The organism is Flavobacterium collinsii (assembly GCF_902804485.1).
In the GTDB taxonomy this organism is placed as follows: domain Bacteria; phylum Bacteroidota; class Bacteroidia; order Flavobacteriales; family Flavobacteriaceae; genus Flavobacterium; species Flavobacterium collinsii.
Window position 1 is genome coordinate 1 of sequence record NZ_CADCST010000113.1, and the last position, 56,514, is coordinate 56,514.

The window sequence follows — 56,514 nt, forward strand, 5'->3', positions numbered from 1 at the left end:
ATTAATTAAAGAATCTGTAGAATGTTATAATCAAAAAAGACCACATTTAAGCTTGAAAATGAAAACACCTAATTTTGTATATCAAAAAACCAGCAAAGAGAACTTTACTGGTTTTAATTAATATTGTAAAACTTGTCAACCTATTTTAGGACGACTCAATAAGTAAGATGTTATGGTTTCATCAATTGTTGTAAAGGCTTTAATTGTTCCATGTCAATTTTTGATTCTTTCAAAACCGACATCAGGGTCATGATATTGTTAGGATTCATGTTTTTGCCTAGTACGCGCACCACTACAAAACCACTTTCTTTTTTGTTAGCAAAAACTACAAACTCTTCGATATTGTCGTCAGGTCCCACATAGCTTATGGAGGCTCCGTCTTTACCTGAACCAACTTTCATTAATTCCTGGTATTTTGGATTTTTCAGGATCTCTTTTAGTTTGCTGCGTTCTGTTTCAAATTGTGCCTGATTTTTAGGTGTCTCTTTAAAAGCCAGGATGTTCATTTTGTCGAATGATTTTAGAGCTTCATTTTGTTCTGCAGATAATTTTGTTTTTTCCACATTTAAGATTGTTGACGAAATATCAAGTGCGATAAAATCTTTATTGTCTGTGTTTTCAACAAAATACTTCTGCAATGAAGGAGTAGAATTACAACTTACTAAAGTTAATAAAACTAAAAGGGCTGAGGTAATAACGTTTGCTTTCATCTTATTTTTTGCTTTTAGAAGCTTTTTTTAAGTCAGAGCCACCTGGAAGCTGCATCTTGTCTGTAAGTACTGAGATTTCGTTTAAGTCAAAATTACCTGTCAGGGAAAGTAAAACGCTTTCATTGCTTTTTGCGCCGTCAACAAACATCAGTAATTCTTTAATTTGTGTATCGCTTGCACCAGATTTTACCATTATACGTACATTTTTTCCGCTGTCGTTTACTTTCATAAGTTCTTCTAATCCGGCTGTTTTGATGTATTTATCAGCAGAAGCTTTCATATCGGCTTCGATTTTTGGATTTTTGGTTGTAAACACCTTTAAGTAATCTAGCTTTTTAATTAAGTTAATGTATTGTTGGGTTTCTTTATCTGAAGCGTCAACTTTTACCTTGCTCATTAAATCGAACATTTTTTTGTTTACGATTACTGAGGTTACGTCGTCCTGACCATCAAATTTGTCAAATGCTCCCTGAGCATAAAAAGTGTGGCTAACGAATGCTAAAACTAGTGTTATGATGAAATTTTTCATTTTGATTGAGATTTAATTACTGTTTAAAAATTTTGTTTTTTGATTGTTCGTATTCTTTAATGTACTGTACACTTTCAATACCTACATTAACATTGTTTGATAATAAAGCCAAAGCTTTTTGCGTTGCGGCAAGTGCTTCTTCCGGATTATCGTAGGTTCCTAATTCTGTTTGCGCTGTAACTGGAGTTACATCTTTTTCGCTCACATAAAAATAGGTTCCAACTCCTAGTAAAACAACAGCTGAAGCTGCAATCGATAACCACGCTACTTTTCGTTTTTTAGTTTCTAGTGGTATTGTCTGCGTCGATTTCTGTTCTTTTACCTGAGAGAAATAACCAAACATAGGTTTGTATTGTTCCAAATGCTGCGCAACATCCGGTGAAGAAAAATATTCTTTTAATTGATTTTCTTCGGCAATAGTTGTTTCTCCCTCAAAGTATTTTTCTAATACATCTTCTATTTTATTGTATCCCATAACTGTGTGTATTAACCATTGATTCTCTTATTTTTTTTCTCGCTCTTGAAAGGGCTACTCTGATAGCTGTTTCGTTCATATTGACAATTTTCGCAATTTCGTCAAATTCATATTGTTCAACATCCCGTAACTGAATTAATATTTGTAATTGCTCGGGTAATTGACTTATAATTTTTTCAACCCATTCTAAACTATTCGAATCTTCCAGTTTCTTATCCAATTGTGGTTCCCGGTCGGTATAGTTATTGTGGACAATTTTAAGATTTCCGGCTCTTTTTGATTTTAACTGATCCAGACAATAATTTTTGGTCATTGTCATTGCAATAGCTTCAACGCTATTGTAAGTATCCAGAGTATCTTTTTTGTTCCATAACTTTACCATTACTTCCTGAGTTGCATCTTCAGCTTCTTCGGTACTGGTTAATAATCTTTTTGCCAGACGAAAAACTTTGTCTTTAAAAGGATTTATTAATTCTATAAACACATTCTGATTCATAAAATTTGTTGGTTATTCGTTAGCTTATATAGTGAAGACGAGACACTATTATTTTTGTTACACGGTGTATTCAATTTTTTTTACAATAAAAAACAATAAAATTCTTAGAGTTAAAACTAAAGATAGTATTTTTACGTTACTAGTACATAGATACCACTATATGAAAACAATATTAAGAAGCGTACTGTTATTATTTTTGCTTGCTTTTTCTTTACAATCTTGTGAAGATCAGGATGATGTGGCGGCTCCAGCCTCGTTGCAGGTAAATGATTTTGTTTGGAAAGGCCTGAATCAGTTTTACTTATGGCAAGCTGATGTTCCTAATTTGGCAGATGACCGTTTTAGTAATCAGGAAGCATTAAATGCATTTTTGAGAGGATATTCTAAACCGCAGGATTTATTTCAGGATTTATTGAATAAACCAATAAGCAAATTCCCAAAAGGTCAGGCAATTGATCGTTTTAGCTGGATTGTAGACGATTATACTGTTTTAGAACAGGAACTTCAGGGAACTTCAAAAAATGCCGGTGTGGATTTCAGACTTAGTTACAAACCCGGAAGTACTACTGATTTAGTGGGTTATGTACGTTATATCATCCCAAATTCTGACGCTTCTAAAAAAGATATAAAAAGAGGTGATCTCTTTACGGGAATTAATGGAACGTCTTTGACGGTTTCAAATTATCAGTCGCTCTTGGCAGCTGATAGTTATACATTGAATATGGCTACTTTTAACGGTACCGGTTTTGATAGCAATGGAAAAACAGTTGCATTAGTAAAAACAACTTTAGATGAAAACCCTGTTTTTATAAATAAAGTGATTACATCCGGAAGCCGAAAAATAGGTTATTTAATGTACAATGGTTTTTATGCCAATTATGATGCACAGCTTAATGCAGCTTTTGGAGAACTAAAAGCACAAGGTATTACAGATCTTGTTTTAGATTTAAGATACAACGGAGGAGGCTCGATACAAACGGCAACACGTTTGGCAAGTATGATTACGGGACAGTTTACCAATAAGGTTTTTTCGAAAGAAAGATGGAATGCTAAAATTAATGAGTTTTATGAAAGCGAAGACCCTGAGTCATTGCTTAATAAATTTGTAGATAAAATTGATGGAACTGCGATTAATAGTTTGAACCTGACCAAAGTTTATATTATCACAACAAGTGGTACGGCTTCTGCAAGTGAATTGGTGATCAATGGGTTAGTGCCTTATATTTCAGTAATTCAGGTAGGAGAGACTACTGTTGGGAAAAACGTAGGATCGGTGACCTTATACGATTCTCCAACTTTTGGAAAAACAAACCGAAACCCAAATCACAAGTATGCGATGCAGCCTTTGGTGTTGAAAATTGTGAATGCTGCTGATTTTGGAGAGTACACAGACGGTTTAAAACCAACGTATGAAAAACTGGAGCGTATTACTAATTTAGGAGTTTTAGGAGATCCTACAGAGCCATTGTTGAGTGTAGCAGTATCACAAATAACAGGAGTAAGTGCGAAAAAAACAGGCGAGGACAGTGGGGTAACTTTGAAAGGCTTTACAGATGCTAAAGCAATGGACGGAATTAAAAATCAAATGTATCTTGAAAAAGCTCCCGAAGGACTTTTACGAGCATTGAAATAAAAAAAAGGCTTTCAGAAATGAAAGCCTTTTTTTTTGGTCAAAAACCAAAACTAATTCTAAAAATTAATCGTTGAAGTAGAAACCGTTTGGTCCAACACCAACTGTTAATTCTTTTTGTAATGTTCCACTTAAGTTGTAGATGTAAGCTTTACTGTTTGATTTAAAATCACCTCCGTCAGCAATAAAAATTCTGTCATCTTTTACAGTAAAACCATACATTTTTCCGTAATCAGAAGTTGAAGTATATTGGAAAATTGGAGTAGTTGAAGCCGTAGTTGCAGTATAATCTATTGCATAAACTGCCGTATTTAAGGTGTAGTATATTTTGTTGTTGTAAATGTCTAAGTTTTTAACGCCGTCAAGTGACTCCGGGAAAGTGATTTTAGTGATAGAGTTATCTGATAATTTTACTTTTACAATTTCGCTTCTTTCTCCATAAGAACTTCTGATTGCATATAAAATACCATCTTTCTCTTCCATAGTATCTGCTCCAAAACCAATAGTTAATGAAGTTTCCAATTTGTTTGTAGCCGGATTAACCACAAGTAATTTGTCACTATTGTAAGGTTCTGTTACATAAAGCTTGTTGTTGTGAAGCTCGATATGGTTTGCAGTTGTATTTAACGGTATTGTTGTTTCTACTTTGTTGGTAGCTAAGTTAATTACAGCGATAAAATCATCGGTGTTACCAGCCGGGTTTGTTTTAGACCAATACGTATTAGCATTCGTTACATAAGCCTTACCGTCTTTTACAACACCGTATCTTGGTGCGTTTAAACCAGTTTCAACTTTAGCTAATAGTTTAAAGCTATAACGGTCTACTACATTAATAACATTTGAACCACCGGCAATAATATAGGCCTTGTCTCCGTCAAAAAAGATGTTTTGAAGAAATTTTCCAACAAAATCAGTAGTGTTTACCGTTTTGTAAACATCTTTATTGAAAGTGTTTAAATCGTCAGAGATGAAAGAAACAGAACCACCATCAGTAGAATTTCCTTCATTTAAGATGAAAATTCCATTATCATAAACTCCTTTAGGATTGTCGGAGTCGTCGTCATTAGAACAAGAAACAAAAAGCGATACGCTTAATGCTAATAAAAATAATCTAGTCAGTTTCATTATATTAAAATTTAAGGTTTAAGTACAGGTTGTAATTTCTTCCCGGCATTGGTCGGTGTTCCAGACTTTGATAAAATGCATTCCATACATTCAGCACCTGAATACCTACCCTGAAAGATGATAAAAATTTAAAATCGTAATCTAGGCCAACGTTTGAAACTGTATAAGCCGATACGATTTTTTCGGGATCGTTGTCTGCCTGTGTGTATACAAAGCCATTATAGAGAAATTGATAATGGGCTGAAATATTGTTTCTGGAGTAGGCAACGGCAGCAGTAACTTTATGAAAAGGGACAAAAAACAATTGTTTTTTGGTTTCGACATTTTCTGAAACTGTATAAGCATAAGTCGCATTAGCAGTCAGGTTGTTTTTGCCAAAACTCTTTTTCCAGCTCAATAAGGTTTCGGCCCCATAACTGTTCACTTTGTCTGTGTTTTGCGGCCTCCAGATACCATTATTTCCGGGAACCCATTGCAACAGATCTTTTATTTTGATGTAATAAAAAGTCTGAGTCAAAGAAAAGTTCTGAACGGTAAAAATATTTCCAATTTCCGCCTGATAAGAACTCTCCGGTTTTAAATCACGATTTCCGCCTTCTTCCCAATACAAATCATTAAAAGTTGGAATTCTGAAATTTCGGGATACATTCAATTTCAAATTATACAGTTTCCCAAACTGATAAGAAAAACCCGCTGAGAATAATACAGGAGATTTATAATTGTCTGTAAACTCTTTGCGAACCCCAAATTCGTTTTTCCAATTAGGGGAAGCATCTTGTTTTATAAGTAAAGCTGCCGAACTTATTTCTCTCACATTATCTCCAAAACCACTTCCGTATCCTTTGGTTCGGTTGTAGTCCAGAATACCATTTAGTTGTATGGATTTTAATAATTGATAGCCCAAATCAGCTTTTGTAGTTAAACTTTCGGTTTTTCCGTAGGTATAAATATTGCTCGAATTATCGGCATAATATTTATAGTTTTCGAAAATGTAGGCCGTTTTAAAATTGGTTTTGAATCTGCCAAAATCGCCGTCGTATTCTAATAAGTTTCGATTAAAACCATTGACATATTTGCTTTTCGTTTCAGATTCGGAAACCAGTGAAGTATTTCGGTCTGTGTTAGAAGTTTGGGTATATAATTTTAAACTGTTTTTAGCATCAATTTTATAACCTGCATTTGCATTTAGCGATATAACATCGTATTCACCGTTTTGATTCCAGCGCTGTTCGCCTTTCCAGTTGTATTGATTGAGATATTTGTAATCGTTTGTCGAACTGTTTTTAGAGAAACCAATCTGAGCGCTCCATTTTTCGTTTGAAATATTGGTTTTGTAATTAATTCCAATCGTATTAAAACTTCCGTAATCCAGTTTTAAAGTATTCTCAAATCGATTATAAAAGGCCAGATCGTTATTTAGATGCACCGTTCCTCCAACCGCTCCACTGCCGTAAATAACACTTCCTCCTCCTGCTTTTACGCTGATCGAATTATAATCGGAGCCGGGAATGGTATTAAAATCGGTACTTCCATTCATTTGAGAGTTAATGTTGATTCCGTTCCAGATTACTGCTGTTTGCGATGAGGTCGTACCTCTGAATGCTACGGTAGAAAGCATTCCACGACCGTATTCTTTAAAATAAATAGTCGAATTAAAGTTTAACAAATCAGTCAGTAAAGCCTCATTCTTGCCAATAACAGAATCGTTTAGTTTTAAAACCGATTGCGAACTGGAGTATTTTTTAAGATTGGCGTCGGAAACGACAACATTTTTAAGTTTGGTAATAGAATCACTTTGCGCCGAGATAATCTGACACAAGCACAATAAGTAAAAGACAAAAAGTTTTTTTAAAGCCATAATTTCTACACTCTTTTTCCCGAGAGCTCGATATTGGTTACAAAGGCAGGTCTCCTGGCTTGCGTCTTGTTGTTTACCTTCCCATTCGCCAGAGCGAGCAGTGGTTTTGTAGTTAACAACAAACATTCTTTTCAGAACAAAGCTTACAGTTGCGGGTACAGCTCAAGATTTATTACTTGATTCCCTTTTAATGTGTATGAATGAACACAACCTTAATTTTGTGCAAAGATAAAGTTAAAATTATTGAATTTTCAAATTTGTTTTAGTTTTTAGAAGGAATTCTAAACAAATCGCAATTTAATACTCTATTTTAATAACCTGTCCGAAGGCTACTTTGTTGTTAAAGGCATCTTTCAGAGGCAATGCAGACTGATGGCATAAAATACTTCTGATTACACCCGCATGAGAGACAATTACTACAGGAGTGTTTTTAGGGTTTAAAATGTGCTCGTTTAAAAAGGCACCCACCCTTTCATGAAGTGCTGTAAACGATTCGCCGTTGGGTACCTGCGTGGTGACAAAATCTTCCATCCAGGGATTAAGCTGCTCTGAAGGAATAGCCTCCCAGTTTTTCAGTTCCCAGTCGCCAAAATTCATTTCCATCAAACGGCCGTCTGTAACCATGGAAATGGGGTTTGTTTTATGCTGAATGTATTCTGTCAGCGTGACACAGCGTTTTAATGGACTTGAAAAGAGTAGGGCTTCTGAGGGTAATTGCGAAACAATTTCATCAAAAACAGTTTCAAACGGAACTGCCAAATCTACATCAGACTGACCGTAGCAGATTCCTTTTTCGCAAGTGGTTTCGGTATGACGAACTAGATAAACCTCCATATCAAAAGAATACTTAAATAGTAGATTACTTCACAAACCTGTTGCGTTGCTCCCAGACAGTCACCGGTATAACCATCAATCCATTTTTGGAAATAACGGGCTAAGAAGTAACGCATAATAAATACCGGAATTATAGCTAAAAGGAATTTATACTCAAAATAAGAAAACACCAGTAAAGGAATCAACCCGAAGAAAAAGGAACCTGTAATTTCTTTCCAACTGTGTTTTTTGGCTATTGGCTTACTTTTACTGCTAGCATCATCACGAGAATATTCATGGGTAAAAATGATAGATATTGCTGCCAAACGGCTTAAAGAATGAGCAGAAATAAACAAAAGAAAAATTAGAAAAATGTTATTAGTGAAAAGGGAAACGGATTCAGCAAGTAATTTGAATTTCAGTAAAAAAAGCAGCACCAAACCAATTGCTCCGTAGGCGCCTATCGCGCTGTCTTTCATAATGAGCAGGATTTTTTCTTTGGTCCATCCGCCTCCAAAACCATCACAAACATCGGCAAAACCATCTTCATGGAAAGCTCCGGTTGTTAGTATCGATGCGATTATAGCTAAAAGAACAGCGGTTTCTGTAGATAGAAAAAGTGAAGAAAGGTAAAAGGTCAGGAAAGAAATGCTTCCAACAATCCAGCCAATAAAAGGAAAGTAGCGTGTAGCCTTGTTTAAATAATCCGGATCGTGATTGATGTTTTTAGGACATGGGATTCTGGTATAAAACATTAAGCAGGTAAAGAAAATATGAAGTTCTTTTTTCATTTAAGATAATTGATTAGGACAAAATTAAAGGATAAAACTGTAAGCTGTAAACTGAGACTGAGACCGAGACTGAAAACTATTTCCTGCTAACTCCTGCGCTTTCAAAACTGGCCATTTCATTCAGAAAAACTTCAGCCGATTTGATAATAGGAAAAGCAATCGCGCAGCCTGTACCTTCGCCTAAACGCAAATCCAGATTTAAAATTGGTTTCGCGTCTAAATAATTCAATAATTTCTGATGTGCTTTTTCGGCGGAGCAATGACAGAAAACAGCATTTTTATGAATGTTGGGATTTATTTTTGAAGCAACCAAAAAGGCTGTACTACAAATAAAGCCATCGACCAGAATGAGCATATTGTTCTCAAAAGCGGTTAACATTCCACTGGCAATTTGCATGATTTCAAAACCGCCAAAATAAGCCAGTTGTTGGTTTAATTCTGCAGGGCCTGTATAATTTTCAATGGCTTTTCGCAGTAAGTTTTGCTTTTGAAGTAATTTTTCATCTTCAACACCCGTTCCTTTTCCTACACATTCTTCGATAGAGAATCCGGTTAGAAGGCTCATTAATACCGAGGCAGTAGAGGTGTTTCCGATTCCCATTTCTCCAAAGCCAATACAATTGGAGCCTTTTCTCGCAAGGTCTTCCACAATCGATTTTCCTTTTTCGAAACACAATTGTAATTCTGCTTCACTCATTGCCGGAATGTGTAAAAAGGATTGGGTTCCTTTGGCTATTTTGGCATTGATTAGATTGGCATTTGTTGGAAAATCATAATTCACACCGGCATCGACGATTGATAACTGAATATCATTTTGCTTGCAGAAAACATTAATGGCAGCCCCTCCTTCCAGAAAATTATTGACCATCTGTCTTGTAACATCTTGCGGATAGGCGCTGACACCATGATTGGCAATGCCGTGATCGGCAGCAAAAACAACAATGGAAGGATTTGTAATTTTAGGGTTTAAAGTTTCAAAAACAGTCGCCATCTGAAAAGCAAGAGTCTCAAGAGTTCCTAAAGCACCAATGGGTTTGGTTTTAGAATCTATTTTCTCCTGTAGCAGCGTACTGAAATTACTAATTGTACTGTTTTCTTCTTTAGATTTTAAAGGAAAATCCGATACCTGATTTTGAATGATGTTTTTAATCTCTTTACAATCAGGAGCCTCTGATTTTTGTTTCCAGTGTAATTGCTGTAACATGGGTTGATTATCATAATTTGTAGCAGGTTTTCCGATACAGAAATAACCCAGTGGCTCTATATTTTCAGGTAAATCGAGAATTTTCTTAAACTGATAATAATTCAAAATAGACACCCAGCCCATTCCGTAACCTTGTTCTGTTAGGGAGAGCCAAATGTTTTGTGCCGCACAAACTGAACTAAATTTTACTGCTTCGTTGCTGCCCACTGTTCCAATTGTAAAATGGTTTAAGACCGATCTGTCGTAGGCGATGATGAGTCCGATAGGTGCTTCTTCAATTGCTTCTAGTTTTAAGGACTTATAATGTTCTTTTTGTTCAGGGTTGTCGGTAAGCTCTTCAGCTTTTTTGTTGTACTCTAAAAAAAGTTCTTTGATGGCGCTTTTGACTTCGACCGATTTGATAAGATAATATCGGGTTGCATCAGTTAATCCAACAGATGGAGCCCAGTGCCCGGCTTGTAATGCTTTTTGAATCACTTCGTCAGGGACCTCATCATTTGTAAAGTGGCGGGTATCACGACGTGATTTTAATATATCGTCTAAATGGCTCATAATTTTTAAATTCCAATTTTTTAAATTCCAATTTCTAAATCGATTGTAAAAATCAATTCAAATAAGAATTTTAAAGTTTAAGTAAAGATAAAGTATAGTGTTGGAATTTGGAATTTAAAAATTTGGAATTTATTTTCATCCCTATCCTTTTATCTTAACAGGAATTCCGGAAACCATTAGGACTACTTCATCTGCATTTGAGGCAATAAACTGATTCATCCAGCCTTGTAATTCGGTAAATTTTCTCCCAATGTGAGTCTCGGCATGAACACCCATTCCAATTTCGTTGGTTACAATAATTAATGTAGCATTTTCCTGCTGGGCTATCGACAGAAATTCTTTTTTTGCTTCCTCTAAACTTAGGGATACATCATTTTTGTGGTCGATAAAAAAGTTCGTCAGCCAAAGGGTTACACAATCTATTAAAGCCACTTTTTCAGAAAAGTCAATTTCACTTAAGTATTTCTCTTTTTCAATATTGGTCCAGCGTTCGTCACGTTCCTGTTGGTGCCTGTCGATTCTGTTTTGAAAATCGTCGTCCCATTTTCTGGCTGTCGCTACATATATAGGTGCGTTTGAAAGTTGTAAGGCCAGATTTTGGGCGTAACTGCTTTTTCCTGATCGTTCGCCGCCGGTAATTAGGTAGATCATTTTAATTGTTGATTGTTAATTGTTAATTGTTAATTTAAAGAAGAGGCTGTTTAGGAGGAATTTGACTTTTGGTCGTTTTGATAATACTCGTTATTAATTTTAATATTGAAATGGCGTCATTATTAATAGTCGCAAATTCTTTTTCATTTAAGTAATTGGTTGCTTTTAGTAATTCTAACCAATAAACAGCTTCATTGGCTTCTTTTTGGGCAATTGCAAATTTATGAATAAAATCATTTTTGCTTTCGGCATGTTCCGCTTCCCTTATTATAGCACCTATACTTGTTCCAGATCGCAGAAGCTGTTTAGAAAGGACAAATTCTTTTTTCTCTACAGATAGGTACTGATATAATTTAACTATTCGAATCGCAAAATCAAAACTTTTATCTTTGATTATATTCTCTTTCATAATTCACAATTTATAATCAACAATTCACAATTAATAAGGGCAATGTCGGCAATCGTTTCCACAGCAGCTTCCTCTTTTTAAGTGAAACCACGATTTATAAACATAATTTCCGTTTTCGATATAATAGTCAATGCCCTCAATTAGTTTCTCTTGTTTGGGTAAAGATATTGCTTTATTTTTAAGTGCTTTTTGAGGGGTAAGAGTTTCTACATAGGCATCAATTTTATCTTCACAGGCTTCTTTAAAGCAAACGGGACAAAGACAGTCTCCACCAGACGAAAGATTAAAAATAGGGGGGAAATCATTACACCAACACTTGATTTCATTTGAAGTATCTCCACAGCTGAAAGAAGATTCACAGCTTGAGCAGACTTTTGTTTTTATGGGATTCATGGAGGGAAAATGAGGTTTATTTGGTTTTGTAAGAATAAAAGTAAACAAAAAATTTAGAAATTGCGTTACCTTTGTCAGTAATGAAATTGTAAAATTTAAAAGGAATACGATTCAAATTACATGCCATAAAAGTAGAAGAATGAAGCCGGATTTCCTTGAAAAAATAATAGAACCTATATATGAGACATTTACTACCTAAATTGATTTTTATTTTACCTTTTTTTCTTTTTGTCGGATGTAAAAAAAATGAAACTCCTGAAATTGTAAAAACTGAAATTGCAAAAAATAGTATCGAGTATGCCTCCGGACTTTCGATCGTAAAGCACGAAGGATATTCAGTAGTAACCGTTTCAGATCCGTGGCCGGATGCACATGCAAAGTTTACTTATGTTTTGAAAGAAAAAGAAGCAAAAGTACCAGACAGTTTACAAAAGTATACGACAATCAAAGTTCCTTTAGAGTCCATCGTAGTAACTTCAACCACTAATATTCCGTTTTTGGAAATGCTGGAAGTTGAAAATAAATTGGTAGGTTTCCCGCATACCGATTACGTTTCTTCTGAAAAAACAAGAGCTTTAATAGATAAGGGTGCGGTTAAAAATGTTGGTCAGAACGAGAAACTGAATGTCGAACAATTAATAGAATTATCTCCAGACTTAATAGTAACTTTTGGAGTAGACAATAACAATTCGATGCTTGATAATTTGAAAAAGAGCGGTTTAAATGTTTTGATTCAGGCCGACTGGATGGAGCAATCTCCTCTTGGAAAAGCAGAATGGATTAAGCTTTACGGGGCCTTATTTGGTAAAGAAGAACAGGCAAAGGAATTGTTTGATAAGATTGTGCTGAGTTATGAGCAGGCTAAAAAATTAGTAGCAGGTAAAACGGCGACTTCAAGTGTTTTATACGGTACTATGTACCAAGATGTTTGGTATGTAGCCAAAGGAAACAGCTGGGTAGCACAGTTTATGAAAGATGCGCAGGCCAATTATTTATGGGCCGATTTAAAAGGTACGGGAAGTGAAGGTTTGTCGTTCGAGAAAGTATTAGTGAAAGCAAAAGCAGCTAATTTCTGGATTGCTTCGGGCTCCTTTAAGAGTCTGGACGAATTCGGAAAAATTAATCCGCATTACACGGAGTTTGATTCTTTTAAATCTAAAAATGTTTATACGTTTGAAGGTAAATCCGGAGCGACGGGAGGAACGGTTTATTATGAGCTGGCTCCAAGCCGTCCTGATTTAGTGCTAAAAGATTATATCAAGATTTTTCATCCGGAGTTGCTACCAAGTTATGAATTTACTTTTGCTTCTAAATTAAACTAAGTTCATTGATTCATAAAAAACGAAATATAATACTGTTTTCAGTACTCGGTCTGGTGCTGTTGTTTATGTTTTTCTTAGACATTAGTCTGGGGTCAGTCACCATTCCTTTTAAGGAAGTGTATAATAGTCTGACCGGAAACCACGCCAGTAAATCGACCTGGGAATACATTATTGTTAACTATCGCCTGCCTAAAGCAATTACAGCTGTTTTGGTTGGAGTGGGATTGTCTGTAAGCGGTTTGCTGATGCAGACGCTGTTTCGAAATCCGTTGGCAGGACCCGATGTTCTTGGACTAAGTTCGGGAGCAATTCTGGCGGTCGCGATTGTAATTCTGGGTGCAGGTTTTCTACCCTCATTTTTAAATTCGATTTTATTATCACCATACGGAATCGTACTGGCTTCTACCACAGGGAGTATTTTAGTTTTAATGCTGGTTTTGCTAGTAGCGCAGCGTTTACGGAATACGATGGCAATTTTGATTGTCGGATTAATGTTTGGGAGTTTTACCAGCGCTATTGTTGGAGTTTTGACCTATTTTAGTTCGGCCGAACAATTGCAAAAATTTACTTTTTGGTCCTTGGGAAGTCTTGGGAATCTTTCCTGGACCTCGATTTCGATTTTGGCAGTTTGTGTTGCTTTCGGACTGTTTTTGAGTGCAGGAAGTATCAAACCGCTAAATGCATTGCTTTTAGGTGAAAATTACGCAAAAAGTATGGGACTAAATTACAAAAGGGCACGACTGGTGATTATTTTTGCGACAAGTATCCTGGCTGGAAGCGTTACGGCTTTTGCGGGGCCGATTGCTTTTATAGGTCTGGCGGTGCCACACATTGCAAAGCTGACTTTTCAGACTAGTAATCATGCTGTTTTATATTGGAGTACTTTTTTTTACGGAGGAATAATCATGTTGTTTTGCGATATGGCCTCACAATTACCGGGATTAGATACCACCTTGCCAATTAATGCAATTACGTCTATAATTGGTGCGCCAATTGTCGTCTGGTTACTCATGCGAAAAAGTAATTTTCAGTAAATAAATTAGCCACAGATTCAACGGATTCAACGGATTTTTACAGATTAATTTTAAAAATTAAAAACTGCGAGAAATAAATTTAAAGTAAAAACTTACAATTAAATCGTATATTAGTTTTTTAACACATAGAAACATAGTTTTTATTTCAATTAAAAAATTAATGATTACGCAAAAGTATTTAGACGAATTGACTTATGAAGTTGTTGGAGCTTCGATAGAAGTTCATAAAACAGTAGGGAAAGGGTTACTTGAAAATGTCTATCATCAATGTCTGAAAGAAGAACTTTCACAAAGAAAATTAAATTTTTTCACAGAGATGAAAGTACCAATATTATATAAAGGAAAAGAATTGATTACGGATTTTAGATGTGATTTGTTTGTTGAAAATTGCTTGGTTGTAGAATTGAAAACAGTAACTGAAATTAATTCAATACATCAAGCTCAGCTTTTAACTTATATGAAACTCCTGCAAGCGCCAAAAGGTATTATAATTAACTTTAATTGTTTTAATATTTTTAAAGAAGGACAAAAAACACTTGTAAATGAGTATTTCAAATTGTTGCCAAAGGTTTGATATACTAGCTATGTTATAATTTACATGTAAATTTTAAAACAATCTTTGAGAGGAAAGAAAAAACTATGTTTCTATGTGTTTAAAAAATATACAATAATGAGTATTATCTTGAAGGCCACAAACCTAGGCATCGGCTACAAGTCCAAGAAAGGAGTTGTGACCATTGCTGAAAATTTAAATCTGAGTTTAAGTTCGGGGAAACTTATTTCGCTAATTGGAGCAAACGGAATTGGGAAATCGACTTTGCTTCGTACGATTACCGGAATTCAGCAACCGTTGACAGGACATGTTTTTTTAAATGATAAAAATATAAACACCTATAAACCTTTAGCATTAGCACAAAATTTAAGTTTAGTTTTAACGGAGAAACTACCACCCAGTAATCTGTCTGTTTTCGAATTAGTGGCTTTGGGGCGTCAGCCGTACACCAATTGGATTGGTACTTTAAGTCAAACCGATATCGAGAAAGTTCAGGAAGCTTTGGAGTTAACTCAAATAGAACATCTGGCTCAGAAAAAACATTTCGAAATTAGCGACGGACAATTGCAGAAGGTTTTAATCGCAAGAGCACTTGCACAGGATACGCCACTGATTATTCTGGATGAACCTACGACACATCTCGATTTACTGCACAAAGTTTCGTTGTTTAAATTGCTCAAAAAACTAACCGAGGAAACTCAAAAATGCATCCTGTTTTCGACCCATGATATCGATTTGGCGATTCAGTTAAGCGATGAAATGATCATTATGACTTCTGAATTAGTGGTACAGGACGAGCCTTGCAACTTAATTTCGAAAGGAAGTTTTGCAACCTTATTTAAGGATGAACATATTGTTTTTGATGCCGAAAAAGGAAAGTTTGTGATTACTTAGAAAATTTGATGGAGTTCTTTACCAATCTCAAAAAAAGATAAAATGTCGAAAGAGTAAACGATTAAATATTCTTTAATCCAATTTGTCTTTTTGCTTCGCCAACCACAAAAGCCACAGAATTGGCAATGTTAAAACTTCGGATTAATTTTGACATTGGGATAGTCAGGTGATTCTCAAAACGTACTAAGACCTCTTTGCTCAAGCCAACACTCTCTTTACCAAATACCAACCAGTCTCCATCCTGAAAGTCAGTTTCCAAATATGATTTTTCGGCATGAGAACTCATCAGAAAAACTCTTGACTGATCGGGAATCTGCTTAATCCACTCCTCAATATTTTGGTATTCTGTAACCTCAAGATGTACCCAGTAATCCAATCCAGAACGTTTTAGGTTTTTATCGTTAATCACAAATCCGAAAGGGTGAATTAAATGTAATTTACTTTCTGTACCAACGCACAAACGTCCAATGTTTCCGGTATTATTAGGGATTTCAGGTTCTACGAGGACTATGTTTAGCATTTTTTTTGAGTTATGGGTTATGAATTATGAGGTGTGAAATTCGAGATGTGAAATGGGTATGTGTGTTTTAGAACTAAAATAATATAATAATTTTCTCATTTACAAATAGTCACATTATCTAAATTAAAATCAGTTACTTCGAGGACATCTCCTGCCTTTAAGTTTTGCAAATATACATTTCCTATGCGAACACGAACCAATCTTAAAGTTGGAAATCCAACAGCTGCCGTCATTTTTCTAACCTGACGAAATTTGCCTTCATTTATGGTAATCGAAGCCCAGGAAGTTGGACCATGACGCTCGTCTCTTATTTTTTTTGCTCTTGGGCCAAAATCAGGAATTTCGGCAACGATAAAAGCTGAGCAGGGTTTGGTTTTGTACTTGCCACCATCAAAACCAATTTCAACGCCTCTTTGTAATTCCTCAATAGCTTCAGGAGTGATCACTCCATCGACCTGAACGTAATATTCTTTATCTACTTTTTTGCTTCTCACCAGTTCGCTTACTTTTCCGTCTGTTGTCAGTAAAAGTAACCCTTCAGAGTCTTCGTCAAGTCTGCCGATTGCCATAGTGCCTTCGGGAAAATTGTATAACTCGCCCAATAGCTTTTTTTTTCTTTTTAATTCGTATATAAATTGACTCAGATAGCCATAAGGTTTAAAAAGAAGGAAATGTTGGTGCATGCTGTATTTTTTGACTGCAAAGATAACGTTGTTTCATAAAGGACATAAACTTCGGCTGTAATTATTCGGAGCTGGCATTTTTCCTTTTTTCGATGCGGAATTTTAAGTAAGAAATACTTGAATAAAAAGCAAAACCGTGTTAATTCGTACAAAAAATAAATATCTTGTAAAGTCGCGCCAAATCTAAGAATAATGGAAAGAACTGACGTGAAATTTGATTTTTGCTTGAAAATTTTCACAAAAGCGTGATACGATAAGTTTAAGTTTTCACAATATTCTGTTAACTTTAAAGAATATAAATTTGATTTCTAAAAACTCTATTTTTAAATTACTTATGAAAAAACTTTACTTTTCTCGCCAGCTTCTGGCTTTTTTATGTTTTTCGGGTTGCTTTTCTGGAGCCGTTTTAGCTCAAACTATGCCTCCAGTGCAGTCCATTCCGTATAAACAAAATTTTGATGGGTTACCGGCAGCTGCCGACACTTATGTTGATATTCCTGGTTTTCAGGGTTGGACAGCTAATGGTGCAAATCAAAATACTGCTGTCTGGAGTACAGGACTAACTGGAGATAGGGCATTTGTAAAAAATAGTAATTCTAATGTCAATTCGGGAGGTATTCATAATTATGACGATAAAATCGGGTTTTTGAATTCAACATCCGGAGATTTTGCAATTGGTTTTGCATTTTCAAGTTTGGGGAGCCAAACAGTTAACGTATATTACGATGCGATGATTATTCGTAATTTATATGATGGAGGAAGTAACAATCGTTTGCAAGAAATGGCATTACAGTATCGTGTCGGAACTACCGGTGCTTTTACAACTTTATCACCTGCATATTCAAACAACAGTACAACCTTGCAGACTACAGCAGCAGTTATAACTCCATTAGACTTAAGAACAACACGTATTAAAGTAACATTACCTGCGAATTGTGATAATCAGCAAATAGTTCAAATACGATGGATTGCCCGGCTGATTTCCGGATCTGTAGGTTCACGTCAATCTTTTGCAATAGATAATATCGATATTAATGCGGATCACATTGCACCGGTAAACGCAGATGGATTTCCGAAGGCAACAAATATTTCAGCAACTAATTTTGATTTCTCAGATAAGTTAGATGAAATAGGAAAAACTTATTATGTATTGCTTCCTGGCGGAAGTACTGCTCCAACTGCAGCTCAGGTAAAATTGGGACTTGATGCTAGTGGTATTGCAGCTCTGCAGTCAGGATCTTTAAATATTGTTGATAAAACCCTGGCTTATACTAAAAACTTTACAGGTTTATCAGCTGCGACGGCATATTCCGTATTCTCGGTTTCTGAAGATGCTTACGAAAATATTCAAAGTACAGTAACTAAAGTAGATGTAACAACAACGGCAGTTGCATTACCAGAGATTACAACAACGGTTAGTGCACTTGATTTAGGTACTTCTGAGACAAACTTTGAATCAGGTTCTAAAAGTTATCAAATTCAGGCAAGTGATCTGAAAGGCAATTTAGTGTTAAGTGTTACCCCAAATTTTTCAATTTCAAAAGATAATATAACATTTGGTTCAACACTAACATATACCACAGCTGACTTTGCATCAAATGCGTCGAAGACGGTTTATGTAAGGTTTAATCCAAGTTTATTAAGTGCATATACTGGTCAAATTACACATGAATCTACCGATGCTGTTGCGAAACATATATCACTGGCAGGAAGAGGAATTAACCCGTATATTCAAAATTTTGATGATCCTAATGTTTTATCTAACAGCGGATGGACGCAATACAATTTGGAAGGAGCTGCCAATAAATGGACTTATACTAATGCTGCCAGAAATATAAATTCTGGAACGGGAGCAGTTCTTATGAATGGATTTTCGGATAGTGGAGCAAGTAAAGATTGGTTGATTTCTCCAAAATTGCGTTTAGATACATTTGACAAGTTACCATTATTGTCTTTTTATTCTCGTAAGTTTTATGCGGGACCTGGCTTAAAATTAATGGTTTCTACAAATTACGACGGTGTTAGCAGTCCGGAAACAGCGACTTGGACAGAAATTGATGGAAGTTTTCCAACTACCACAGGAACTTACACGGCTTCTCAATATATAGAATTAACAGCTTATAAAACAAATAGTACTTATCTGGCGTGGGTTTACGAAACGACAGCGGGAGGATCTAACAATGCTTCAGAGTGGTCATTTGATGATTATGCAATCGCAAATGAAACGGGTTATGTAGCTTCAAATCCGGTTTTAGATTTTGGGACTGTAGATCAAAATACGGTTTCGACATCACAATCTTTTGCTTTTAAAGCTAAAGGATATGGAGACGTTACAATTAAGGCACCGGTTGGTTATCAAATATCTTTGGATAATACTTTATTCCAAAATAGTTTTACATTGTCAGAGACAGATGCTTTGGCAGGAAAAACACTTTATGCGAGATTCATACCTACTACAAAAGAATTTAAAATTGCCGGCACATTAACAGTAACAGGAACTTTGTTAAACAAACAAATTGGCTCTTTAACAGGATCTTCTCTTCCAAAAGCAGAAACTTACGATGTAGTGACTTATAATTTGGAGTTTTTTGGTGCTCCAACTTCGGCTTACGGACCAACTAATAAAACGTTGCAATTGGAAAATGTAGCAAAAGTTATGAATAAACTTGATGCAGATGTATATGTAGTTCAGGAAGTTTCGAGCGATGCTCAGATCGATGCTTTAATTCAGAAAATAAGTGTGAATGGAAAAACATTCGATAAAAGTATTTCTACGTCATGGTCATATTCATGGGATCCGAATTCAGATCCAAGTTTTCCTCCGCAAAAATTAGTCGTAATTTATAATACACAAACTACCTCAGTTAAGAAGACACGTGTTATGTTTAAGAAATTTTATGATGAATTACGCGCGGGTACCAAAACTTTGAATAATTATCCCGGAGGATCCAGCAGCAGTTTTTTCTCATCTGGTCGTCTGCCATATATGGTTACAATTGAAACAAACTTAAATGGAATTAAAAAAGAAATTAACCTGGTAGATCTTCATGCACGTGCTAATAGTGGTTCGGACATTTCTCGTTATAACATGCGTAAATATGATGCGCAGGTGTTGAAAGATAGTTTAGATGTTCAATACCCAAATTCTAATATAATGATTTTAGGAGATTATAATGACGATGTAAGTAAATCAGTTATTACACCAAATCCATCTTCTTACGAAAGTTTTGTTACAGATACAGCCAATTATAAAGCATTGACTTTAGAAATCAGTCAGGCTGGGGCATTTAGTTTTTTAAGTTCAGGCGGATTTTTAGATCATATTATGATTTCTAATGAGTTAACGGATCAATATATTTCAGGTTCTACTGCAGTATATGATCCTCGAAATGATATTGCAAGTTACACCACCACAACTTCAGACCACGGTCCGGTAATTGCCCGTTTTCAATTGAACTCTTCAAATCTGTCAACAATCGATTTTGAAACTAAAAATGGTTATGCGGTTCAAGCTTATCCGAATCCAACTACCGATGTGGTGAATGTGATCGTAAAAACCAATACAGATAAAAAATTGAAATTGAAATTCTACGATGTATCAGGTCATTTAATTGGAAATCCTGTTGAAATAAATGCGACTCAGGATTTAAACACAACAGCCGTTCCGGTAAGTTACCTGCAATCGGGGATCTACTTTTACACACTAACCGAAAACAATAAAATAGTTTACAAAGGCAAGATCATTAAGAAGTAAAATGTGAAATGTGAAATGTGAAAAGGAAAGTGATTTGTACTTTCTTTGAAACAGTTTACCAATAGCTTTCAGTAAAAAAGAAAAAGCAGTCCAAAATAAAATTTGGGCTGCTTTTTTTATTTAAAACAATGTTTTGAATGCTGTCAGGTTTGTATTGGGGGTGATGGCGTGAAAATAATTCAGTTGCCATTGCTGTGTTTTCTGGGCCTGTTTGCTTGTGGTTTCATCCCAGGGCGGATATACTCTGGTGGCTCTTTTGCCTTCTTTTGTTAGAGTCGTAAAAATCCCTTTTTCTAATAAAACAGCTTTCGGAAAAACAAATTGTCCAAATAAATCATCCTTTCTAACACTTACAATCACAAAGTCAATAGCGTCTGAGAAATCAAAAGGTTCAATAATACCTGTTGTATTGCGTTTCCATAACGTTACAAATTGTCCCGTTTTCGTAGGCGTAATTTTGGCTGTTCTGTAACAGATTTGTTTTTGATTTAACTGAAAACGATAAGCATCATACTCTTGGCTTTCGGCTTCTGGTTGAGGTTGCGTTACATCAAAATTACAAGAGTCATAAAGTGTTTCTTTGGCGATAATAAGATCTCCGGGTAGTAATTTTAGATCAGTCCAATTGTTTTTGATTGTCATTTTATCGTTTTTTTCTAAATAATTTTTGGTGAAATTACCACAAAAAGAACTTTAAAAAGAAACATTTAATCCAAAATTCAATCCCCATTGAAACTGATTAAAAGATTGACTGTTTAACGGATTAATGTAATAATTCATCGCAGGTTCGACAAAAACGCTTGTTTTTTTGTAAACACGATATTGTAGGGTACTGCTTAAAGTAGAACCGTAGATATAATCGTTGGCGTTGACGTTTTTTCCGATTGAATTACCATTTAAGGCCATATTATTTGAAATCAGCTTGCCTACAAAACCACCTGTATTCAGATTGATAGTGGTCTTATTTTTACTAAAAACAGAGTAGGAAACTTCCAAAGGCATTTCGATGTATCGTAAACTTTGGTCTAAGTTTCCGCTTTCAATCGTATTGCTTTCGATATTATTTTGCTTCAATGCATTTGTAGTTGTCTTAGAAACAAATATGTAGCCTGTATTGGTGCTGATTTGAGGCGATGCCGCAACTACTGTTGCATTTTGATTGAAATAGTCATTAGAAGTCATAAAAGTATTAGGAGGCCCATTGCTGATATAGGATACATCGGCAACGCTTTGTCCTAATTCGTTAATTTTAAAACCTGAACCTACAGCCCATTTTTTATTAATTTTATATTTCGTTTTAACTCCGTAGGTGTTGCCTTGTTTAGAATCGTTTACATTGCCCAGCGTTTTGTCGTTTTTGTAATTTTCTGAACTGGCTACTCCGGCAAAGACTTCCACAGCCCATTTTTCTCCTTTCGGAATAGTCGTTTTTTCTTCTTTTTCTTTTTTGTTTTCCGGACTAATAATGCCTTTTTCTAAATTATGAAGTTCTGCGAGCTGAACGGAATCCTGCTTGCTTAAAACAGCGGTAAATTTTGAATTGTTTTTCGAATTGCCCGTTAGTTCTCTGCCAGTGATTGCATTTTCATTTGAAGTTTTGGGATTATTATTTGACAATGAGCCTGGGGTATTTAAAGCAATGCCAAAGTTATTTTTAGAACCCGGCTGTTCTTCAAAAACAGAACCGGACACCTGATTTTTTACATTTGAATTGAATGGATTTGTTTTTCCGGCGTTAAAAGTTTTTTCGGCTAAAATTTGATTAGCCGCTTTTTTATCAGCACTTAGAAGCTGATTTTTTGAATTTGGATTGAACCCGTTGGTTTTGCCGTAAACATAAGTCTTCTCCCCTAAATTTTGATGAGTAGCTTTTCTTTCCGTGTTTAAAAATTGATTTTTTGAAACGGAATTAAACGCATTCGACTGATTGGATTGGTAGGTATTTGTTTTTGCTGAAACAATTGCTTTTTCGGCTGTAGTCTGATTTTCTTTTCTTTTTGTAACGGTTGAATTTGGAACAGTATTTTCTGAATTAGTTTTGTTTGATGCGTCAGCCTGAGCAACTGCCGTTTTTTGATTTTGATTTTTTATAGAAAGACCGGCTGGATCGGTATTGTTTTTTAGCGAAGGATTGTCAACAGTACCGTTTGATTTTTGCTGCGTAGTACTTACGGCAGCTCCATTGTCTTTATTTTGAATTGCAGGATTTGAATTTGTATTGTTTTTTTTCTCATCGAGAACAATACCATTGTTTTCGACAGAACCATTTTTTATTGTTTTGATTTCTGAAGTAGAATTAAAATGTAAAACAGAAGGAAGCATCAAGCCTAGTAATAAGCATGCAGCAGCTGACCACCAAAGAATCGCTTTCTTTTTCTTTTTTGGCTGGTCTAATTTTTCTTCAATCTGACTCCATAATTCAGGAGGTGGAACACTTGAAAAGTTTTCCATCGATGAAAAAATATCTTCTATATTTTGCTTTTTCATGCTATTTTAAAATTTTTTATGCTCATTATTTTTTTTTGCAAAATGTGCTTTGCCCGATTTAAATTTGATTTTGATGTTCCTTCAGAGATTTTTAAAAGTTCGGCTATTTCTTTATGCTTTAGTTTTTCAAAAACATACAGGTTGAAAACGGTACGGTACTGATCGGGTAAATCCCGAATGTATTCCAGCAGTTTTTCCTGTTCGACCGGAGCAATATCTAATTCCTCTTCTTCAACAAAATCGGTATCCGGATCAAAAACATCCAAAAAGAAACTTTCTTTTTTCTTCTTGTTCAGGGTTTCAATCAGCTTATTAATGAAAATACGTTTTAGCCAGCCTTCAAAACTTCCTTCAAATTTATATTGGCCGATTTTTTGAAATACTATGACAAAAGCTTCCTGAAATACATCTTTGGCATCGTCTTCATTTTTCATATACTTTAGGCAAATACCATATAAAACAGGAGAGAACAACTGATAGATTTTCAGTTGTCCCTCTCTGTCATTTTTGATGCACAGCCGTATGTATTTTTCTAAATCGTCTTTCAAAAAAGTGGTTTATTTGGTTTTGCAAAAATAGTTTTTATAAGCTTATAAAACTATCTTTTGTAAATAGTACGAGATGCATCAGTGTTATTACTAACAATTGTTAGGTTTTGATTGTCAAGGTTTTCTATGAGGTATGTCTTCCCTTCAAAGGTAATTAAGTCATGTTCAGCCTGATCAAAGTAACCAATTCCTTTTTCGATTTTATAAGTGCTATTTCTTATTTCAACATTATTTTTGTACGTGATCACTCTTCCGTTAGGCGTAAAAACAATTTTTTTGTTAAACCCGATAGTCTTTGGAGTTGCCGTATAAGGATTATCGCTTCCTCCAATTGATTTTTCCCAAATCCACGTGTTCACAATTGAACCGGAATTGATACTTGTAGCTTCCAGTGAATATGCCGACGAAAAGAGACAGCATACAATAATAAGTAAGAAATATTTTTTCATAAATCTAATTATTTTAAACTTGTTATTTTGTCTTTAATCGCCTTTTTGAAAGCTTTTACTTCGGCACTTTGATCAGTAGTGTCGTTGTTGTCAATGAAAATTTTAGTAACGCTTATTCCCTGACGAAGTTCAAAGTAAATACCTCCCTGATCTGCAGAATCAGGAGAACCATATGTTTTTGTTTGCCCTTTTAAGGCTAAAATTTCTGCAGGTACCGTTTTTAAGAATAATGTATAATCTCCTTTTTTAGTTGTTGCGGTGTATCGGTATTGATTAAAATCATAAGCACCGGCTTTAACGTTTAGGAATTTTTGAATATTAAAATCATTGATCTGATAAAATTTTTGGCAATCTGCACCAGTACATTGGCCGCTAAAGCTACCAATTATGATACCATCACGGTTTTCTGCGACTTTATTAAACAAAATAGTTTTGGTTGTTTTTGGAATCAAAATGAAATCTGATGGATATGTCGCTCCCGGAGCAATAACTTCGCCCACTTCAGGTGCTTTTTCGTAGTAGTTGATTAAAACTTCGCATTTGTTTTGTACAAGAGAGGTTATTTTAATCTGATAACCGCTTGTAGGTTTAATTCCTGCGAAAATACCAACAACCATATCCTTGGTAAAATCGATAGGTGTAATCGTGGCATTTGGACAAGTATTTTCTTTTTTGGTGAAGTAAGCATTTAGTCTTTCTTCAGAACCGGCTAAAAATGCGACAGGATTGGTAGGTAAAGATTTAACACTATAGTTGCATAAAAGTGGAATTCCTGTAAAAGCTAAGTCTTCACTTTCTCCACAAGCTACATTCATATCTTCATTATTTAGGGAGCAGGCACTGAATCCAAAAGCTATAAACAAGCTTAACATTAATTTTTTCATGATAAAATTTTAATAGTTTATAATTAGTAGATGCCTTTTTTTTGAAATGGTTGCGTGAAAAATATTTTTTTTTATTTTAAAGGAGATCGTGAAATTTCTAATTTAGAATTAGGGACTATGTAGAATTGCGTACTTTTACTTCGTATAAAAACAAAATTATGTCTGAACTTCTTCCGTACTTGTTGGCTTTTGTAGTAGCGTTATGCTTAGGGATATACTTAGGCAAATTGTTGTTTGCCGCACGATTTCAAACCGAAAAAGTAAGTCTGGAGGAGAGGCTGAAGGCAATTGTCAATCAATTACAGGTACAGAAAGAGCAGTTTGAAAACGAAAGAAGAAGTTTTGAGAAACAGCTTCATTCCAACAGTTCAGAGAAAGAAAATATACGAACCGAAAAAGACAGTTTGGCTATTCAGCTTTCTAAAAAGGAAGTAGATTTTGAAAACTTGTGGGAACGTCACAAAGAACAAAAGAACGAAGTAAGCGAACTACAGGAGAAGTTTACCAAGGAGTTTGAAAATTTAGCCAATAAAATTCTGGAAGAAAAATCAGCAAAATTTACCGAACAAAACAGTGAAAATATGAAAAGTATCCTATTGCCGTTACAGGATAAAATTCAGGGTTTTGAACAAAAGGTAGAACAAACACACAAAGAGAGTATTGATTACCATGCGGCTTTGCGCCAGCAGATTTTGGGACTGAGTGAAATGAACGCCCAAATGAGTAAAGAGACCTTAAATTTAACCAAAGCTTTGAAAGGCGACAGTAAAATGCAGGGAAACTGGGGGGAATTGGTTCTGGAACGTGTTTTAGAAAAATCAGGTTTAGAAAAAGGAAGAGAATACGAAGTGCAGCAAAGCTTTACCAATGCGGAAGGGAACAGGGTTTTACCCGATGTTGTAATTAATTTACCCGATGGTAAAAAGATGATCGTTGATTCTAAAGTTTCTCTGGTAGCCTACGAAAAATGGATCAATGAAGAATCAGAGCTTCTTAAAATAGATTTTCTCAAAGAACATGTAAATTCAATTAAAAGACATGTGGAGCAATTGGGGAGTAAAAATTACCATGATTTGTATCAAATTGAGAGTCCGGATTTTGTGTTGCTGTTCATTCCGATTGAACCTGCGTTTGCGATTGCATTAAACGAAGATTCGACTTTGTACAATAAAGCATTTGACCGAAACATTGTTATTGTTACTCCTACAACCTTATTGGCGACTTTACGAACGATTGACAGTATGTGGACAAACCAAAAGCAACAGGAAAACGCCTTTGAAATTGCCAGACAGGCAGGAGCGCTGTACGATAAATTTGAAGGCTTTGTAACAGATCTGGTGCGAATAGGTAATAAAATAAAAGACACCAAAACGGAGTACGAAAATGCCATGAGCAAGCTCGTAGACGGAAGAGGAAATTTAATTTCAAGTGTCGAAAAATTAAAGAAAATGGGAGCGAAGGCCAAAAAGTCACTTCCTGAAAATATTATTGCAAGAGCTTCAAATTCAGATGAAAATCAATCTTTAAACTAAAATAGAAATATAAAAGTCTTGACACTGGATATGGTTTCATCAGGACTGTCTATAAAAATTTTCTCCGTTTAATTACAAATAAAAATATATGACTGCAGATTTTAAACCCGTTTCTTCATCAAAAATAAGTATTTCAGAATTAATGCTGCCATCGCATACCAATTTTAGCGGAAAAATCCATGGAGGATATATTTTGCAGCTATTAGATCAGATTGCTTTTGCATCGGCCTCAAAGTTTAGCGGTAATTATTGTGTGACCGCTTCTGTTGATACTGTAAATTTCTTAAAACCGATTGAGGTTGGAGAATTGGTGACCATGAAAGCATCGGTAAATTACGTTGGAAGAAGTTCTATGATTGTAGGGATTCGTGTGGAAGCCGAAAACATTCAGACCGGAGCCATCAAACATTGCAATTCTTCCTATTTTACAATGGTGGCTAAAGACAACGAAGGAAAGAGTGTACCTGTTCCGGGACTTATATTATCCAATTTAGAAGAGGTGAGACGCTTTAGAAAATGCATCAAACAAATTGAATCTAAGAAAGAAGTCGAAGAACACGCACGAATGACAGATGTTAATTCTATCGAAGACCTCGCAAGTTTAGACCAGTATAATGTGCATTTAGAGATTCACTAGGATAAGGGTTTAGGATGTGAGATGTGAAAAATATTTACAAAAGAAACACATTCCTTTGGTATAACGCTCTGCATTTTATTACAAGTGAAACGCCTTTTTCGGTTAGAAAATCTATGTTTCTATGTGTTAGAAGATTTTTTATGTGCGTCAGGCCCAATTAATATATTTTACAATCAAATTAAATCAAATACAAATGGTAAAGTTTGGATATACAATTTTATATGTCGAAGAAGTAGAAAAGTCCGTGTCGTTTTATGAAAAAGCATTTGGATTTTCAAGAAAATTTGTAACTCCTGAGGGAGATTATGGCGAATTGAGTACAGGCGAAACCACAATTTCGTTTGCTTCAAAAAAATTAGCTGCGCAAAATCTAAAAGATGGTTTTATCGAAAGCAAACCAGAGGAGAAACCTTTTGCTATCGAATTGGGTTTTGTAACCGATAATGTAGAGGATTTGGTAGCGAAAGCAACTTCTTCAGGAGCGCTATTAGTAAAGGAACCTACTCAGAAACCATGGGGACAAATCGTCGCTTATGTGCGTGATTTGGACGGGTTTTTAATCGAAATCTGTACTCCTGTTCAATAAGAGCGTTATAAAGCTTCAGTTCTATTAATGGCAGTTTGTATGGTCTCTTTAGGGCTAAAGTCAGAACACAAATTCCACGAATTTGCACAAATTTAATCGGTTAACCTTGTTTGTGAAGTTAATTTCACAAACAGATTAGTAGCAATTGGTGTAATTGGCGTAATTTTTTATAGTTGCGTCCACAGGGTAGCCCTTGAGGAGTTTTTTTGGGTAAGTGAAACATTCACAAATATTTAGTAAAAATCGGCAACCGTACTGCCGAAAAAATCGTAACTTTAAGTATAAATGATTGGGTTACTGTTTTTTCACGGAGTACTGCCATTCTATTTTTTTTAAGCTCATATTAAGTCCAGTTATTTCTCTTCTTAAAATAAGAAAAAATCGAATGACATAATTGTTTAATTCTTAACGATTATGAAAAAAATTACATTATTAGTTTTACTGTTTATTGCTTATTCCGTTATTGCCCAGGATAAACTTTTTACCAGTACCGCAAGCATAAATTTTGAAGCTTCGGTGCCCTTTTTTGAAGATGTAAAAGCGGTAAACAGACAGGTCACAATTGTTGTGGAGCCTCGAACAAGTACATTTATTTGTACCGTTGTTGTTAAAGATTTTCGATTTAAATTAGACCTGATGCAGGAACATTTTAACGAAAACTATATGGAGAGTCATCGTTACCCAAAAGCTGTTTTTAAAGGGAAAATTGAAAAATTTGATCTAAAAGATATAGACGAAATCGAAAAAGAATATCAAATCAAAGGCAAGCTGGTACTACGGGGAAAATCGAAAGAGATTATGGTAAACGCATTGATTAAAAAAGTGGGAGACGGAATCCAGATTGTTTCAGATTTCCCTATTTTAATCTCTGATTTTAATATAGAAATTCCGAGCAGAATAGCAGCTAAGATTTCTAAAACAGTGAATACCGAATTAATCGGAGTGGTCAGAGGTGGAGATCCAATGTATTTAACTTTAAAGTAAAGCCTAATTCAGGCAGCTAACCAGCGCGCTTTCTAAATCGGTAAACTGAAATTCGAATCCCGTTTTTTGTATTTTTTCAGATGAAACCCGTTGTCCTTTCAGGACAGCTTCGCTCATTTCGCCTAAAATAATTTTAAGAATAAAGGCAGGTACTTTTGGGAGCCAGATTTTATAACCGTATAAATTGGCAAGTGATTTTGAAAAACTAAGGTTCGTAGTATTGTCTGTGATGCAGGCATTATACGGACCTTTTATATTTTCGTCTGTAAGCGCTTTTAAATAAATCTGACATAAGTCTTCAATATGAATCCAGGGAAGGTATTGTTTTCCGGTACCCAGCACTACACCAAAACCATTTTTGAAATTAGGCCCAAGTTTTTTTAGAAAGCCTTCATTTCTTCCCAAAACAATTCCGGTTCTTAGTTTAGCAGTTCGGATACCTAAAGCATTAATTTTATCTACTGCCTGTTCCCATTTAACACAGGTTAGGCCTAAGAAATCATTTGCGGGAGGGCTATCCTCTGTACAAATAGTAGAACTGGTAACGGCTCCGTAAATTCCAACGGCCGAAGCCGAGATAAAAGCATCCAGCACTTTATTGTTTTTCTTTAAGATTGAAAAAATCAGATCGATGGGTTGTACACGACTCTCTAAAATGACTTTTTTACGTCTTTTGGTCCATCTTTTTTCAACGATTCCTTCACCTGCTAAATGAATGATGTAATCAGCCTGAAGAATAGCTTCTTCGTTGATATAATCACTTTTTAAATTCCATTTATAATAGGTGATTAATGAGGTGTTTTCTCGGGCAGTACGACTCAAAATCGATACCGTAAAACCACTGTCAATGAGTAGATCGGTTAGTTGTTTTCCAACAAATCCAGTGCCTCCGGTTAGTAAAACATTCTTTGCCATGATAGTTTATAATATATTTAACAGTGCATTTTGTTTAAGGCAAAGTAAAGGTACTTAAACATTCCTTACCTTTAAGGCAAATTCTAAATTTTAATGAAATGGCGACTAAAAATAAGACTATCACAAGAGAAGATATCGTTTCAAAATATATGGATGAAGTTTTAGAAAAGGGGCAAAAACCAAAATCGGTGTATCATTTTGCAAAAGAAAATGATTTTACGGAAGCTGAGTTTTATGCTTTTTTTGGAACATTAGAAGGTTTAGAAAAAGAGATATTCAGATTGTTTTTTGCGAATACGATTGATTTGTTGCATAAAAACGCGGACTATCAGGAGTATGACATGAAAAATAAAATGCTGAGTTTTTACTTTACTTTTTTTGAGATTTTAACGGCCAATAGAAGCTATGTACTGCAAGTTCTGAAAATTGACAGGAATCCACTTAAAAATTTAGTACAATTGACTTCGCTTCGTGAGGCGTTCAAAGAATATGTATCGGAAATATTGACCGATGATTACCGACTTGAACAGGAAAAATTTCAAAAATTTCAGGAAAAAGCCCTTCAGGAATCGGCTTGGTTGCAATTGATGATGACCATAAAATTTTGGATAGAGGATTCGTCTGCGGCATTTGAGAAAACTGATATTTTTATTGAGAAATCAGTTAATGCCTCTTTTGAACTGATGAATGTTGCTCCAATGAACCATTTAATAGATTTTGGAAAATTTCTGTTTAAAGAGAAAATATACAGCAAGCAATGAAAACGATCGATTATATACCGACCTCAAAAATAGAAAGAGCCAGTAAATTAGTGCAAACCGGGGCAAAGATTGGAGTAAATTATATCAAGCATTATGCTGAGAAAATGGTGAACTCAGATTTGACCCGTGATAAATTGAATGAAAATAATGCAGAAGATATTTATGACGGCCTCAAAAGCCTGAAAGGAAGCGCACTTAAAGTCGCTCAAATGCTGAGCATGGACAAGAATTTTTTGCCCCAGGCCTATGTAGAGAAATTTTCGTTATCTCAATTTTCTGTTCCGCCGTTATCAGCCCCTTTGGTTTTGAAAACTTTTAAAACCAATTTTGGAAAAACACCCTACGAGATTTTTGATGAGTTCAATGCTAATTCTGTCAATGCTGCCAGTATTGGTCAGGTGCATTTGGCGGTTAAAGATGGTAAAAAACTCGCAGTTAAAATTCAGTATCCGGGTGTTGCCAATAGCATTTCCTCTGATTTGGCTTTGGTAAAGCCTATCGCGATTAGAATGTTTAATTTACAAGGAAAAGATTCTGATAAATATTTTAAAGAAGTTGAAGACAAGCTGATTGAAGAAACCAATTATTTGCTGGAACTCCAACAAAGTAAAGAAGTGGTAGAAGCTTGTAGTAAAATCGAAAACATACTATTTCCTGATTATTATCCTGAGTTCTCTTCGGAGAAAATCATCACGATGGATTGGATGAGCGGAATACATCTTTCAGAGTTCACTGCTAAAAATACAGATCAGAAAGTGGGAGACAAAATAGGTCAGGCGCTTTGGGATTTTTATATGTATCAAATTCATGTTTTAAGAAAAGTGCATGCCGATCCGCATCCCGGAAATTTTCTGGTGGATGACAATAACCAGCTAATTGCGCTCGATTTTGGTTGTATGAAGCAAATTCCGGATGATTTTTATGTGCCATACTTTGAACTAATTAATAAAAATGTAATCACAGACGAAAAGCTTTTCAATCAAAAATTATTCGAATTGGAAATCCTTCGTCCCGATGATTCGGCGTCAGAGGTTGAATATTTTACAGAAATGTTTCATGACCTGTTGTCCCTTTTTACCAAACCTTTTCAGGACGAGACTTTTGATTTTGCCGATGAGACTTTCTTTGAAAATATTGCCAAATTAGGGGAGCGATTTACCAACGATACCAATCTTAAAAAAATGAATGGGAATCGAGGATCTAAACATTTTATCTACATGAACAGAACTTTCTTTGGTTTGTACAATCTGATGTTTGATTTGAAAGCGAAGATTGTAGTAGAGAATTATGTGAAGTATTAAAAAAAGGTTTGTTTCAGGTTTCAAGTTTCACGTTACAAAAAAACTGCAACCTGAACCTGAAACAAAAAAAAGCTATCTCAAAATTCCCTTTTTATAAGTTTCGATCGCCCGATCCCGTGCAAACGCATGATCCACCATTGGTTCGTTGTAGCCTAAATCAAATTCCGGAATCCATTTGCGAATGTAGATTCCTTTCTCGTCAAACTTCTTTTGTTGAATCTCGGGATTGAAAACCCTAAAATAAGGCGCAGCATCACAGCCCGTTCCTGCTGCCCATTGCCAGTTGCCTACATTGGAAGCCAGTTCAAAATCCAATAATTTTTCGGCAAAATAAGCTTCACCCCATTGCCAGTTAATGAGCAAATGTTTACATAAAAAACTGGCTACCACCATGCGAACCCGATTGTGCATATAGCCCGTTTCGTTTAGCTGACGCATTCCGGCATCAACCATTGGGTAACCCGTAGTTCCGGAACACCAGCGTTTAAAATCTTCTTCGTTATTGCGCCATTGAATGCCGTCGTAAGCCGATTTAAAATTGTGGTTCACAACATTTGGGAAGCTAAATAAAATCTGGATGAAGAATTCTCTCCAAATCAGCTCGCTTAAAAAGGTTTGGTTTTTTCGATTGGCCCAATTTACGAGTTTGCGAATACTAACCGTTCCAAAACGCAAGTGCGGTGAAAGATAAGAAGTACTGTCCTCAGCCGGAAAATCACGTGTTTCTTTATAATTAGAAATTTGGCTTAAATCGGGAGGAAGCACTTTTATAATACTTTTTTCAAAACCAATTTCGGCTAGTTCCGGAAAGGTAAACTGATTTTTGCTGAAGTTTCCGTACCAGGGTTTTGTGTCAAACTCAGGCGCCTGTCCTAAAAGATGGTATTTTTCAAGCCACTTGTTTTTATAAGGTGTATAAATGGTGTACGGAAGTCCGTCGGCCTTTGTGATCTCTTTCTCTTCAAAAATCACATGATCTTTGAATGAGGAAGCTGTGATATGGTGTTGTGCTAATAATTGCTGAATAGCAGCATCACGTAGGATGGCAAAAGGCTCGTAATCTTTATTGAAAAAAACGTGCTGAATGTCAAATTCAGTTATAAGTGATTCCCAAACCTTACTTGTAGTTCCTTTTTTAATGAGAATGGAGGAATCAATTGCTTTTAGTTGTTCGTTTATTTTTTGAAGTGACTCAAAAATAAACTGAACGCGTGCATCATTTTTGGGAAGGTTTTCCAGAATTTCATCATCAAAAATGAAAAGCGGAATTACCGGAAAATCCGATTGCAGGGCATGGAACAGTCCGGTATTGTCTTCTAAACGTAAATCACGTCGGAACCAGAAAAAAGAAACTTTTTGTTTTGTCATTGTATGATGTTCTGCTAGATTTTTTATCTCAGCTAAAAGATTTATACCGATTTAAGCTTTTGAATTGAATAGCTCTTCAATTTTATTGTAGCGATAATCAAAAATCGTTTTGAGTTTATTTTTAACAATAAGACTGTTCATGATTCTACCCAGATACCCTAATGGTAAAGCGTAATGCACCACATCAATCATTTTTGTTCCAGTTGCTGTGGGCTCGAAAAAGTGTTTGTGATGCCATAAAGCATAAGGACCAAATCGCTGTTCGTCGACAAAATATTGGTTTTCCTTTGAAACAGTGATGATTGTCATCCAGTTAATTTTAATGCCCAAAAGAGGTTTTAAAGTATAGGTGATAATTTGTCCGGGATACATGCGTTTGTTGTCAAAATCCTGAATTTCGAAACTCATATTATCCAGTGTTATCGTTTGGAGATTTTTCGGACTTGAAAAAAAATCCCAACATTCTTCAACAGTAGCGTTTACATGCTGTACGGTTTCTATTTTGTATACTTTCATAAAATCAATTTAAATATTATAATATTTAAAAGGAACAAACAACATTCCGAAACATTCTCCGTCCTCTTTGCCTAGGTGCTTGTGATGCATTTTATGTGCTTTTCTTAAGCCAATCAAGTATTTGTTTTTGGTGTTTTTAAACCATTTAAAACGCTGGTGGATAAGAACATCGTGAATTAAAAAATAACAGGCACCATAGAGTGTTACCCCGCAGGCAATGAAAAATAAATAGTTGAATCCACCCTGAACACCAAAATAAAACAAGACGATACTCGGAATAGCAAAAATGACAAAAAAGATATCATTGCGTTCAAAAGGGTGTTCGTATTTAGGCTGATGATGATCGGCGTGAAAATACCACATAAATCCATGCATGACGAACTTATGCGTAAGCCAGGTCACACATTCCATGAATAAAAAGACACCTAAAAAGATCAGAAAAGAAATCATTTTGTATAGTTTCTATGTGTTCGAAATTGATTTTAAACTAATTTTAATTTATACGTTACAAACGATTGTGCTAAAAGGCCAGCTTTCGTATAGTTAGATACTCTGATTCTCGAATTTCCAATCTCATAATAAGGCGTATTTTTAAGCTTTTGAAGCAGTTTCCTATAGTAAATATAGGCAGTATAAACACCGAATTTGGCTTCGATAGGCAGTTTTATGATACCTTGATATGCGATTCTGAAATCTTCTTCAATTTCGGCTATGATGGTGATTTTCGCTTCTTCATCAAAAGAATTTAAATCTACACCCGGGAAATAATTTCGATTTAGTACCAAATTATCTTCTTTCAAATCTCTTAGGAAATTAACCTTCTGAAAGGCTGATCCCAGTCGTGTTGCTTCATTTTTGAGTTGCTCGTATTTATGTTCGTTTCCTTTTACAAAAACTTTCAGACACATTAAACCTACCACATCGGCTGAGCCATAAATATATTCTTCATATTCGGTTTGAGTAGGATAACTTGATTTGATAAGATCTAATTTCATGCTTTTTAAAAATGCCTGAATTAGATCGTCAGTGATATTGTATTGTTTTACGGTATGCTGAAAAGAGTTGAGAATAGGGTTAAGACTGATCCCTGTTTGCATCGCTTTATAATATTCTTTTTCGAAATCGGAGATGAGATTTTCTTTTTCAAAGCCATTAAAAGAATCGACAATTTCATCAGCAAAACGTACAAATCCATAAATGCTGTAAATCGCATCACGAATACCGGGCGACAACATTTTAACTGCCAGTGAAAATGAGGTACTGTAACTTTGGGTAACCAGTTTACTGCATTTGAAAGAAACAGTGTCGAATAGTGATTTCATTGGTTAAGATCTAAAAGATTTTTGAATTAGGTCAGCTACTAGTTTTCCTGAAATTAAAGCAGGCGGAACACCTGGTCCGGGAACAGTTAACTGTCCGGTGAAATATAAATTACGAACTTTTTTACTTTTTAGTTTTGGCCTTAGAAAAGCGGTTTGTAATAATGTATTAGCCATTCCGTAGGCATTTCCTTTATAGGCATTGTAATCTTCAACAAAATCATTCTTACAAAAAGATCTCTTAAATATAATGTTATTTTTTATTTGTTGATTGGTCAATTGTTCAAATCTGGAAATTATTTTTTCAAAATACGTTTCACGAAGTGCTTCATTATCTTGTATTCCAGGTGCTAACGGAATGAGGAAAAAACCGCTTTCCATTCCTTGCGGTGCAGCAGACGGATCTGTTTTAGAAGGGAAGTTGGCATAAAATAGTGGTTCGTCAGGCCATTTAGGCTCGTCGTAGATATCAATGGCATGTTGGTTAAAGTCAACATCAAAAAACAAAGAGTGATGTGTGACGTTTTCTATTTTTTTATTGAATCCCACAAAAAATAAAAGCGAAGAGGGAGCAAAAGTGCGACTCTCCCAATATTTTTCCGAATAAGCGCGATATTCAGTATCCAGTAAAGTTTCGGTATGGTGATAGTCGGCGCCGCTTAAAATAACATCCGCTTCTATCGTTTTTCCATTAATTAAAAGCGCTGTTGCAGTTTTGTCTTTTACCACAATCTTTTCAATCGCGACGTTGGTTTTAATGGTGACTCCTAATTCTAATGCCAGTTTTTCGATTCCGTGTACGACATCGTACATTCCGGTTTTTGGGTGCCAAGTTCCTAAACCAAAATCGGCATAATTCATAAAATTGTAAAAAGAAGGTGTTTTTGTAGGCTTCGCACCTAAAAACAAAACAGGAAATTCCAGAATTTGTATTAGTTTTTCATTCTTGAATTGCTTTCGGATGTCGGTACTTACAGTACTTAAAAACTGATTTAGTTTTAAAGTAGTCTCGAGTGTAATTAATTCGAGTGCTGAGACTCCGGGACGATACACTAGATTCTTAATGGCAATATCATAATTGCTTTGTGCCTGACGAATGAAATTTTCTAGTTTTTTACCGCTTCCGGTTTCGATTTGCTCGAAGGTGTTTTTTATTTCGTCTAAATTATCAGAGATGCTAATGAAATCATTTAGACCAAAATAGACTCTGTAAGCTGGGTTGAGTTTTATGAGTTCGTAATAATCAGACGTTTTTTTATTGAAATCCAGAAAGAAACGTTCGAAAACATCCGGCATCCAATACCAGCTTGGTCCCATGTCGAAAGTAAAGCCGTCTTTTTTATATTGTCTGGCTCTGCCTCCAATAGTCTCATTTTTTTCATAAATAGTTACCGTATTACCTTGTTGTGCGAGGTAACATGCAGCAGCTAGAGAAGAGAAGCCTGATCCTATTATTGCTATTGTTTTTTTCATTTGTTTAACAAATATACAAAAACTTTAAACAAAAATATTACAGCATGCTGATAGTTTCTTCCATTGAATCGAAAACTCGTATTCTTTCGGATAAAACTTTCTGATCGATATGTTCTACCATATTACCCATAAGCCAGATTTCATTGTTTTTCTGAAGTAGTTTTTGCCCCATCGATTTTACGTATTGATTGATTACGTTGCGATCTGGCTGAATAGTCATGAAAGATACAAATGTAATGTTTTCGAAATGTTTGGTTAAATCCTGTAGGTTTTCGATAGGCATACTTTCGCCCAAATAGATGGTTTTGTATCCATTTAGTAAAATTTCATACTGCAGATAGAGCAACCCTATTTTATGAATTTCATTTAGAGGGAGCGAGAGTACAAAAATTCTGTTGGTTTTAGTTGGTTTTAGAATTTGAAGGCTCTCGGTATAAATTAAGATTTTCTGCTTGATGAGGTGACTCATGAAATGCTCATTGGCCGGAGTTATGGTTTCGGATTGCCATAATAATCCCAATTCTTTTAGTAAAGGAAGAAAATGGTCTTTGAAAACTTCCCGAAATGATTTTTCGGAAATAAGCCAGTCAAAAGTATTGAAGAAGATTTCCTGATCAAAATTCATCATTGCCATCTTAAAAGAAGTAATGGCGTAATTCTGCGAGTTTTTCTTCGAGATAATTTCGCGAACCAGTTGCGGGATTTTTTCTTCCGGATAGGTCGCTATTTTGGATATTTTATAACCGTATTCGTGTAATAATGTTATGTTTAAGAGTTTTTGCAGATTTTGTAAATTATAAAGCCTAATATTGGTGTCAGTACGCATGGGTTCTAAGATATTGTATCTTTTTTCCCAGATACGAATGGTATGCGCTTTTATCCCGGATAAGTTTTCAAGATCTTTTATGCTGAAAACAGTTTTAATGTTGTTTATCATTATTGGCTATTTATTGAACAAAAATAGAATAAAATCTCAAATTACCTTTATAACTTGAGTGAAATCATAGATTGCTAGAGGTTTACCGATTGGTAATCGTTTAATTTGTCTAAATGAAGGATGGTTCTGGAACCATCTTTACTTCTGTTGTACATGGTTTCAAATTTGGCCCCATAAATTAGTTCATCAAAAGTATAGGAAGTTCTTGCAGCAACAGTATTGCTGTACATATCGTCAAAAGTGGTAATGAAAACCAATATTTCACCATGTGTTTTTTCAAAATCTTCCTTAGTAAAATTGTATAAAGGACTGTTTTCGGTTATGGGATGCACGAGAGTCCAGCTTAATGAAAGTGCATTTATGTGTTCAAGTTCCAGATCTAAGCTATAAAATTTGTTGGTTTTTATACCGTTTTCTTCCAGGTTTAATCCTAGAGTCATTTTGGCTTTTGCATCTGTAAAATTGGTGTTTTTAAAAGGGACAAGGCGTATCATTAGACCTTTTTTGTCGCCATAAGGAGAAATTAAGGCATGGTCGGCAAATTTTAAAAAAGCGGTTGGTTTACTAAATCTTCCAAAGAATAAGCCCGTTGCTATTGCGAAGCTCAGTAACCCAATCAGGGCTTCGGCGGAAGAAAGAGCACTCGTTAAAAATCCGGTAGGGCTAATGTGTCCGTAACCCACAGTAGTAAAAGTCTGCGCGCTAAAAAAGTAAGCTTGTCCAAACTGAGTCAGCACACTTTCAGACTGTTTGATTCCGTCAAGATGTTCAATTCCGATCGCATAATAGGCAATCGCAAAAAGAAAATTGATTCCAATGTAAAAAGCAAACAAAATAAACATGAATTTCCAGTTTGGCATGTCGATCATGGTGTGGTACCAGCTAATACGACGAAGCAGGTGCATCCCCCTTTTTTCGACATTTGGAGTTCCATTTTTGTTTACAAAACGACCTCCGTAGCTGTTTGCATTCGACCCAAAACCAGAATTGATGTCGGTTTGTGCTTTTTGGTTTATTTTTTTGAGAAGTGCCATTGCTGTTTGGTTTAAGTAACAAAAGTAAAAATATCTTTCAGACCAGAAAATGGGCTGTAAAGAAAAAGCAATCTGTAAATATAATTTCTACAGATTGCTTTGGTGTTTATTGTTTTAAGATTACTCTCTATTTACAAAAAGTTGCTTTGTTTTTGATAGCGCTTTGGCTGCCTAATTCGATTGCTTTTGTGAAATCTTTGCAGGCATTTTTTTGGTCGCCCATTTTGTTATAAGCTAAAGCTCTCAGATTGTAAGCGATATAATCTTTTGGGTTCAACCCTAGAGATGAGGTACAGTCTGCAACAGCCTCTTTAAAATTCATTAATTTATAGTTCACGTTGGCTCTTCCGGTAAAAGCATCGGCATTCATACTATCCAGGTCGATGGTTTTGCTAAAATCAGCCAGAGCTCCTTTGAGATCGTTGAGCTTTAGTTTTGCAACACCACGATTTTGATAAGCTTCGACAAATTTTGAATTCATACTGATGGCTTTTGTGTAATCGGCAATTGCTCCTTTGGTATTACCGGCTTCGGCCTTTTTTATGGCTTTGTCAAAATAGCCGGTTGCGGATTGTGCCCAGGTCGAGCAAGTGATCATCAGAAATGATAATAATAGAAATTTTTTCATAAACCAATTTGGGATTAGGTTAGTAGGTTAATAATTCGGAAACGAATTTAGTGAAGTTTTTGTTTTGTAAGAGAAGTTCGTTTATGAAATATTCATTATTTTTTTGGCTAAATCTAGAGGTTTTATACACTTGTTAGAGGTAGAAATTTGATAGGATTCATAAGGTGTTTGAAATTAAGTTCTTAACTTAGCATATGTCGTTATGTTTTTTTCTATTGTTAAATTGAATGGAAAGTGTAATGACATCCTGTTTTTTACTGTTCCTTAATTAATGTAGAATAATATGAAACAAGTCTTTTTTTTGTCTCCGTTTTTATTTAGTTTGATGTTTTTTTGGAGTAACAGCACCGCTGCACAGGAAAAAACAATGTATTTGGATGCTGCACAGAGTGATCCAATAATGATAGGATGGATGAAAGGTTCTCCTCCGCCGGATAATAAGATTCCACGATTTGAGGATGGAAGTTTTTTTCAGTTTCCGGCTCTTCGATGGAGCGTGGCTCATATGCGCCAGTTTATGCCAACAGTAAATGTTTCGCGTGGATTGGGTACGGCAATACCACTAACAAAAAACGGCAATAAAGATATTGACAAGATTAAATTTGTTCCTCTGGGGGAAACAAAAGCGATGACCTGGGAAGTATCTATGCAAAAAGTCTATGCCGATGGTGTGATTGTGATGCATCATGGGAAAGTGGTATACGAAAAGTACTTTGGAGCCTTAGCGGTAGACGGACAACATGCAGCGATGTCGGTTACAAAATCGTTTACCGGTACACTTGGTATTATATTGGCAAAAGAAGGCTTGATCGATACAACAAAAACGGTTTCCTATTACATTCCCGAACTTAAAGAATCGGCGTTTGGTGATGCTTCTGTGAGAGAAATTATGGACATGACAACTGCTCTACAGTTTAGCGAAGACTATGCTGATCCTAATGCCGAAATATGGAAGTTTTCGGCAGCTGGAAATCCATTGCCAAAACCTAAGGATTATACAGGGCCAAAAACATATTATGAATATTTGCCAACGGTTAAGAAAAAAGGAGTTCATGGAGAGAGCTTTGGGTATAAAACTGTTAATTCGGATGTTTTAGGATGGATAATTTCCAGAGTTACCGGAAAAACAGTGGCTGAGGTGCTCTCTGAAAAAATATGGAGAAAAATAGGAGCGGAGCAAGATGGTTATTTTTCTGTTGATGTGATTGGGACACCTTTTGCCGGAGGTGGTTTTAATCTTGGTTTGAGAGACATGGCACGTTTTGGTCAGTTAATTCTAAACAATGGCAAAGTAGGCAAGCAACAGATTATTCCTAAAGCGGCAATCGACGACATTAAGAAAGGCGGTAATAAGCAAGCATTTACTAAAGCTGGATATTCTCTCTTAAAAGGATGGAGTTATAGAAATATGTGGTGGATTACTCATAATGCACATGGAGCGTTTTGTGCGCGTGGTGTACATGGACAAGTCATTTACATCGATCCGAAAGCTGATATGGTTATTGTGCGTTTTGCATCTAACCCAGTTGCTGGTAATGCTGCAAATGATCCTTATTCTTTGCCTGCTTATGAGGCTGTAGCAGAATTTTTGATCAATCGTAAATAGACACCAGGCCTTTTTTGATAAATTGGAGTTTCAGGTTGGAGTTCGTTTTTTAGCTTCAGACGAAGAATGCTGGGTTTTATTCTGATTTTTCTCTACTTGAAAAAGGATTGGTGTTTAATCGCCAGATTGCGCTAATCTGGAAATTCCCCGAAGATAAACCGATGTTATTTTTATTGTCGTCAGAGAAAGAGGAGAAGGTAGCATTATTGATATAGGATAACCCGAGAGACCATCTCTCTTTGTTGTATCCAAAAGCAACTCTGGGGAAAAATGTTGGGTAAACTTCGATTCTTTGTTTGCCAAAATCGTTTATTCTTTCACTACCAATATTGACGCCTATTGTTGCCGATCCGCTCGTAAACCATCTTTTGCTGATCGCCCAGGTATAAGCATAGCCTCCGCTGATACCAAATTGAAAATTGCGCAATGAGTTTCTGGATTTGTATACAAAAGAACTGTCGGAACCTATTTTTGAAAAATAAACGCCTCCGCCAAGCAGAAAGCTTCCTGCAGATTTTAATTGCCTTTCGTTTTGTACAAAAGCAGCTTTGTAGGAGAATTTTTTGTTATTAAAGACATACTGTCCAAAGGCTCCATATTGTTGAATTTTTAGATCAGGGAATAATTGTATGTTTTTGTCAGCATCGTCGGCAGTGTAGAACCTATGATATTTTTGAATGAAAAGGTCAATAATGAACTTTCGTCCGTAATTATGGATTTGAAAATCGAGTGCTTTGGTTTTTCCTTTTTCCTTGTCTTTCAGAAAGCTTAGGCCTTGTCCGTAACTAAAATCGATTATGGTGTTTTTTATAGAGACACCAAGACCGAAACTCATGGGGGTGTTGGGCATAAATTTTTTAATGTCTCCATCTGTTTTCTGTTGTAATGAAATGAACTTCATCGACAAATAGGTTCGTATGGAAGCTTTGTTTTCAAAAGGCTTGATGTACGTCGTGTCGATCTGCGCAATGCAAAAATACGGGAGAACAAAAATAAGAAGTAGCGAAAAGTAGAATTTCATTAGATTGTCGAACGGAAAATGATTGGGCTTATTGTTGGTAAGGGAGTTTTAAAAGCTATTTTTCATTGTTTTGTTTCATTGCAGAATTGGTCTTATTTCTATTGCAATGACAAGTTTCGTATTTCTAAGTTTTCTTATTCAGCGTATTAATTTGGTTGATATGTTTTGAGTCAGCTAAGGCATTCAATATTCAAAGATATCTAAAATTATTGTAGAAGATAGTATTTGGTGAAGAATGGACATTGTTTTAATGAATTTAGGTACGGTGCTTTGAGCTATTTTTTAGTTTTCAGGGATGATTTTTTTTGTTTTGTAAAATGCTGATAATTAATGGTGTGTTGCTTTTTTGTTCTCCGAAGAGCTGCATGCTTAAGAAAGTAACGAGTGAATATTTTGCAGGATTATTCTTTAATGTTGATTATTCTTTTATATTTGAGTTATAGAATGTTTATTCTTACGTTTTTTCTTTAAAATAAAACATGCTTTTTTTTCTCTTTTAAATTACAGATCTAAGGAAGGAATGATACTTAAGTGGTTCTTGAAAAAGAATTAAGTAAAAAGGTATGCTAAGACAGGAGTAAATTGTTGTTTTTTAACTAAATAAATATATTAAATGTTGTCAGAGAAAGAAGAGAATATGCCATTTATATGGTATAAAAAAGAAGATGATAAAAGAAGTCTTCAGGAAATTATTAAAGAAGAAATGGATGTCATAATAAAATTTACTCATACCAATGGGGCAATTTTGTTTAGAGGATTTAATGTTGATAATGAAATTTCTTTGGAGGAGTGTACTTCCAGTTTCCCTGGGAATGGCCTGGATTATGTTGGTGGAAACTCTCCAAGAACCAAACTGCATAATAAAGTATATACATCAACTGAGTATCCGCCAAATTTATTCATTTCTCTCCACAATGAGCTTTCTTATGCAAGTAGCTGGCCTAAGTTTATATTTTTTTGCTGTTCTGTTCCTTCACATACTGGAGGGAGTACAGTCATTGCTGATAGTAGAAAGATATATAATGATCTTTCGGAGGAATTGTTAAACGAATTTAAAACTAAGGGTGTTCGGTACATCAGAAATCTTAATGGTGGTGCCGGTGCCGGTGTTTCCTGGCAGAAGACTTTTGAAACAGATAATAAATATGAGGTCGAAGAACATTGCAGATTAAATCAAATTGATATAAAATGGCGTAGTAATAATAGCTTACAACTAATTGAAAATAGACAGGCGATAGTTCAACATGATATTTCTTCCGAGTGGGTTTGGTTCAATCAGGCGGATCAGTTTCATCCTTCAACTAATCCGCCGCAAATATACGAAGCTTTGATGGATTGCTATGAGGATGATGTATTGAGTATGCCTCAATATGCATGTTTTGGTGATGGAAGTTTTATTCCGTTGGAGTATCTCGATGAAATAAGAGAAGTTACAAGAAAACATAGTGTTTATTTTACTTGGAACAAAGGAGATTTGCTTGTTCTTGATAATGTTTTAACAGCTCATGGCAGGGAGCCTTTTCAGGGAGAACGAAAGATTTTGGTTTCTATGCTGTGATACTAAAATTTAAAAATTTAATAAAAGCAACATTTGAAGTATGGAATCGAAATGATGGTAAAATATAAAAATGTTGCTTTTTTTGCAGTGTAAGGTGCTCTTATGGATTTCCAATCGGGTCATATTTAAGCGTTCTCATATTACCTGTAGAAAAAAGGGCCTGAAAAGCAATTTTTAAAGATTAGGATTTAGAGACGGGAAAAATTTGTCTTTTATGTTAGTTTGAGTTTTTAATAGAGAATGGTTGTGTTATTTCATGACTGGACAGGAAATAAAAAAAGGCCAGATAAATAAATATCTGACCTTTTGTGACCCGACTGGGGCTCGAACCCAGGACCCCATCATTAAAAGTGATGTGCTCTACCAACTGAGCTATCGAGTCATATTCTTTCCTTGAACGCGGGTGCAAATATAAGAAGTTATTTTTGATATATCCAACCTTCTTTTAAGTTAAATTTAAGTAAAGAATTAATACGTTGAAATGGAGGGTGTAAGCAAAAAAAAAGGTAAAGTACGTTTTGCGTATTTTACCTTTTTTAGTGACCACGGTGGGATTTGAACCCACACGCCCTTACGAGCACCACCCCCTCAAGATGGCAAGTCTACCGTTTCTCCACGTGGCCAAAAATTAAAAAAGGTCAAGTAAATTAATACTCGACCTTTGTGACCCGACTGGGGCTCGAACCCAGGACCCCATCATTAAAAGTGATGTGCTCTACCAACTGAGCTATCGAGTCAATGCTATCAAGAAACTTATATTGTGAATCACAGTTTGTGACCCGACTGGGGCTCGAACCCAGGACCCCATCATTAAAAGTGATGTGCTCTACCAACTGAGCTATCGAGTCATATTCGCTTCTTGAACGCGGGTGCAAATATAAGAAGTTTTTTTTATTATTTCCAAGCTTATTTATTATAAATTTGTCTTTTTTTAATCAAAATTTACAACCTCTTAGTTTATAAGGTATTATTAAAATGAAAAAAATCATATTGTTAGGATATATGGGTTGCGGGAAGTCAACGATTGCCCAAAATATGTCGAAAATTACAAATATTCCGTTTCTGGATTTAGACAAATGTATCGAAAATAGAGTCAATTTATCAATAAATGAGATTTTCGAGCAGCATGGAGAGATCTATTTTAGAAAATTAGAGCACGAAATGTTTGTAGAATTGCTCCAATCTTCAGAGAATAGTATAATTGGTTTAGGTGGAGGGACACCGTGTTATGCCAATAATCATGAATTGTTAAAAGGAGAGGGTGTTGTTTCGATATATTTAAAGGCTTCGATAGAAACTTTATATGGAAGATTGATTCATAATAAAAGCAAACGACCGTTAATCGCTGATATGAATGAAGAGGAAATGAAAGAATTTATCGCGAAACATTTATTCGACAGAAGCTTTTATTATAACCATGCGCAATATAAAGTTACGGTTGATGATAAAACTGTCGAAGAAACGGTTCAGGATATTTTAGCGATTTTAGCTTAAGAAAGCATAGTTGTCGCCGTTTTCATCAAAAACGACCTGTACATGTTCTAATAAAGAAGTAGACAAGGAAATTCCTTTAAAATCGGCTTTTACAGGATACTTTTTGTGATTTCTGTCTACCAGTACTGCTGTTTTGAATTTCTTAAGTGGAACATCTAAGAAATGACGAACAGCATATATTAATGTAGTACCTGAATTTAAGACGTCATCAACCAATACCAGGCCTTTGTTCTCGTACTCTTCTTTAGCTAATGATGTAGTGATAGGGAACTGTGGGTTTTGTTTGTTGACTTTAACTTCGCAAAGCGAAACTTTAAGCGTTGAAATACTGGCTAGGGCCGAAGCGAGCTTTTGAGCAAAAACAGAACCGTTTGAAGCTATTCCGGCAATTACAACTTCGTCTTCATCCACAAAAGTTTCATATATCTGATAAGCGATACGTTTTATTTTGTGTTCGATTTCCTGATTGGTTAAGATGATGTTTTTGCTCATGATTTAATTTTTTGCTAATATAACTAAATTTAAATTTCAATATAAAAAACTCAAATTCCAATTTTGATAATGGAATTTTTAATTTTTTAAATCCCGAATTCCAATGTTGGGGAAGGGATTTTGAAATCATAGTGTTGAGGTTTGATTTTTAGGATTTTACCTGTTTAAAGTTTTTACAGACATAAATTTTGGAATTTGAATTTTAGAAATTTGAATTTAAACTTCTTCTTCCTCGTCAAAAATCTCATTGCCGTATTCATCAATATCCCGACGGTCTTTTTTGGTAGGTCTTCCGGTTCCGCTTTTGCGATAATGCTCTTTGGATAGTTTTAGCAATTCCAGGTGTGCATAAGCTTCAGGGGGAGTTTCGTTTTTTCGGTAGATGTCAACCAGTTTTGCTCCTACACGGCTTTCAGGAATGTCGAGTACGGTTATAATTTGTGTGATCTGATCTTTTCTAAAGGTAATTCTGTCAGTAGGAAAAACCTCTTTGGATGGCTTTGCAACTTGTCCATTTACAGTGATATGGTTTTTTTTGCAGGCTTCCGTAACCATGTTTCGGGTCTTATAATATCGCACGCACCAGAGGTATTTGTCTATTCTCATAATTTTTCTAAAATCAAAGTTAAAATCTTTACAAAAATAAATCAATATTGTATCTTGCGCACCTAAAAAATTAACAATAATGAATAAATTTAAATATTATTTTATTTTATTGCTTGCGGGTGTTTCGTTGGTTTCTTGTAGTAAAAAAGATGATGATGAGGTGGTGACTGTGCCATTAAGAGATTATGCTGCGCAATATAAAGCTGATAATGATTCTATTGAGAAATATTTAAAGACAAATTATATAACTGTTATCAATAGCCCGGGAACTCCTCAAGATCAGGATGTGGTGATTAAAAAAATAGTCGCAGGTGATGGAAATGTTTCTATTTGGGATCAAAAGACATATCTTTTAGAGACAAGAAACGTATATAGTAATGATGTCAACTATAAAGTTTATTATTTAACTTTAAGAAAAGGAACTGGTAGTGCTCCCACCAATACGGATAAAATTGTATGTTCTTATACTGGGACTTTGTTGAATAATACGTTGTTTGATACTTCGAATAATTTCCCGAAATATTTTAATTTGTTTCCATATGCAGTTGAGAGAACTGTAATTGAAGGGTGGTCGGAGATTTTTCCGAAGTTTAAGACCGGTACCTCAAGCACGGATAATAATGGGGTTATTACTTATAGTGGTTATGGCGCAGGGGTTATGTTTTTGCCGTCAGGATTAGGGTATTTTGGAAGTCCTCCAGATAATAGTGTTCCGGCTTATTCTCCCTTAGTGTTTAGTTTTAAGCTTTTCGATCTTCAAAGAATGGATAATGAGTATACTCTTTCTTCAACGGGTCTGGTTTTTGTAGGAGACGGGGTTCCGGATTATCTGGAAGATCTTAATGGAGATGGTTACTTGTATGATTATAGCCTGAATAAGACTAAGTATCCCAATCCGCCAAAAAATGATAAAGTGTATGATACCGATGGTGACGGGATTTCTGATTTTCTTGACTTTGATGATGATGGAGATGGTTTTTCAACCCGATTTGAAATTACAAAGCCTGCAGGAGAAATTGGTATTGTAAATGGTATTAATTATGGTGTAAGTAAATATTACCCTTGGGAGCCGGTTGTAGATAATCCATTAACTCCTAATGTAGATGAAACTGAACCAAGGGGTATTCCGAGAAGGCCAACGGGAGTGCTTGCAGATCCTACTAAGCCAGAATCGTATACGAATTCGAGAAAATACATAGATGCAGATTATACAGCACCAGGTAGAAAAAGAATTCATTTGGATAATACCTTTCCTTATAAGCAGAATTAAATTTTAATTTATAGCAAATTTTTAAGACCTCGAAAGTGATTTCGAGGTTTTTTTATGGTTAATGCCTAACGAATTGTTTAAAATCTAAGAATAGTATTGTGTTAAAGTTTGAAAAAGCACTTTGGTTTAATCGTCTCTTTGCAAGTGTTTTAAGTGGGTTTTTTCTGATTATTTAAAAATACTCTCGCATTTATGTAATTATAGTCTTATTTTATTATGTATTATTGTAGGATAATATTTAAATATAATGAGATGAAAAAATTATTTGCATTGTTTTTAGTGGCGACGGCTTTGTCGTGTGGTAGTGAGGATCAGGAAAATCAGAATGTTGCTCAGTCTGCAGTAAGCTCTGAGTCGGTTTTAGATGGTAAAATGTTATCATTTAAAGATGAGGAATCTTTTGTAAAAGAGTATTCGGATTTAGCAATCTTAAGTAAAGATCAGCTTCAAAAGTGGATTTCTGATAAAAAAGTAACTGCATTGTTGAATACTTCAAATGATTCAGTGGTGATGCAGGAAGATATTATATCAAAATCTAGATTGATTTATTCAGATGCATTAAAATCAATTTTAAATGCAGAATCAAAAGTGAAGATAGGAAATAAAATGTTATGGCTTAACGAGCGTAGTTTTTATTTATTATCAGAAAATGAAGTTAATAAAACTCCAGAAGAACTTTTTAGTCTTAAAGATAAATTGGAGGTGTACGGGCAGTTGTTGGGTATGGCAGATACTGCTGGAAAAAGAACAGGGAGAGGGATTATGCCAAATGAGAACTTGGTAAAAACATTTGTCAGTGAAGAAGTTAATGTGAATGGTACAAGGCATAGAAATGTTGTTGAAATATTTAATGAAACCATTTATTTTAGTGGTACTAATTCTGTTCAGACGAGCAAAATGTATTTGCGAACTACGATGCAATACAGATCTTGCTCTACTTGGAGATGTAGTTGGAAAGAGAATATGTATCCACGAACTTTGACGACAGTTGGTTTTCATTGTTCAGTTTGTGATATCGGACATTCTTTTTGGTCTAATAGGTTAAGTCTTCCCGCTGCAACGGTATCAGGTTCTCAGATGTATCTGTTAGCAGAGTGGAGATTTATAGCTCCTGTTGCTAATCCGCATATAAATTATGCTATTTCTGGTACATTTATTTGTACGGTGGTAGGGCATGCAATGCCTGTTAATGTATCCTGGTATTAATGATTTGACAATCAGTTGTGAAAAAAAACCTCGAAAAGTAATTTTCGAGGTTTTTTTATAAAGTAAGAAAATGAAATAATTATTTTCTTTTGATAACTCTTTCTACAGCTTCAACAATCGCTTGGTTGTTTAATTTGTATTTTTCCATTAGTTGTTCTGGAGTTCCAGATTCACCAAAACTATCGTTAACAGCTACAAATTCTTGCGGTGCAGGATTATTTAAAGCTAATACTCTTGAAACACTTTCTCCAAGACCTCCGAGAATGTTGTGTTCTTCTGCAGTTACCACACATTTTGTTTTAGCCAATGATTTTAGAATGGCTTCTTCGTCAAGAGGTTTAATAGTGTGGATGTTTATTACTTCAGCAGAAATTCCTTTTGCTTCAAGAGCTTCAGCAGCGATAAGAGCTTCCCAAACTAAGTGTCCTGTTGCAACAATGGTTACATCAGTTCCTTCGTTTAATAAAATTGCTTTTCCAATTACGAAAGGCTCATCAGCAGGTGTAAAGTTAGGTACAACCGGACGACCGAAACGCAAGTAAGCTGGGCCATGGTGATCTGCCAATGCTAAAGTAGCTGCTTTAGTTTGATTGTAATCGCAAGTATTGATTACAGTCATTCCTGGTAACATTTTCATTAATCCAATATCTTCAAGGATTTGGTGTGTTGCTCCGTCTTCACCTAGTGTTAAACCAGCGTGAGAAGCACAAATTTTTACATTTTTATCAGAATAAGCAACTGACTGACGAATTTGATCGTAAACTCTTCCTGTAGAGAAGTTAGCGAAAGTTCCTGTGAAAGGAATTTTTCCTCCAATGGTTAAACCTGCAGCAATACCAATCATATTTGCTTCAGCGATACCAATTTGAAAAAAACGCTCTGGGTGATTTTTTTTGAAATCATCAAATTTTAATGATCCAATTAAGTCAGCACATAATGCTACAACTTTTTCGTTTTTTTGACCTAGTTCAGTCATTCCCGCTCCAAAACCCGAGCGAGTATCTTTACTTCCTGTATTTTCGTATTTTTTCATTTTTGTTTTTTTGCTGTACGCAATAGGCTGTAGGCAATAGGCATAAAGCTTACTGCTTAAGGCTTAAAGCTGTTTTTAATAGTCTGCTAAAGTTGATGTGTTTTGAGCCAGAGCACTTGCCAACTGATCGTTGTTTGGTGCTTTACCATGCCATGCATGTGTGTGCATCATAAAATCAACTCCATTCCCCATTTCTGTATATAACAAAATACAAACCGGTTTTCCTTTTCCTGTTCTTGATTTAGCATCGTTTAAACCTGCAATGATAGCATCGATATTGTTTCCTTCTTTAATTTCAAGAACGTCCCAGTCAAAAGCTTCAAATTTTGCACGAAGGCTTCCCATTGCCAAAACTTCGTCAGTTGTTCCGTCAATTTGTTTTCCGTTAACGTCGATAGTTGCAATAAGGTTGTCTACATTTTTAGCAGAAGCATACATGATAGCTTCCCAGTTTTGACCTTCTTGTAATTCACCATCTCCGTGTAAAGTATAAATCAAATGATTGTCACCATTTAATTTTTTTGCCTGAGCTGCACCAAGAGCTACAGATAAACCTTGTCCTAATGAACCAGAAGCCATGCGAACTCCAGGTAATCCTTCGTGAGTTGTTGGATGTCCTTGTAAACGTGAGTTTAGTAATCTAAAAGTGGCAAGTTCTGAAACAGGGAAATAACCGCTACGTGCTAGTACGCTATAAAATACAGGAGAAATATGTCCGTTTGAAAGGAAGAAAATGTCTTCTCCAATTCCGTCCATATCAAAACCTTCTTTACGCTCCATAATGTTTTGGTACAGTGTTACCAAAAATTCAGTACAACCTAATGAACCACCTGGGTGACCTGAGTTGACAGCATGTACCATTCGAAGAATATCTCTTCTTACTTGGATAGTTAAATCGCTTAATTGTTGTGTGTTAGGCTTCATTTTATGTGTAAAAGTTAAACTGGTGCAAAAGTAATTTTTATTTTGCGGGGAGACAAATGATTTTCCGGTTTAGTTTGCGCTAATGATGAAATTATCCCACTTTTTTGCGTCAATATGGAGAAAAAATGGGTTGTTTTGGTTTTGTAAAGACAAAAAAGGCAAGGCCATGATTTCAAAGGGGAATTGGCTAATTGTTAAATTATCTAATTATCTAATTGATCCAATCTCTCGCCAGGTAACCAATTGAATGTTGTTTTCTTTTAGTTTTTTGCCGCATTCTTCGCTAGTGAAAAAGTCAAAGTCGATTTGGCGCCAGGCCGAACCAAAATTAGGATGGTTTACGGTGATGCCCTGCATTTCAAAATTGTCATAGGCGGGATGTAGCAAGAATACATTTAAACCCGGAATAGCATTGTCCAAGGCTTTGGAATACGAATTTCTTAATTCCCCTTTTTCAAAATCGTTATAATATCCAAGTAAAAGATTATCGGTTAAAAGCATGTCGTCGAAGTTGTACTCTTCGTTAGATAAGCTAATGGATTCAAGAAATTGTTTATTGATAAAAACCGGTAAGTTGTATTGTCTTCCAAGTTCTTTGTAGATTTCTAAAATCTCAGGAGTTACACCAATACTGCACATGTGTGAGTCCAAATGGGTAGGTCGTATTCCAAATTGTAATGCTTTTTCGATTTGAGCGGTTAGTTCTTTTTTGATTTCTGATGGTTTTGCATGATTTTTAAAATCAGCTCTGGATTTATAGAAATGGCCATTTTGATCGGTTAAACTTGAAACTTCTGAAAGCGGAAGAACTGGGCCGAATTTGTAATTCTCCCATTCGCAGGTTAATGTGAGATGGACGCCACAATCGTATTGGGGATTGTTTTTGGCAAAATTGGCCATCTCGAAAAACCACGGACAAGGGGTCATGATGCTGTAGGAATTTACAAAACCATTTTGAAGTGTTTTTATTGTGGCCTGATTTTCGGAATGGGATAAACCGGCATCGTCGGCATGAATGATTAACAGTTTGGTGTTTTCGGGATATCCAAGTTTTTGCGCTAAATTCATTGTATTTGTCTTTTTTTATAGAGGAGATTAAGCGGATTTTCTGTTTTATCAAATTTAGATTTTTTTCATGATAAATACGCATTATGGTTTCAAGTTTCAGGTTTCTTTCGTATTAAAAATAAAGTTGTCTAAATAATAGGACTGTTTAAAATTCGAACAATCCAGTAATCCAACAATGTAAATTATCTAATTTTCTAATTGCCAAATTATCTAATTAGTTTTCTCTGAAATTAGCTTATCTTTGCCGACTGAAAAAAGAAACAGATGAAGTTTGATTTATTACAAAAAGATCCGCAATCTAAAGCAAGAGCGGGAAGTATTACTACAGATCACGGCGTAATCGAAACGCCTATTTTTATGCCTGTTGGTACAGTGGCTTCTGTTAAAGGGGTACACCAACGAGAACTTAAAGAGGATATCAATCCGGATATTATTCTTGGAAATACCTACCATTTGTATTTACGTCCGCAGACTGAAATTCTTGAAAAAGCAGGCGGATTGCATAAATTTATGAATTGGGACCGTAATATTTTGACTGATTCTGGGGGGTACCAAGTGTATTCACTTTCAAATAACAGAAAAATTAAGGAAGAAGGAGTAAAGTTTAAATCACATATTGATGGTTCTTATCACTTTTTTTCACCGGAAAGTGTAATGGAAATTCAACGTACCATTGGAGCCGATATTATTATGGCTTTTGATGAATGTACACCTTATCCATGTGATTACAGATACGCACAGCGGTCAATGCACATGACCCACCGTTGGTTAGATCGTTGTATCAACCATTTGGATAAAGTACCTTATAAATATGGATACGAGCAGACCTTTTTTCCAATTGTTCAGGGAAGTACTTATAAAGATTTGCGTCGTCAGTCAGCAGAGTATATTGCAAATGCAGGACAACAAGGAAATGCTATTGGAGGTTTGTCTGTGGGGGAGCCTGCAGAAGAGATGTACGCTATGACCGAAGTGGTTTGTGAAATTTTGCCGGAAGACAAACCGCGTTATTTAATGGGAGTTGGAACTCCGATTAATATCCTGGAAAATATTGCTTTAGGAATCGATATGTTCGATTGTGTAATGCCAACCCGTAATGCCAGAAATGGTATGTTGTTTACTGCAAACGGAACCATTAACATCAAAAATAAAAAATGGGAAGCTGATTTTTCTCCAATTGACGAAATGGGGCATACTTTTGTAGATACAGAATATACAAAAGCCTACCTGCGTCACTTGTTTGCAGCAAATGAATATTTAGGAAAACAAATTGCAACAATTCATAACCTTGGTTTCTATATGTGGTTGGTTCGTGAAGCCAGAAAACATATCTTAGCAGGCGATTTTAGACCATGGAAAGAAATGATGGTTAAAAATATGAGTCAAAGACTTTAAAATAAGTTGATTTGTTTAATCGTTTATTCGGTTAAACGGTTAAACAAATAATCGATTAAACTTTACTATGTTAACGATAATAGATAAGTATATTTTAAAAAGATATTTAGCCACATTTTCGGTGATGATCTTATTATTTATTCCGATTGGAATTGTAATTGACGTCTCTGAAAAGGTGAATAAGATGTTGGAAAATAAAATTCCGTTTAGCGCGATTGCAATCTATTATTACAATTTTACGGTTTATTTTGCGAACTCTTTGTTTCCGATATTTTTGTTTTTGTCGGTAATATGGTTTACTTCAAAACTGGCAAATAATACAGAGATTATTGCGGTTTTAAGTTCCGGAATTTCGTTTTCACGTTTTTTAAGACCTTATATTATTGGTGCTTCAATCGTTTCGGTTTTTGTGCTTTTAATGGGGTTTTTTATTGTTCCTGCAGCCAGCGAAGGGTTCAATAACTTTAGATATACTTATCTAAAAGGTAATGGAAAAGTAGAAATGCTTGGTAATAATACAAACGTATACAGACAGATTAACGACAACGATTTTATTTTTGTCAATAGCTTTAATGAAGAATCTAAAACAGCTTTTAATTTTACGTTAGAGCATTTTGAAGGTGAAAAGTTAACGTATAAAATTACTGCAAGCCGTATTAAATGGGATCCTAAAACAAAGACCTACAATTTGTACGATTATACAAAAAGAACGCTGGGAGAATTAAATGATCAGATCGAAAAAAATCCGGAAAAAAGGGTGGCTTTCAAATTTGAGTTGGCCGATTTAACTCCGGTAGTTTATATTGCAGAGACCCTTCCATTGGGCAAACTAATTGATTTTATTGAGAAAGAACGTAAAAGAGGTTCTGGGAATATTAATACCTATTTAGTCGTACTTTATAAAAAATACAGTGTACCCGTTTCTGCTTTTATCCTCACAATTATTGCTGTGGCAGTTTCGTCAATGAAACGTCGTGGTGGTATGGGAACCAATTTGGCTATCGGAATTGCAATAGCCTTCTCATTTGTATTTTTTGATAAAATATTTGGAACACTTGCCGAAAAATCTACCTTTTCACCTTTATTAGCTGTTTGGTTTCCGAATATTGTTTTCGGAATTTTGGCAGTTTACCTACTACGTAATGCGAAACGATAATTTAAAAAGTTATTTAAATCTTCATTTAATTGTTTTTATTTGGGGTTTTACAGCCATTCTGGGCGCTTTAATAACCATTGATGCCGAAAATTTGGTTTGGTTCAGGATGCTTCTTGCAGGAGTTTTTCTAGCCGCTTTTATTGTGTACAAGAAACAATCTTTTATAATTTCGGCCAGCTCTTTTGCGAAGCTAATTTTTGTGGGACTGTTGATTGCTCTTCATTGGATTTTCTTTTTTAGAGCCATTCATGTTTCCAATGTTTCGATTACGCTCTCGATATTTTCCTTAGGTGCTTTTTTTGCTTCGTTGTTAGAACCGCTTTTTTACGGAAGAAAGATTTTATTCTACGAGGTATTCTTCGGATTGATTATTATAGCAGGTTTAGCGTTAATAATGAAGGTAGAGGTGAAGTATCTGAATGGTATGTATTATGCGTTGGCAGCTATTATTCTGGGTGTTTTATTTACTTTAATGAACGGAAAATTAATAACAGAACATGATCCTTCGGTAATTACCTTTTATGAGTTTGCTGCGGGAGTTTTCTTTATTTCAATTTATTTTTTAGTACAGGGAAAATTCAATGCTGACTTTTTTACCATGTCGCTAAACAACTGGGGTTTATTACTTCTTTTGGCTTCGGTTTGTACCGCTTATGCCTTTACAGCTTCGGTGAAAGTTATGCAGAAGTTAACTCCCTATACGGTGATGTTAACGACTAATTTAGAGCCGGTTTACGGAATTGTACTGGCCTATTTCATTCTTGGCGGAAAAGAAAAAATGAGCACGGAATTTTATATTGGCGCCCTGATAATCGTAATTACAGTTATCTTAAATGGCGTTTTTAAACATTATAAAAATAAGAAAGAAGTGTAATAATTTCCTTATTTTTAAATTACATTTTTATATTTTAAATACGATTTAATTCAACCAATGATATAATATTTTTATATTTGCGGTTCGATTTACAAACAAAATTCAAAAATCCATGGAATATTTAGATTTTGAGCTTCCAATAAAAGAACTTGAAGAACAGTTAGAAAAGTGTGTTATAATTGGAAAAGAATCTGATGTTGATGTAACACCTACCTGCAAGGAAATCAACAAGAAATTAGAACAAACAAAGAAAGAAATATACAAAAATCTTACAGCCTGGCAACGAGTTCAGCTGTCAAGACATCCAAATAGACCTTATACTTTAGATTATATCAAAGCAATTTGCGGAGATACATTTTTAGAGCTTCATGGAGACAGAAACTTTAAAGATGATAAAGCGATGGTTGGCGGATTAGGAAAAATAAATGGTCAGTCGTTTATGATTGTTGGTCAGCAAAAAGGTTTTAATACAAAAACACGTCAGTATCGTAATTTTGGTATGGCAAACCCTGAAGGATACCGTAAAGCTTTACGTTTGATGAAAATGGCTGAGAAGTTTGGAATTCCTGTTTTAACTTTAGTAGATACTCCGGGTGCATACCCAGGACTTGAAGCTGAAGAAAGAGGTCAGGGAGAAGCGATCGCCAGAAACATTTTTGAAATGGTTCGTTTACAAGTTCCTATTATCACCATCATTGTTGGTGAAGGAGCTTCGGGAGGAGCATTAGGAATTGGTGTTGGAGATAAAGTATACATGTTGGAGAATACTTGGTATTCTGTAATTTCTCCGGAATCTTGTTCTTCAATTTTATGGAAAAGCTGGGAGTACAAAGAACGTGCTGCGGATGCTTTAAAATTGACTTCATCTGATATGAAAAAACAAAAATTAGTAGATGATGTGATCCCTGAACCACTAGGTGGAGCACACTACGACCGCGAAACTACTTTTAAAACAGTGGCGGAGTACATCACTAAAGGATATAATGAATTGAAAGACTTATCAACACATGATCTGATTGCCCAAAGAATGGACAAATACAGTAAGATGGGGGAGTATAAAGAGTAAATTCTTATAAATTAATTAAAATCCGAAGCCTTACAGTTTCGGATTTTTTTTTGGTTATGAACAAAAAAAACATATTTATAAACAATTAATAGTTATAACTCAATAGCAATTTTTTTTTAAATTTTGTTACTTTCGCTATATGGAAAATTTCAAAAATGTAAATCCTGTAAAGGTAGATAAAACCACAATTATTAGTTTAGAAAAAGGAAAACTTCCACCGCAAGTTCTTGATTTAGAGGAGGCTGTTCTTGGGGCAATGATGATTGATAAAAAAGGGGTTGATGATGTAATTGATATTTTGCAAGCTGATGCTTTTTATAAAGATTCACATAAATTTATTTTTGAAGCGATCGTTCAGCTTTTTACCGAAACACAGCCAATTGACTTGTTGACTGTTTCGACTCAATTGAAGAAGAATGGAAAATTAGAATTGGCCGGAGGAGATTTTTATTTAATTCAGCTGACTCAAAAAATTGCCTCTTCGGCGCATATCGAATTTCACTCTCGTATTATTCTTCAAAAATTCATTCAAAGAAGTTTGATTCGAATTTCATCTGAAATTATCGAAGCGTCTTATGATGAAACTGCAGATGTATTTGATTTGCTGGATCAGGCCGAATCAAAATTGTATGAAGTAACACAGGGAAACATCAAACGTAGTTCTGAAACTGCTCAGAGTTTAGTACTTCAGGCTAAAAAGAAGATCGAAGAAATTGCGAAACAAGAAGGTTTAAGTGGTGTTGAGACCGGTTTTACTAATCTGGACAAACTGACTTCTGGATGGCAGCCCAGCGATTTAATTATTATTGCAGCGAGACCTGCGATGGGAAAAACAGCATTTGTACTTTCGATGGCGAGAAATATCGCAATTCAGTACGGGCACGGAGTGGCTTTGTTCTCGCTGGAGATGGCCTCTGTTCAGCTGATTACGAGGCTTATTTCTTCCGAAACAGGATTGTCATCAGAGAAACTACGTACAGGTAAATTAGA

56 protein-coding genes, 4 tRNA genes and 1 riboswitch (1 of these 61 only partly in view) are annotated in these 56,514 nt (G+C 35.3%); of the genes, 22 read left to right on the forward strand and 38 right to left on the reverse strand.

What is annotated here, in order from left to right:
* Window positions 1–170 precede the first annotated feature (170 nt).
* From FLA105534_RS18410 to FLA105534_RS18425, 4 genes are read right to left on the reverse strand one after another with little or no spacing between them, the layout of a single operon-like run.
* Complete coding sequence (locus FLA105534_RS18410; protein ID WP_173967557.1) at window positions 171–710, reverse strand: DUF4252 domain-containing protein; 540 nt, start codon at window positions 708–710, stop codon at window positions 171–173.
* A 1-nt stretch (window position 711) separates the two neighbouring features.
* A complete protein-coding gene (locus FLA105534_RS18415) occupies window positions 712–1,239 on the reverse strand; it encodes a DUF4252 domain-containing protein (protein WP_173967558.1) in 528 nt (175 codons plus the stop codon).
* 16 nt (window positions 1,240–1,255) lie between these two features.
* Window positions 1,256–1,714, reverse strand: coding sequence for a hypothetical protein (locus FLA105534_RS18420; RefSeq protein ID WP_173967559.1), 459 nt, complete (start codon window positions 1,712–1,714; stop codon window positions 1,256–1,258).
* On the reverse strand, window positions 1,701–2,210 hold the full coding sequence (locus tag FLA105534_RS18425; protein ID WP_173967560.1) for an RNA polymerase sigma factor: 510 nt from the start codon (window positions 2,208–2,210) through the stop codon (window positions 1,701–1,703). Before FLA105534_RS18425 ends, FLA105534_RS18420 begins: the two co-directional genes overlap by 14 nt.
* Before the next feature lie 160 nt (window positions 2,211–2,370).
* Between FLA105534_RS18425 and FLA105534_RS18430 the strand changes: the two genes are divergently transcribed.
* A complete protein-coding gene (locus FLA105534_RS18430) occupies window positions 2,371–3,843 on the forward strand; it encodes a S41 family peptidase (protein WP_173967561.1) in 1,473 nt (490 codons plus the stop codon).
* Between the two features lie 63 nt (window positions 3,844–3,906).
* Here FLA105534_RS18430 and FLA105534_RS18435 read toward each other — a convergent pair whose 3' ends face one another.
* The 8 genes from FLA105534_RS18435 to FLA105534_RS18470 form a co-directional block, all read right to left on the reverse strand.
* Window positions 3,907–4,965: a YncE family protein gene (locus tag FLA105534_RS18435; protein ID WP_173967562.1), complete on the reverse strand. Its 1,059-nt coding sequence runs from the start codon at window positions 4,963–4,965 to the stop codon at window positions 3,907–3,909.
* A 4-nt stretch (window positions 4,966–4,969) separates the two neighbouring features.
* The gene (locus FLA105534_RS18440) at window positions 4,970–6,823 is read right to left on the reverse strand and encodes a TonB-dependent receptor plug domain-containing protein (protein WP_173967563.1); all 1,854 of its coding nucleotides are present in this window, start codon (window positions 6,821–6,823) and stop codon (window positions 4,970–4,972) included.
* Between the two features lie 27 nt (window positions 6,824–6,850).
* A riboswitch (cobalamin riboswitch) is annotated at window positions 6,851–7,053 on the reverse strand.
* 67 nt (window positions 7,054–7,120) lie between these two features.
* Window positions 7,121–7,657, reverse strand: coding sequence for an alpha-ribazole phosphatase (gene cobC, locus FLA105534_RS18445; RefSeq protein ID WP_173967564.1), 537 nt, complete (start codon window positions 7,655–7,657; stop codon window positions 7,121–7,123).
* Window positions 7,642–8,427: an adenosylcobinamide-GDP ribazoletransferase gene (locus FLA105534_RS18450; RefSeq protein ID WP_173967565.1), complete on the reverse strand. Its 786-nt coding sequence runs from the start codon at window positions 8,425–8,427 to the stop codon at window positions 7,642–7,644. The genes cobC and FLA105534_RS18450 overlap by 16 nt, the downstream gene beginning before the upstream one ends.
* Window positions 8,428–8,503: 76 nt before the next feature.
* The gene (cobT, locus tag FLA105534_RS18455) at window positions 8,504–10,183 is read right to left on the reverse strand and encodes a nicotinate-nucleotide--dimethylbenzimidazole phosphoribosyltransferase (protein ID WP_173967566.1); all 1,680 of its coding nucleotides are present in this window, start codon (window positions 10,181–10,183) and stop codon (window positions 8,504–8,506) included.
* A gap of 141 nt (window positions 10,184–10,324) precedes the next feature.
* Entirely contained in the window at window positions 10,325–10,834 is a 510-nt protein-coding gene (gene cobU / locus FLA105534_RS18460; protein WP_173967567.1) for a bifunctional adenosylcobinamide kinase/adenosylcobinamide-phosphate guanylyltransferase, read from the reverse strand.
* A 34-nt stretch (window positions 10,835–10,868) separates the two neighbouring features.
* Window positions 10,869–11,243, reverse strand: coding sequence for a four helix bundle protein (locus FLA105534_RS18465; RefSeq protein ID WP_173967568.1), 375 nt, complete (start codon window positions 11,241–11,243; stop codon window positions 10,869–10,871).
* A 30-nt stretch (window positions 11,244–11,273) separates the two neighbouring features.
* Complete coding sequence (locus FLA105534_RS18470; RefSeq protein WP_173967569.1) at window positions 11,274–11,636, reverse strand: DUF5522 domain-containing protein; 363 nt, start codon at window positions 11,634–11,636, stop codon at window positions 11,274–11,276.
* Window positions 11,637–11,815: 179 nt separating this feature from the next.
* Between FLA105534_RS18470 and FLA105534_RS18475 the strand changes: the two genes are divergently transcribed.
* The 4 genes from FLA105534_RS18475 (at window position 11,816) to FLA105534_RS18490 (ending at window position 15,439) form a co-directional block, all read left to right on the forward strand.
* Window positions 11,816–12,958, forward strand: coding sequence for an ABC transporter substrate-binding protein (locus FLA105534_RS18475; RefSeq protein WP_173967570.1), 1,143 nt, complete (start codon window positions 11,816–11,818; stop codon window positions 12,956–12,958).
* A gap of 5 nt (window positions 12,959–12,963) precedes the next feature.
* Window positions 12,964–13,992: an iron ABC transporter permease gene (locus FLA105534_RS18480; protein ID WP_394368052.1), complete on the forward strand. Its 1,029-nt coding sequence runs from the start codon at window positions 12,964–12,966 to the stop codon at window positions 13,990–13,992.
* Window positions 13,993–14,152: 160 nt separating this feature from the next.
* Window positions 14,153–14,566, forward strand: coding sequence for a GxxExxY protein (locus tag FLA105534_RS18485; RefSeq protein ID WP_173967571.1), 414 nt, complete (start codon window positions 14,153–14,155; stop codon window positions 14,564–14,566).
* 96 nt (window positions 14,567–14,662) lie between these two features.
* Complete coding sequence (locus FLA105534_RS18490) at window positions 14,663–15,439, forward strand: ABC transporter ATP-binding protein (protein WP_173967572.1); 777 nt, start codon at window positions 14,663–14,665, stop codon at window positions 15,437–15,439.
* Between the two features lie 61 nt (window positions 15,440–15,500).
* On the opposite strand, the gene FLA105534_RS18495 is transcribed toward FLA105534_RS18490, so the two are convergent.
* Window positions 15,501–15,959 carry a tRNA (cytidine(34)-2'-O)-methyltransferase gene (locus tag FLA105534_RS18495; RefSeq protein WP_173967573.1) on the reverse strand — a complete coding sequence of 153 codons (459 nt, stop codon included), beginning with the start codon at window positions 15,957–15,959 and terminating at the stop codon, window positions 15,501–15,503.
* A 95-nt stretch (window positions 15,960–16,054) separates the two neighbouring features.
* Window positions 16,055–16,642, reverse strand: a complete 588-nt coding sequence (locus FLA105534_RS18500) for a pseudouridine synthase (RefSeq protein WP_173967574.1) — start codon at window positions 16,640–16,642, stop codon at window positions 16,055–16,057.
* 334 nt (window positions 16,643–16,976) lie between these two features.
* Here FLA105534_RS18500 and FLA105534_RS18505 point away from each other — a divergent pair, with 334 nt between their 5' ends.
* The gene (locus FLA105534_RS18505; protein ID WP_173967575.1) at window positions 16,977–20,396 is read left to right on the forward strand and encodes a T9SS-dependent choice-of-anchor J family protein; all 3,420 of its coding nucleotides are present in this window, start codon (window positions 16,977–16,979) and stop codon (window positions 20,394–20,396) included.
* 120 nt (window positions 20,397–20,516) lie between these two features.
* Here FLA105534_RS18505 and FLA105534_RS18510 read toward each other — a convergent pair whose 3' ends face one another.
* The 5 genes from FLA105534_RS18510 to FLA105534_RS18530 are packed head-to-tail and all read right to left on the reverse strand — an operon-like array spanning window position 20,517 to window position 24,764.
* The gene (locus FLA105534_RS18510; protein WP_173967576.1) at window positions 20,517–21,038 is read right to left on the reverse strand and encodes a MepB family protein; all 522 of its coding nucleotides are present in this window, start codon (window positions 21,036–21,038) and stop codon (window positions 20,517–20,519) included.
* A 51-nt stretch (window positions 21,039–21,089) separates the two neighbouring features.
* Window positions 21,090–22,883 (reverse strand): hypothetical protein, encoded by a 1,794-nt coding sequence (locus FLA105534_RS18515; RefSeq protein WP_173967577.1) that lies wholly within the window; start codon window positions 22,881–22,883, stop codon window positions 21,090–21,092.
* Window positions 22,880–23,431, reverse strand: coding sequence for an RNA polymerase sigma factor (locus tag FLA105534_RS18520; protein ID WP_173967578.1), 552 nt, complete (start codon window positions 23,429–23,431; stop codon window positions 22,880–22,882). Before FLA105534_RS18520 ends, FLA105534_RS18515 begins: the two co-directional genes overlap by 4 nt.
* A gap of 50 nt (window positions 23,432–23,481) precedes the next feature.
* Window positions 23,482–23,880: a hypothetical protein gene (locus tag FLA105534_RS18525; protein ID WP_173967579.1), complete on the reverse strand. Its 399-nt coding sequence runs from the start codon at window positions 23,878–23,880 to the stop codon at window positions 23,482–23,484.
* An 8-nt stretch (window positions 23,881–23,888) separates the two neighbouring features.
* A complete protein-coding gene (locus FLA105534_RS18530; protein WP_173967580.1) occupies window positions 23,889–24,764 on the reverse strand; it encodes a protease complex subunit PrcB family protein in 876 nt (291 codons plus the stop codon).
* 158 nt (window positions 24,765–24,922) lie between these two features.
* Here FLA105534_RS18530 and rmuC point away from each other — a divergent pair, with 158 nt between their 5' ends.
* The 4 genes from rmuC to FLA105534_RS18550 all read left to right on the forward strand — a co-directional run bounded on the left by rmuC (window position 24,923) and on the right by FLA105534_RS18550 (window position 28,503).
* Window positions 24,923–26,296, forward strand: a complete 1,374-nt coding sequence (rmuC, locus tag FLA105534_RS18535) for a DNA recombination protein RmuC (protein ID WP_173967581.1) — start codon at window positions 24,923–24,925, stop codon at window positions 26,294–26,296.
* A gap of 88 nt (window positions 26,297–26,384) precedes the next feature.
* Complete coding sequence (locus tag FLA105534_RS18540; RefSeq protein WP_173967582.1) at window positions 26,385–26,933, forward strand: acyl-CoA thioesterase; 549 nt, start codon at window positions 26,385–26,387, stop codon at window positions 26,931–26,933.
* A gap of 193 nt (window positions 26,934–27,126) precedes the next feature.
* Window positions 27,127–27,519, forward strand: a complete 393-nt coding sequence (locus FLA105534_RS18545; RefSeq protein ID WP_173967583.1) for a VOC family protein — start codon at window positions 27,127–27,129, stop codon at window positions 27,517–27,519.
* Between the two features lie 414 nt (window positions 27,520–27,933).
* Window positions 27,934–28,503 (forward strand): YceI family protein, encoded by a 570-nt coding sequence (locus FLA105534_RS18550; RefSeq protein ID WP_173967584.1) that lies wholly within the window; start codon window positions 27,934–27,936, stop codon window positions 28,501–28,503.
* A gap of 3 nt (window positions 28,504–28,506) precedes the next feature.
* Here the strand turns inward: FLA105534_RS18550 and FLA105534_RS18555 are convergent, their stop codons facing one another.
* On the reverse strand, window positions 28,507–29,418 hold the full coding sequence (locus FLA105534_RS18555) for a TIGR01777 family oxidoreductase (protein ID WP_173967585.1): 912 nt from the start codon (window positions 29,416–29,418) through the stop codon (window positions 28,507–28,509).
* Between the two features lie 98 nt (window positions 29,419–29,516).
* Here FLA105534_RS18555 and FLA105534_RS18560 point away from each other — a divergent pair, with 98 nt between their 5' ends.
* Both FLA105534_RS18560 and FLA105534_RS18565 read left to right on the forward strand, forming a co-directional pair.
* On the forward strand, window positions 29,517–30,179 hold the full coding sequence (locus FLA105534_RS18560; RefSeq protein ID WP_173967586.1) for a TetR family transcriptional regulator C-terminal domain-containing protein: 663 nt from the start codon (window positions 29,517–29,519) through the stop codon (window positions 30,177–30,179).
* A complete protein-coding gene (locus FLA105534_RS18565) occupies window positions 30,176–31,480 on the forward strand; it encodes an ABC1 kinase family protein (RefSeq protein ID WP_173967587.1) in 1,305 nt (434 codons plus the stop codon). The genes FLA105534_RS18560 and FLA105534_RS18565 overlap by 4 nt, the downstream gene beginning before the upstream one ends.
* A gap of 72 nt (window positions 31,481–31,552) precedes the next feature.
* Here FLA105534_RS18565 and FLA105534_RS18570 read toward each other — a convergent pair whose 3' ends face one another.
* The 8 genes from FLA105534_RS18570 to FLA105534_RS18605 form a co-directional block, all read right to left on the reverse strand.
* Complete coding sequence (locus FLA105534_RS18570) at window positions 31,553–32,848, reverse strand: cryptochrome/photolyase family protein (protein ID WP_173967588.1); 1,296 nt, start codon at window positions 32,846–32,848, stop codon at window positions 31,553–31,555.
* Between the two features lie 51 nt (window positions 32,849–32,899).
* A complete protein-coding gene (locus FLA105534_RS18575; protein ID WP_089076222.1) occupies window positions 32,900–33,364 on the reverse strand; it encodes an SRPBCC family protein in 465 nt (154 codons plus the stop codon).
* 9 nt (window positions 33,365–33,373) lie between these two features.
* Window positions 33,374–33,814, reverse strand: a complete 441-nt coding sequence (locus tag FLA105534_RS18580; protein WP_173967589.1) for a sterol desaturase family protein — start codon at window positions 33,812–33,814, stop codon at window positions 33,374–33,376.
* 32 nt (window positions 33,815–33,846) lie between these two features.
* On the reverse strand, window positions 33,847–34,686 hold the full coding sequence (locus FLA105534_RS18585) for a phytoene/squalene synthase family protein (protein WP_173967590.1): 840 nt from the start codon (window positions 34,684–34,686) through the stop codon (window positions 33,847–33,849).
* A gap of 3 nt (window positions 34,687–34,689) precedes the next feature.
* Entirely contained in the window at window positions 34,690–36,156 is a 1,467-nt protein-coding gene (locus tag FLA105534_RS18590) for a phytoene desaturase family protein (protein WP_173967591.1), read from the reverse strand.
* A gap of 37 nt (window positions 36,157–36,193) precedes the next feature.
* Entirely contained in the window at window positions 36,194–37,093 is a 900-nt protein-coding gene (locus FLA105534_RS18595; RefSeq protein WP_173967592.1) for a MerR family transcriptional regulator, read from the reverse strand.
* A gap of 74 nt (window positions 37,094–37,167) precedes the next feature.
* Complete coding sequence (locus FLA105534_RS18600) at window positions 37,168–38,127, reverse strand: ion channel (protein ID WP_173967593.1); 960 nt, start codon at window positions 38,125–38,127, stop codon at window positions 37,168–37,170.
* Between the two features lie 127 nt (window positions 38,128–38,254).
* Window positions 38,255–38,755: a tetratricopeptide repeat protein gene (locus FLA105534_RS18605; RefSeq protein ID WP_246253266.1), complete on the reverse strand. Its 501-nt coding sequence runs from the start codon at window positions 38,753–38,755 to the stop codon at window positions 38,255–38,257.
* 283 nt (window positions 38,756–39,038) lie between these two features.
* Here FLA105534_RS18605 and FLA105534_RS18610 point away from each other — a divergent pair, with 283 nt between their 5' ends.
* A complete protein-coding gene (locus FLA105534_RS18610; RefSeq protein WP_173967594.1) occupies window positions 39,039–40,361 on the forward strand; it encodes a serine hydrolase domain-containing protein in 1,323 nt (440 codons plus the stop codon).
* A gap of 76 nt (window positions 40,362–40,437) precedes the next feature.
* Here FLA105534_RS18610 and FLA105534_RS18615 read toward each other — a convergent pair whose 3' ends face one another.
* Entirely contained in the window at window positions 40,438–41,382 is a 945-nt protein-coding gene (locus FLA105534_RS18615; protein ID WP_173967595.1) for a DUF4421 family protein, read from the reverse strand.
* A 613-nt stretch (window positions 41,383–41,995) separates the two neighbouring features.
* Here FLA105534_RS18615 and FLA105534_RS18620 point away from each other — a divergent pair.
* Entirely contained in the window at window positions 41,996–42,940 is a 945-nt protein-coding gene (locus FLA105534_RS18620; protein WP_173967596.1) for a TauD/TfdA family dioxygenase, read from the forward strand.
* Between the two features lie 309 nt (window positions 42,941–43,249).
* Here the strand turns inward: FLA105534_RS18620 and FLA105534_RS18625 are convergent.
* The 4 genes from FLA105534_RS18625 to FLA105534_RS18640 all read right to left on the reverse strand — a co-directional run bounded on the left by FLA105534_RS18625 (window position 43,250) and on the right by FLA105534_RS18640 (window position 43,788).
* A tRNA-Lys gene (locus FLA105534_RS18625) sits at window positions 43,250–43,322 on the reverse strand.
* Between the two features lie 158 nt (window positions 43,323–43,480).
* Window positions 43,481–43,563, reverse strand: a tRNA-Leu gene (locus FLA105534_RS18630).
* A gap of 41 nt (window positions 43,564–43,604) precedes the next feature.
* Window positions 43,605–43,677: transfer RNA gene (locus FLA105534_RS18635), tRNA-Lys, on the reverse strand.
* Window positions 43,678–43,715: 38 nt separating this feature from the next.
* Window positions 43,716–43,788 (reverse strand) — tRNA-Lys (locus FLA105534_RS18640).
* Between the two features lie 127 nt (window positions 43,789–43,915).
* Here FLA105534_RS18640 and FLA105534_RS18645 point away from each other — a divergent pair.
* The gene (locus FLA105534_RS18645) at window positions 43,916–44,434 is read left to right on the forward strand and encodes a shikimate kinase (RefSeq protein WP_173967597.1); all 519 of its coding nucleotides are present in this window, start codon (window positions 43,916–43,918) and stop codon (window positions 44,432–44,434) included.
* On the opposite strand, the gene FLA105534_RS18650 is transcribed toward FLA105534_RS18645, so the two are convergent.
* Together FLA105534_RS18650 and FLA105534_RS18655 are read right to left on the reverse strand one after the other, a co-directional pair.
* The gene (locus FLA105534_RS18650) at window positions 44,426–44,926 is read right to left on the reverse strand and encodes a phosphoribosyltransferase domain-containing protein (protein WP_173967598.1); all 501 of its coding nucleotides are present in this window, start codon (window positions 44,924–44,926) and stop codon (window positions 44,426–44,428) included. The two genes, FLA105534_RS18645 and FLA105534_RS18650, sit on opposite strands and share 9 nt — an antisense overlap.
* Window positions 44,927–45,142: 216 nt before the next feature.
* On the reverse strand, window positions 45,143–45,532 hold the full coding sequence (locus tag FLA105534_RS18655; protein ID WP_173967599.1) for an RNA-binding S4 domain-containing protein: 390 nt from the start codon (window positions 45,530–45,532) through the stop codon (window positions 45,143–45,145).
* A gap of 79 nt (window positions 45,533–45,611) precedes the next feature.
* Here FLA105534_RS18655 and FLA105534_RS18660 point away from each other — a divergent pair, with 79 nt between their 5' ends.
* On the forward strand, window positions 45,612–46,802 hold the full coding sequence (locus FLA105534_RS18660; protein WP_173967600.1) for an FKBP-type peptidyl-prolyl cis-trans isomerase: 1,191 nt from the start codon (window positions 45,612–45,614) through the stop codon (window positions 46,800–46,802).
* 252 nt (window positions 46,803–47,054) lie between these two features.
* Entirely contained in the window at window positions 47,055–48,008 is a 954-nt protein-coding gene (locus FLA105534_RS18665) for a hypothetical protein (RefSeq protein WP_173967601.1), read from the forward strand.
* Window positions 48,009–48,087: 79 nt separating this feature from the next.
* On the opposite strand, the gene FLA105534_RS18670 is transcribed toward FLA105534_RS18665, so the two are convergent.
* The 3 genes from FLA105534_RS18670 to FLA105534_RS18680 all read right to left on the reverse strand — a co-directional run bounded on the left by FLA105534_RS18670 (window position 48,088) and on the right by FLA105534_RS18680 (window position 51,033).
* Window positions 48,088–49,041 (reverse strand): transketolase family protein, encoded by a 954-nt coding sequence (locus FLA105534_RS18670; RefSeq protein WP_173967602.1) that lies wholly within the window; start codon window positions 49,039–49,041, stop codon window positions 48,088–48,090.
* 75 nt (window positions 49,042–49,116) lie between these two features.
* Entirely contained in the window at window positions 49,117–49,965 is an 849-nt protein-coding gene (locus FLA105534_RS18675) for a transketolase (RefSeq protein WP_173967603.1), read from the reverse strand.
* Window positions 49,966–50,172: 207 nt separating this feature from the next.
* Window positions 50,173–51,033: a polysaccharide deacetylase family protein gene (locus tag FLA105534_RS18680; protein WP_173967604.1), complete on the reverse strand. Its 861-nt coding sequence runs from the start codon at window positions 51,031–51,033 to the stop codon at window positions 50,173–50,175.
* Between the two features lie 264 nt (window positions 51,034–51,297).
* Here FLA105534_RS18680 and tgt point away from each other — a divergent pair, with 264 nt between their 5' ends.
* The 5 genes from tgt to dnaB all read left to right on the forward strand — a co-directional run.
* Window positions 51,298–52,428: a tRNA guanosine(34) transglycosylase Tgt gene (gene tgt, locus FLA105534_RS18685; RefSeq protein ID WP_041515562.1), complete on the forward strand. Its 1,131-nt coding sequence runs from the start codon at window positions 51,298–51,300 to the stop codon at window positions 52,426–52,428.
* Between the two features lie 67 nt (window positions 52,429–52,495).
* Window positions 52,496–53,584 carry an LptF/LptG family permease gene (locus tag FLA105534_RS18690; RefSeq protein WP_173967605.1) on the forward strand — a complete coding sequence of 363 codons (1,089 nt, stop codon included), beginning with the start codon at window positions 52,496–52,498 and terminating at the stop codon, window positions 53,582–53,584.
* Window positions 53,571–54,458, forward strand: coding sequence for a DMT family transporter (locus FLA105534_RS18695; RefSeq protein ID WP_173967606.1), 888 nt, complete (start codon window positions 53,571–53,573; stop codon window positions 54,456–54,458). Before FLA105534_RS18690 ends, FLA105534_RS18695 begins: the two co-directional genes overlap by 14 nt.
* Before the next feature lie 112 nt (window positions 54,459–54,570).
* A complete protein-coding gene (locus FLA105534_RS18700) occupies window positions 54,571–55,524 on the forward strand; it encodes an acetyl-CoA carboxylase carboxyltransferase subunit alpha (protein WP_173967607.1) in 954 nt (317 codons plus the stop codon).
* A gap of 139 nt (window positions 55,525–55,663) precedes the next feature.
* Window positions 55,664–56,514 carry the 5' portion of a replicative DNA helicase gene (gene dnaB / locus FLA105534_RS18705; RefSeq protein WP_173967608.1) on the forward strand. 694 nt of this gene lie beyond the right edge of the window, so 851 of the gene's 1,545 nt are visible here — the first part of the coding sequence; the start codon lies at window positions 55,664–55,666; its stop codon lies beyond the right edge, outside the window.

What these genes read in the sequence shown, in the direction of transcription:
- FLA105534_RS18660 (WP_173967600.1), top strand. Translation starts at nt 45,612, where the DNA reads ATGAATAAATTTAAATATTATTTTATTTTATTGCTTGCGGGTGTTTCG.
- FLA105534_RS18650 (WP_173967598.1), bottom strand. Translation starts at nt 44,926, where the DNA reads ATGAGCAAAAACATCATCTTAACCAATCAGGAAATCGAACACAAAATA.
- FLA105534_RS18470 (WP_173967569.1), bottom strand. Translation starts at nt 11,636, where the DNA reads ATGAATCCCATAAAAACAAAAGTCTGCTCAAGCTGTGAATCTTCTTTC.
- FLA105534_RS18415 (WP_173967558.1), bottom strand. Translation starts at nt 1,239, where the DNA reads ATGAAAAATTTCATCATAACACTAGTTTTAGCATTCGTTAGCCACACT.
- FLA105534_RS18565 (WP_173967587.1), top strand. Translation starts at nt 30,176, where the DNA reads ATGAAAACGATCGATTATATACCGACCTCAAAAATAGAAAGAGCCAGT.
- FLA105534_RS18590 (WP_173967591.1), bottom strand. Translation starts at nt 36,156, where the DNA reads ATGAAAAAAACAATAGCAATAATAGGATCAGGCTTCTCTTCTCTAGCT.
- FLA105534_RS18600 (WP_173967593.1), bottom strand. Translation starts at nt 38,127, where the DNA reads ATGGCACTTCTCAAAAAAATAAACCAAAAAGCACAAACCGACATCAAT.
- FLA105534_RS18665 (WP_173967601.1), top strand. Translation starts at nt 47,055, where the DNA reads ATGAAAAAATTATTTGCATTGTTTTTAGTGGCGACGGCTTTGTCGTGT.
- FLA105534_RS18550 (WP_173967584.1), top strand. Translation starts at nt 27,934, where the DNA reads ATGAAAAAAATTACATTATTAGTTTTACTGTTTATTGCTTATTCCGTT.
- FLA105534_RS18440 (WP_173967563.1), bottom strand. Translation starts at nt 6,823, where the DNA reads ATGGCTTTAAAAAAACTTTTTGTCTTTTACTTATTGTGCTTGTGTCAG.
- FLA105534_RS18680 (WP_173967604.1), bottom strand. Translation starts at nt 51,033, where the DNA reads ATGAATTTAGCGCAAAAACTTGGATATCCCGAAAACACCAAACTGTTA.
- FLA105534_RS18420 (WP_173967559.1), bottom strand. Translation starts at nt 1,714, where the DNA reads ATGGGATACAATAAAATAGAAGATGTATTAGAAAAATACTTTGAGGGA.
- FLA105534_RS18585 (WP_173967590.1), bottom strand. Translation starts at nt 34,686, where the DNA reads ATGAAATCACTATTCGACACTGTTTCTTTCAAATGCAGTAAACTGGTT.
- FLA105534_RS18555 (WP_173967585.1), bottom strand. Translation starts at nt 29,418, where the DNA reads ATGGCAAAGAATGTTTTACTAACCGGAGGCACTGGATTTGTTGGAAAA.
- FLA105534_RS18675 (WP_173967603.1), bottom strand. Translation starts at nt 49,965, where the DNA reads ATGAAGCCTAACACACAACAATTAAGCGATTTAACTATCCAAGTAAGA.
- FLA105534_RS18655 (WP_173967599.1), bottom strand. Translation starts at nt 45,532, where the DNA reads ATGAGAATAGACAAATACCTCTGGTGCGTGCGATATTATAAGACCCGA.
- FLA105534_RS18620 (WP_173967596.1), top strand. Translation starts at nt 41,996, where the DNA reads ATGTTGTCAGAGAAAGAAGAGAATATGCCATTTATATGGTATAAAAAA.
- cobU (WP_173967567.1), bottom strand. Translation starts at nt 10,834, where the DNA reads ATGATCTACCTAATTACCGGCGGCGAACGATCAGGAAAAAGCAGTTAC.
- FLA105534_RS18695 (WP_173967606.1), top strand. Translation starts at nt 53,571, where the DNA reads ATGCGAAACGATAATTTAAAAAGTTATTTAAATCTTCATTTAATTGTT.
- FLA105534_RS18560 (WP_173967586.1), top strand. Translation starts at nt 29,517, where the DNA reads ATGGCGACTAAAAATAAGACTATCACAAGAGAAGATATCGTTTCAAAA.
- FLA105534_RS18410 (WP_173967557.1), bottom strand. Translation starts at nt 710, where the DNA reads ATGAAAGCAAACGTTATTACCTCAGCCCTTTTAGTTTTATTAACTTTA.
- FLA105534_RS18490 (WP_173967572.1), top strand. Translation starts at nt 14,663, where the DNA reads ATGAGTATTATCTTGAAGGCCACAAACCTAGGCATCGGCTACAAGTCC.
- FLA105534_RS18485 (WP_173967571.1), top strand. Translation starts at nt 14,153, where the DNA reads ATGATTACGCAAAAGTATTTAGACGAATTGACTTATGAAGTTGTTGGA.
- FLA105534_RS18425 (WP_173967560.1), bottom strand. Translation starts at nt 2,210, where the DNA reads ATGAATCAGAATGTGTTTATAGAATTAATAAATCCTTTTAAAGACAAA.
- cobT (WP_173967566.1), bottom strand. Translation starts at nt 10,183, where the DNA reads ATGAGCCATTTAGACGATATATTAAAATCACGTCGTGATACCCGCCAC.
- FLA105534_RS18605 (WP_246253266.1), bottom strand. Translation starts at nt 38,755, where the DNA reads ATGAAAAAATTTCTATTATTATCATTTCTGATGATCACTTGCTCGACC.
- FLA105534_RS18610 (WP_173967594.1), top strand. Translation starts at nt 39,039, where the DNA reads ATGAAACAAGTCTTTTTTTTGTCTCCGTTTTTATTTAGTTTGATGTTT.
- FLA105534_RS18465 (WP_173967568.1), bottom strand. Translation starts at nt 11,243, where the DNA reads ATGAAAGAGAATATAATCAAAGATAAAAGTTTTGATTTTGCGATTCGA.
- FLA105534_RS18670 (WP_173967602.1), bottom strand. Translation starts at nt 49,041, where the DNA reads ATGAAAAAATACGAAAATACAGGAAGTAAAGATACTCGCTCGGGTTTT.
- FLA105534_RS18615 (WP_173967595.1), bottom strand. Translation starts at nt 41,382, where the DNA reads ATGAAATTCTACTTTTCGCTACTTCTTATTTTTGTTCTCCCGTATTTT.
- tgt (WP_041515562.1), top strand. Translation starts at nt 51,298, where the DNA reads ATGAAGTTTGATTTATTACAAAAAGATCCGCAATCTAAAGCAAGAGCG.
- FLA105534_RS18580 (WP_173967589.1), bottom strand. Translation starts at nt 33,814, where the DNA reads ATGATTTCTTTTCTGATCTTTTTAGGTGTCTTTTTATTCATGGAATGT.
- FLA105534_RS18545 (WP_173967583.1), top strand. Translation starts at nt 27,127, where the DNA reads ATGGTAAAGTTTGGATATACAATTTTATATGTCGAAGAAGTAGAAAAG.
- FLA105534_RS18435 (WP_173967562.1), bottom strand. Translation starts at nt 4,965, where the DNA reads ATGAAACTGACTAGATTATTTTTATTAGCATTAAGCGTATCGCTTTTT.
- FLA105534_RS18475 (WP_173967570.1), top strand. Translation starts at nt 11,816, where the DNA reads ATGAGACATTTACTACCTAAATTGATTTTTATTTTACCTTTTTTTCTT.
- FLA105534_RS18530 (WP_173967580.1), bottom strand. Translation starts at nt 24,764, where the DNA reads ATGAAAAAATTAATGTTAAGCTTGTTTATAGCTTTTGGATTCAGTGCC.
- FLA105534_RS18690 (WP_173967605.1), top strand. Translation starts at nt 52,496, where the DNA reads ATGTTAACGATAATAGATAAGTATATTTTAAAAAGATATTTAGCCACA.
- FLA105534_RS18495 (WP_173967573.1), bottom strand. Translation starts at nt 15,959, where the DNA reads ATGCTAAACATAGTCCTCGTAGAACCTGAAATCCCTAATAATACCGGA.
- FLA105534_RS18575 (WP_089076222.1), bottom strand. Translation starts at nt 33,364, where the DNA reads ATGAAAGTATACAAAATAGAAACCGTACAGCATGTAAACGCTACTGTT.
- FLA105534_RS18450 (WP_173967565.1), bottom strand. Translation starts at nt 8,427, where the DNA reads ATGAAAAAAGAACTTCATATTTTCTTTACCTGCTTAATGTTTTATACC.
- FLA105534_RS18700 (WP_173967607.1), top strand. Translation starts at nt 54,571, where the DNA reads ATGGAATATTTAGATTTTGAGCTTCCAATAAAAGAACTTGAAGAACAG.
- FLA105534_RS18645 (WP_173967597.1), top strand. Translation starts at nt 43,916, where the DNA reads ATGAAAAAAATCATATTGTTAGGATATATGGGTTGCGGGAAGTCAACG.
- FLA105534_RS18525 (WP_173967579.1), bottom strand. Translation starts at nt 23,880, where the DNA reads ATGAAAAAATATTTCTTACTTATTATTGTATGCTGTCTCTTTTCGTCG.
- FLA105534_RS18505 (WP_173967575.1), top strand. Translation starts at nt 16,977, where the DNA reads ATGAAAAAACTTTACTTTTCTCGCCAGCTTCTGGCTTTTTTATGTTTT.
- FLA105534_RS18430 (WP_173967561.1), top strand. Translation starts at nt 2,371, where the DNA reads ATGAAAACAATATTAAGAAGCGTACTGTTATTATTTTTGCTTGCTTTT.
- FLA105534_RS18595 (WP_173967592.1), bottom strand. Translation starts at nt 37,093, where the DNA reads ATGATAAACAACATTAAAACTGTTTTCAGCATAAAAGATCTTGAAAAC.
- FLA105534_RS18510 (WP_173967576.1), bottom strand. Translation starts at nt 21,038, where the DNA reads ATGACAATCAAAAACAATTGGACTGATCTAAAATTACTACCCGGAGAT.
- FLA105534_RS18540 (WP_173967582.1), top strand. Translation starts at nt 26,385, where the DNA reads ATGACTGCAGATTTTAAACCCGTTTCTTCATCAAAAATAAGTATTTCA.
- FLA105534_RS18570 (WP_173967588.1), bottom strand. Translation starts at nt 32,848, where the DNA reads ATGACAAAACAAAAAGTTTCTTTTTTCTGGTTCCGACGTGATTTACGT.
- FLA105534_RS18500 (WP_173967574.1), bottom strand. Translation starts at nt 16,642, where the DNA reads ATGCACCAACATTTCCTTCTTTTTAAACCTTATGGCTATCTGAGTCAA.
- cobC (WP_173967564.1), bottom strand. Translation starts at nt 7,657, where the DNA reads ATGGAGGTTTATCTAGTTCGTCATACCGAAACCACTTGCGAAAAAGGA.
- rmuC (WP_173967581.1), top strand. Translation starts at nt 24,923, where the DNA reads ATGTCTGAACTTCTTCCGTACTTGTTGGCTTTTGTAGTAGCGTTATGC.
- FLA105534_RS18515 (WP_173967577.1), bottom strand. Translation starts at nt 22,883, where the DNA reads ATGAAAAAGCAAAATATAGAAGATATTTTTTCATCGATGGAAAACTTT.